The 54401-nt window shown below is 70.5% G+C and carries 63 protein-coding genes and 1 tRNA gene (1 of these 64 only partly in view); 43 read left to right on the top strand and 21 right to left on the bottom strand.

The window, feature by feature from the left end:
* On the top strand, positions 1–551 hold the 3' portion of the coding sequence (locus ISP_RS31675) for a GNAT family N-acetyltransferase (RefSeq protein ID WP_230468450.1). 79 nt of this gene lie to the left of the window's left edge; the window shows 551 of its 630 coding nt (coding positions 80–630); its start codon lies off the left edge, out of view; it ends in the stop codon at positions 549–551.
* A 91-nt stretch (positions 552–642) separates the two neighbouring features.
* Positions 643–1533 carry an aminoglycoside phosphotransferase family protein gene (locus ISP_RS31670; protein WP_071831629.1) on the top strand — a complete coding sequence of 297 codons (891 nt, stop codon included), beginning with the start codon at positions 643–645 and terminating at the stop codon, positions 1531–1533.
* On the opposite strand, the gene ISP_RS31665 is transcribed toward ISP_RS31670, so the two are convergent.
* Positions 1493–2908: an XRE family transcriptional regulator gene (locus ISP_RS31665; protein ID WP_141748495.1), complete on the bottom strand. Its 1416-nt coding sequence runs from the start codon at positions 2906–2908 to the stop codon at positions 1493–1495. The genes ISP_RS31670 and ISP_RS31665 overlap by 41 nt on opposite strands.
* A gap of 135 nt (positions 2909–3043) precedes the next feature.
* Here ISP_RS31665 and ISP_RS31660 point away from each other — a divergent pair, with 135 nt between their 5' ends.
* Positions 3044–3244, top strand: a complete 201-nt coding sequence (locus ISP_RS31660) for a hypothetical protein (protein WP_013227961.1) — start codon at positions 3044–3046, stop codon at positions 3242–3244.
* Here ISP_RS31660 and ISP_RS31655 read toward each other — a convergent pair.
* Positions 3241–3588, bottom strand: coding sequence for a GntR family transcriptional regulator (locus ISP_RS31655; RefSeq protein WP_013227960.1), 348 nt, complete (start codon positions 3586–3588; stop codon positions 3241–3243). The two genes, ISP_RS31660 and ISP_RS31655, sit on opposite strands and share 4 nt — an antisense overlap.
* Positions 3589–3704: 116 nt before the next feature.
* Between ISP_RS31655 and ISP_RS31650 the strand changes: the two genes are divergently transcribed.
* From ISP_RS31650 to ISP_RS31525, 26 genes are all read left to right on the top strand, one after another.
* A complete protein-coding gene (locus ISP_RS31650) occupies positions 3705–3977 on the top strand; it encodes a hypothetical protein (RefSeq protein ID WP_013227959.1) in 273 nt (90 codons plus the stop codon).
* Between the two features lies 1 nt (position 3978).
* Positions 3979–4215, top strand: coding sequence for a hypothetical protein (locus ISP_RS31645; RefSeq protein WP_013227958.1), 237 nt, complete (start codon positions 3979–3981; stop codon positions 4213–4215).
* A 106-nt stretch (positions 4216–4321) separates the two neighbouring features.
* Positions 4322–5005 (top strand): hypothetical protein, encoded by a 684-nt coding sequence (locus tag ISP_RS31640; RefSeq protein WP_014467414.1) that lies wholly within the window; start codon positions 4322–4324, stop codon positions 5003–5005.
* Positions 5006–5044: 39 nt separating this feature from the next.
* Positions 5045–5569, top strand: coding sequence for an NUDIX domain-containing protein (locus ISP_RS31635; protein WP_014868664.1), 525 nt, complete (start codon positions 5045–5047; stop codon positions 5567–5569).
* Entirely contained in the window at positions 5560–5940 is a 381-nt protein-coding gene (locus ISP_RS31630; RefSeq protein WP_013227955.1) for an SsgA family sporulation/cell division regulator, read from the top strand. The genes ISP_RS31635 and ISP_RS31630 overlap by 10 nt, the downstream gene beginning before the upstream one ends.
* 83 nt (positions 5941–6023) lie before the next feature.
* On the top strand, positions 6024–6242 hold the full coding sequence (locus ISP_RS31625; RefSeq protein ID WP_230468449.1) for a hypothetical protein: 219 nt from the start codon (positions 6024–6026) through the stop codon (positions 6240–6242).
* A gap of 2 nt (positions 6243–6244) precedes the next feature.
* On the top strand, positions 6245–6412 hold the full coding sequence (locus ISP_RS31620) for a hypothetical protein (RefSeq protein ID WP_155258936.1): 168 nt from the start codon (positions 6245–6247) through the stop codon (positions 6410–6412).
* Entirely contained in the window at positions 6409–6639 is a 231-nt protein-coding gene (locus ISP_RS31615) for a hypothetical protein (RefSeq protein WP_012477104.1), read from the top strand. Before ISP_RS31620 ends, ISP_RS31615 begins: the two co-directional genes overlap by 4 nt.
* Positions 6639–6953 (top strand): hypothetical protein, encoded by a 315-nt coding sequence (locus tag ISP_RS31610; RefSeq protein WP_013227953.1) that lies wholly within the window; start codon positions 6639–6641, stop codon positions 6951–6953. Before ISP_RS31615 ends, ISP_RS31610 begins: the two co-directional genes overlap by 1 nt.
* The gene (locus ISP_RS31605) at positions 6946–7278 is read left to right on the top strand and encodes a hypothetical protein (RefSeq protein ID WP_013227952.1); all 333 of its coding nucleotides are present in this window, start codon (positions 6946–6948) and stop codon (positions 7276–7278) included. Before ISP_RS31610 ends, ISP_RS31605 begins: the two co-directional genes overlap by 8 nt.
* Positions 7275–8459: a hypothetical protein gene (locus tag ISP_RS31600; protein ID WP_013227951.1), complete on the top strand. Its 1185-nt coding sequence runs from the start codon at positions 7275–7277 to the stop codon at positions 8457–8459. The genes ISP_RS31605 and ISP_RS31600 overlap by 4 nt, the downstream gene beginning before the upstream one ends.
* A 108-nt stretch (positions 8460–8567) precedes the next feature.
* A complete protein-coding gene (locus tag ISP_RS31595) occupies positions 8568–10880 on the top strand; it encodes a cell division protein FtsK (protein WP_013227950.1) in 2313 nt (770 codons plus the stop codon).
* 297 nt (positions 10881–11177) lie between these two features.
* The gene (locus tag ISP_RS31590; RefSeq protein ID WP_013227949.1) at positions 11178–11624 is read left to right on the top strand and encodes a hypothetical protein; all 447 of its coding nucleotides are present in this window, start codon (positions 11178–11180) and stop codon (positions 11622–11624) included.
* Between the two features lie 135 nt (positions 11625–11759).
* Positions 11760–12146, top strand: a complete 387-nt coding sequence (locus tag ISP_RS31585) for a hypothetical protein (RefSeq protein WP_013227948.1) — start codon at positions 11760–11762, stop codon at positions 12144–12146.
* A gap of 276 nt (positions 12147–12422) precedes the next feature.
* Positions 12423–12887, top strand: coding sequence for a single-stranded DNA-binding protein (ssb, locus tag ISP_RS31580; protein WP_013227947.1), 465 nt, complete (start codon positions 12423–12425; stop codon positions 12885–12887).
* 15 nt (positions 12888–12902) lie between these two features.
* Positions 12903–13199, top strand: a complete 297-nt coding sequence (locus ISP_RS31575; RefSeq protein WP_013227946.1) for a hypothetical protein — start codon at positions 12903–12905, stop codon at positions 13197–13199.
* Positions 13196–14152, top strand: a complete 957-nt coding sequence (locus tag ISP_RS31570) for a bifunctional DNA primase/polymerase (RefSeq protein WP_014467412.1) — start codon at positions 13196–13198, stop codon at positions 14150–14152. The genes ISP_RS31575 and ISP_RS31570 overlap by 4 nt, the downstream gene beginning before the upstream one ends.
* A 31-nt stretch (positions 14153–14183) precedes the next feature.
* A complete protein-coding gene (locus ISP_RS31565) occupies positions 14184–14357 on the top strand; it encodes a hypothetical protein (protein WP_014467411.1) in 174 nt (57 codons plus the stop codon).
* A gap of 93 nt (positions 14358–14450) precedes the next feature.
* Positions 14451–14822, top strand: coding sequence for a hypothetical protein (locus ISP_RS31560; RefSeq protein ID WP_013227944.1), 372 nt, complete (start codon positions 14451–14453; stop codon positions 14820–14822).
* Positions 14822–15712 (top strand): adenine nucleotide alpha hydrolase family protein, encoded by an 891-nt coding sequence (locus tag ISP_RS31555; RefSeq protein WP_013227943.1) that lies wholly within the window; start codon positions 14822–14824, stop codon positions 15710–15712. The genes ISP_RS31560 and ISP_RS31555 overlap by 1 nt, the downstream gene beginning before the upstream one ends.
* A 30-nt stretch (positions 15713–15742) precedes the next feature.
* Positions 15743–16267: an RRQRL motif-containing zinc-binding protein gene (locus ISP_RS31550; protein ID WP_013227942.1), complete on the top strand. Its 525-nt coding sequence runs from the start codon at positions 15743–15745 to the stop codon at positions 16265–16267.
* Positions 16240–16590, top strand: coding sequence for a hypothetical protein (locus tag ISP_RS31545; protein ID WP_013227941.1), 351 nt, complete (start codon positions 16240–16242; stop codon positions 16588–16590). Before ISP_RS31550 ends, ISP_RS31545 begins: the two co-directional genes overlap by 28 nt.
* Positions 16587–18212: a DNA cytosine methyltransferase gene (locus ISP_RS31540; protein ID WP_013227940.1), complete on the top strand. Its 1626-nt coding sequence runs from the start codon at positions 16587–16589 to the stop codon at positions 18210–18212. The genes ISP_RS31545 and ISP_RS31540 overlap by 4 nt, the downstream gene beginning before the upstream one ends.
* A 55-nt stretch (positions 18213–18267) precedes the next feature.
* Complete coding sequence (locus ISP_RS31535) at positions 18268–19617, top strand: DUF3631 domain-containing protein (protein WP_013227939.1); 1350 nt, start codon at positions 18268–18270, stop codon at positions 19615–19617.
* Between the two features lie 293 nt (positions 19618–19910).
* Complete coding sequence (locus ISP_RS31530) at positions 19911–20096, top strand: helix-turn-helix transcriptional regulator (protein WP_014467408.1); 186 nt, start codon at positions 19911–19913, stop codon at positions 20094–20096.
* On the top strand, positions 20093–21493 hold the full coding sequence (locus ISP_RS31525; protein ID WP_013227938.1) for a tyrosine-type recombinase/integrase: 1401 nt from the start codon (positions 20093–20095) through the stop codon (positions 21491–21493). The genes ISP_RS31530 and ISP_RS31525 overlap by 4 nt, the downstream gene beginning before the upstream one ends.
* Before the next feature lie 157 nt (positions 21494–21650).
* On the opposite strand, the gene ISP_RS31520 is transcribed toward ISP_RS31525, so the two are convergent.
* Positions 21651–21724, bottom strand: a tRNA-Leu gene (locus ISP_RS31520).
* Between the two features lie 253 nt (positions 21725–21977).
* On the opposite strand from ISP_RS31520, the gene ISP_RS31515 reads away from it, so the two are divergent.
* Positions 21978–22592: an ANTAR domain-containing response regulator gene (locus ISP_RS31515; protein ID WP_013227937.1), complete on the top strand. Its 615-nt coding sequence runs from the start codon at positions 21978–21980 to the stop codon at positions 22590–22592.
* A gap of 34 nt (positions 22593–22626) precedes the next feature.
* Positions 22627–23151 (top strand): DUF4352 domain-containing protein, encoded by a 525-nt coding sequence (locus tag ISP_RS31510; protein WP_013227936.1) that lies wholly within the window; start codon positions 22627–22629, stop codon positions 23149–23151.
* 45 nt (positions 23152–23196) lie between these two features.
* Here ISP_RS31510 and ISP_RS31505 read toward each other — a convergent pair whose 3' ends face one another.
* The 5 genes from ISP_RS31505 to ISP_RS31485 form a co-directional block, all read right to left on the bottom strand.
* A complete protein-coding gene (locus tag ISP_RS31505; protein WP_013227935.1) occupies positions 23197–23910 on the bottom strand; it encodes an ABC transporter ATP-binding protein in 714 nt (237 codons plus the stop codon).
* Positions 23900–24673 carry an ABC transporter ATP-binding protein gene (locus ISP_RS31500; protein ID WP_013227934.1) on the bottom strand — a complete coding sequence of 258 codons (774 nt, stop codon included), beginning with the start codon at positions 24671–24673 and terminating at the stop codon, positions 23900–23902. The genes ISP_RS31505 and ISP_RS31500 overlap by 11 nt, the downstream gene beginning before the upstream one ends.
* Positions 24670–25827: a branched-chain amino acid ABC transporter permease gene (locus ISP_RS31495; protein ID WP_013227933.1), complete on the bottom strand. Its 1158-nt coding sequence runs from the start codon at positions 25825–25827 to the stop codon at positions 24670–24672. Before ISP_RS31495 ends, ISP_RS31500 begins: the two co-directional genes overlap by 4 nt.
* Complete coding sequence (locus ISP_RS31490) at positions 25824–26792, bottom strand: branched-chain amino acid ABC transporter permease (RefSeq protein ID WP_013227932.1); 969 nt, start codon at positions 26790–26792, stop codon at positions 25824–25826. Before ISP_RS31490 ends, ISP_RS31495 begins: the two co-directional genes overlap by 4 nt.
* A 111-nt stretch (positions 26793–26903) precedes the next feature.
* The gene (locus ISP_RS31485) at positions 26904–28055 is read right to left on the bottom strand and encodes a branched-chain amino acid ABC transporter substrate-binding protein (RefSeq protein ID WP_013227931.1); all 1152 of its coding nucleotides are present in this window, start codon (positions 28053–28055) and stop codon (positions 26904–26906) included.
* A gap of 549 nt (positions 28056–28604) precedes the next feature.
* Here ISP_RS31485 and ISP_RS31480 point away from each other — a divergent pair.
* On the top strand, positions 28605–29375 hold the full coding sequence (locus ISP_RS31480; RefSeq protein WP_013227930.1) for an alpha/beta hydrolase family protein: 771 nt from the start codon (positions 28605–28607) through the stop codon (positions 29373–29375).
* On the opposite strand, the gene ISP_RS31475 is transcribed toward ISP_RS31480, so the two are convergent.
* Positions 29341–30312 carry a LysR family transcriptional regulator gene (locus ISP_RS31475; RefSeq protein WP_013227929.1) on the bottom strand — a complete coding sequence of 324 codons (972 nt, stop codon included), beginning with the start codon at positions 30310–30312 and terminating at the stop codon, positions 29341–29343. The genes ISP_RS31480 and ISP_RS31475 overlap by 35 nt on opposite strands.
* Positions 30313–30317: 5 nt before the next feature.
* Positions 30318–30758: a PaaI family thioesterase gene (locus ISP_RS31470; RefSeq protein ID WP_013227928.1), complete on the bottom strand. Its 441-nt coding sequence runs from the start codon at positions 30756–30758 to the stop codon at positions 30318–30320.
* Between the two features lie 62 nt (positions 30759–30820).
* Here ISP_RS31470 and polA point away from each other — a divergent pair, with 62 nt between their 5' ends.
* The 3 genes from polA (at position 30821) to ISP_RS31455 (ending at position 35958) form a co-directional block, all read left to right on the top strand.
* Positions 30821–33562, top strand: a complete 2742-nt coding sequence (gene polA, locus ISP_RS31465; RefSeq protein WP_014467407.1) for a DNA polymerase I — start codon at positions 30821–30823, stop codon at positions 33560–33562.
* 152 nt (positions 33563–33714) lie between these two features.
* Entirely contained in the window at positions 33715–34254 is a 540-nt protein-coding gene (locus tag ISP_RS31460; RefSeq protein ID WP_014467406.1) for an EF-hand domain-containing protein, read from the top strand.
* Between the two features lie 102 nt (positions 34255–34356).
* The gene (locus ISP_RS31455; protein WP_013227925.1) at positions 34357–35958 is read left to right on the top strand and encodes a S1 family peptidase; all 1602 of its coding nucleotides are present in this window, start codon (positions 34357–34359) and stop codon (positions 35956–35958) included.
* A 261-nt stretch (positions 35959–36219) separates the two neighbouring features.
* Here the strand turns inward: ISP_RS31455 and ISP_RS31450 are convergent, their stop codons facing one another.
* A complete protein-coding gene (locus ISP_RS31450; RefSeq protein WP_013227924.1) occupies positions 36220–37146 on the bottom strand; it encodes an NADP-dependent oxidoreductase in 927 nt (308 codons plus the stop codon).
* Positions 37147–37234: 88 nt separating this feature from the next.
* Between ISP_RS31450 and ISP_RS31445 the strand changes: the two genes are divergently transcribed.
* Positions 37235–37978, top strand: a complete 744-nt coding sequence (locus ISP_RS31445; protein WP_013227923.1) for an AraC family transcriptional regulator — start codon at positions 37235–37237, stop codon at positions 37976–37978.
* Here the strand turns inward: ISP_RS31445 and ISP_RS31440 are convergent.
* From ISP_RS31440 to ISP_RS31415, 6 genes are all read right to left on the bottom strand, one after another.
* A complete protein-coding gene (locus ISP_RS31440) occupies positions 37975–38547 on the bottom strand; it encodes a TetR/AcrR family transcriptional regulator (protein ID WP_013227922.1) in 573 nt (190 codons plus the stop codon). The genes ISP_RS31445 and ISP_RS31440 overlap by 4 nt on opposite strands.
* On the bottom strand, positions 38544–40442 hold the full coding sequence (locus ISP_RS31435) for a YhgE/Pip family protein (RefSeq protein ID WP_013227921.1): 1899 nt from the start codon (positions 40440–40442) through the stop codon (positions 38544–38546). The genes ISP_RS31440 and ISP_RS31435 overlap by 4 nt, the downstream gene beginning before the upstream one ends.
* Positions 40439–41152, bottom strand: a complete 714-nt coding sequence (locus ISP_RS31430; RefSeq protein WP_013227920.1) for an ABC transporter ATP-binding protein — start codon at positions 41150–41152, stop codon at positions 40439–40441. Before ISP_RS31430 ends, ISP_RS31435 begins: the two co-directional genes overlap by 4 nt.
* Positions 41153–41271: 119 nt before the next feature.
* Positions 41272–42192 (bottom strand): GNAT family N-acetyltransferase, encoded by a 921-nt coding sequence (locus ISP_RS31425; protein ID WP_013227919.1) that lies wholly within the window; start codon positions 42190–42192, stop codon positions 41272–41274.
* 22 nt (positions 42193–42214) lie between these two features.
* A complete protein-coding gene (locus ISP_RS31420; RefSeq protein WP_013227918.1) occupies positions 42215–43132 on the bottom strand; it encodes a GNAT family N-acetyltransferase in 918 nt (305 codons plus the stop codon).
* Positions 43129–43980: a class I SAM-dependent methyltransferase gene (locus ISP_RS31415; RefSeq protein WP_013227917.1), complete on the bottom strand. Its 852-nt coding sequence runs from the start codon at positions 43978–43980 to the stop codon at positions 43129–43131. The genes ISP_RS31420 and ISP_RS31415 overlap by 4 nt, the downstream gene beginning before the upstream one ends.
* A 316-nt stretch (positions 43981–44296) precedes the next feature.
* Between ISP_RS31415 and rpsA the strand changes: the two genes are divergently transcribed.
* Entirely contained in the window at positions 44297–45796 is a 1500-nt protein-coding gene (rpsA, locus tag ISP_RS31410; RefSeq protein WP_013227916.1) for a 30S ribosomal protein S1, read from the top strand.
* A gap of 68 nt (positions 45797–45864) precedes the next feature.
* Here the strand turns inward: rpsA and ISP_RS31405 are convergent, their stop codons facing one another.
* Complete coding sequence (locus ISP_RS31405; protein ID WP_013227915.1) at positions 45865–46479, bottom strand: TetR/AcrR family transcriptional regulator; 615 nt, start codon at positions 46477–46479, stop codon at positions 45865–45867.
* A 175-nt stretch (positions 46480–46654) separates the two neighbouring features.
* Between ISP_RS31405 and ISP_RS31400 the strand changes: the two genes are divergently transcribed.
* Positions 46655–47101, top strand: coding sequence for an OsmC family protein (locus ISP_RS31400; RefSeq protein WP_013227914.1), 447 nt, complete (start codon positions 46655–46657; stop codon positions 47099–47101).
* A 24-nt stretch (positions 47102–47125) separates the two neighbouring features.
* On the opposite strand, the gene ISP_RS31395 is transcribed toward ISP_RS31400, so the two are convergent.
* A complete protein-coding gene (locus tag ISP_RS31395; protein ID WP_013227913.1) occupies positions 47126–47374 on the bottom strand; it encodes a hypothetical protein in 249 nt (82 codons plus the stop codon).
* A 123-nt stretch (positions 47375–47497) separates the two neighbouring features.
* Positions 47498–47764, bottom strand: a complete 267-nt coding sequence (locus tag ISP_RS31390; protein WP_014467404.1) for a hypothetical protein — start codon at positions 47762–47764, stop codon at positions 47498–47500.
* A 304-nt stretch (positions 47765–48068) separates the two neighbouring features.
* On the opposite strand from ISP_RS31390, the gene coaE reads away from it, so the two are divergent.
* Positions 48069–49253, top strand: coding sequence for a dephospho-CoA kinase (gene coaE / locus ISP_RS31385; protein ID WP_034286284.1), 1185 nt, complete (start codon positions 48069–48071; stop codon positions 49251–49253).
* Between the two features lie 53 nt (positions 49254–49306).
* On the opposite strand, the gene ISP_RS31380 is transcribed toward coaE, so the two are convergent.
* Positions 49307–49825, bottom strand: a complete 519-nt coding sequence (locus tag ISP_RS31380; protein ID WP_013227910.1) for a ribonuclease FAU-1 family protein — start codon at positions 49823–49825, stop codon at positions 49307–49309.
* A 104-nt stretch (positions 49826–49929) separates the two neighbouring features.
* Between ISP_RS31380 and ISP_RS31375 the strand changes: the two genes are divergently transcribed.
* The 4 genes from ISP_RS31375 to uvrB are packed head-to-tail and all read left to right on the top strand — an operon-like array spanning position 49930 to position 54137.
* Positions 49930–51318, top strand: coding sequence for a DUF5685 family protein (locus ISP_RS31375; RefSeq protein ID WP_013227909.1), 1389 nt, complete (start codon positions 49930–49932; stop codon positions 51316–51318).
* Between the two features lie 10 nt (positions 51319–51328).
* On the top strand, positions 51329–51733 hold the full coding sequence (locus tag ISP_RS31370) for a hypothetical protein (protein ID WP_013227908.1): 405 nt from the start codon (positions 51329–51331) through the stop codon (positions 51731–51733).
* Between the two features lie 46 nt (positions 51734–51779).
* On the top strand, positions 51780–51935 hold the full coding sequence (locus ISP_RS31365) for a hypothetical protein (protein ID WP_014467403.1): 156 nt from the start codon (positions 51780–51782) through the stop codon (positions 51933–51935).
* A gap of 45 nt (positions 51936–51980) precedes the next feature.
* Entirely contained in the window at positions 51981–54137 is a 2157-nt protein-coding gene (gene uvrB / locus ISP_RS31360; protein WP_014467402.1) for an excinuclease ABC subunit UvrB, read from the top strand.
* The last annotated feature ends 264 nt before the right edge of the window (positions 54138–54401 follow it).

Here is a 54401-nt window from a genome sequence, read left to right as displayed (position 1 = left end):
ACGTCTGGTGCCTCAACCGCAAACACCGGTGGGCACTCGCCAACGGCGGCAGCGGCTACCACCACGCGCTCCGGCTCTCGACGCAGGTGTGCGCTCGCTGCTGGGCCCGGCGCCAACCGCGAGCCCGATGGCTGGTCGTCGACCACCGCACACCGATACCCGCAGACCAGGTCGACCAGTCAGACGATCGCGGGGCAAGAATCCTCGTGGTCGGCCGCCGGCCAGCTGTCCGCGCCGGGGTAGGCCGGCTTGAGGTGCGGGTGCGCGGCATCGTCGTGGCCGTCACAGACGTGCAACTGTGCGGCGTCGACCACCGCGGGGTCGTCTGTCATATCGAGGTCGACCCGGCCTTCCGACGGCGCGGGTTCGGCACGCTGCTGCTGGACGCCGCACAAGCCCGCGGCCCCGGCTACCACTGGTCGACCGTCCGGCTCGACCAGTCCGAAGACTCACAAGACTTTTGGACCTACCAGGACCCCGCCGAACCCCTTCACCTCGGAGAACCGCACTACTGCACCCACATGCGGGAAGCCAACGGCGAAATGGGGTAACCCTCTGCGACTTGGTGGCTCGCTTGAACAGTCACCGCTACCCCATCGCTAGGGTTGCGGTTGAGTCGAACCTCAAAAGGGAGGCGAAAACGTGAGTCAAGCGGAGAGTTTGACCGAAACGTCGGCACGCGAACTGGCTGACGCTGCCTGCAAGAAGGCCGGCATCGACGGCGCAGATGCCGAGCTCATCAGGATTGGCTCGAACGCGGTATTCCGACTCCCGGGACGTATCATCCTCCGCATCGGGCGAGAGCGGGACGGATTCGAGGGAGCTCGACGCCAAGTTGGCGTAGCACATTGGCTTGCATCCGAAAATTTCCCCGCGAACCGCGCCATGAATATTCCACAGCCGGTCGACGTGTCTGGGCATCCCGCGACTTTCTGGCAGTCCGTGTCGGAAGAGGAGAAGTACGCACCCATCGCAGATGTGGCCGAAATTATCCGTAACCTACATGAACTGCGCGCACCCACCGGCCTCGACCTGGAAAAGAAGAAGCCCTTCACGGAGATTGAAGGTCGCCTCAATGAGTCACGCAGCCTCACCCGGGATGATGAGGCGTATTTGCGCCAGCGCATTGGTGAGCTGAAGGCGAGCTATGAACGCCTTGAATTCCCGCTCCCGCAGGGCGTTATCCACGGTGATGCGAACGTTGGAAATGTCCTACTCTCACGAGAGGGAACTCCCTGCCTTATTGACTTGGACAGTTTTTGCATTGGTCCACGAGAATGGGACTTAGTGCAGACAGCATTGTTCTACGAACGATTCGGATGGCACACCGCCGACGAGTATCGGACGTTTGTCAATGTATATGGATTCGACATCATGACGTGGTCCGGCTACGAGACGCTTGCTGGCTACCGCGAGATAGCCATGACTCTATGGCTCGCAGAAAAAGACTCCGATGACGCGGCCCAAGAAGTGCGTAAGCGCGTCTCCGCAATCAGGACAGGTGGAGACCGGCGCGACTGGGCACCCTTTTAGCGTCTTGCGGTGTCCACAGTCGCGCCGTGGAGACCCTGTCGAAGAAGTCCGCGGACTCTGCAGTCTGGCCAATCCCGGTGAGGCGCGTGCGGAACTCATCTACGTACGCGCCGCATCGGGCAGATTTCAGTGACTCGCCAATATCGATTGCCCGGAGGGCAACGTCGCAGGCTTGGCCCACGTCTCCGTTGTCGAGATGAGAGTCGGCAAGGACCATCGTGACAAAGAAATCGCTCCGCACGTAGCCGCTAGCCGTTGGCCCAAGAGACTGAGTTGCGTACGTGACTCCGTCATTTGGGCGTCCGAGGTCTCGGTTACAGTGGCCGAGTTCGGCGGCCAACTCTGCCTCGTTAAAGTACGAGAACCAGTCGGCCGGGTCACTCTCGGGCTCGCGCCTATCGAACTCTTTAACGGCCGCCGCCATTGCCTTATCACACCCGGCCGAGTCACCCAGTCGAGCAAGGGCCCTGGCTTCCATCGCGTGGAAATGAGCGGCAGCGCTTGGCGATCCCGACAGGGTTGTCCCCATTCGCGCTGTCCTTGCAAGGTTGGCCGCCTCTTTGTAGCGACCCAGGAATGTCGCCTGATGACTCATCGCGTCGAGGACACTCGCGCCCAATAGACGGTCGTTAGCGCTTTCAGAGATCCTAAGTGCTTGAATAAAATACCGCTGCGCCAGCCCGTGTAGCCCGGCATCGTATGACATCCAGGCCCCCAGCAAGGTGGCTTGCGTGGCCGCCTTAAAGAGCTCCTTTCGGAGTGGTTCATTTGCAGTATATCCAGCGAGTATTCCGGCCAGGTCTGTTCGCAGGAATTCAATTAAGGCACTTCGCGCGTGACCACCGCCATGTTCACCATCGAGAGCGTCGAACATCTCGGTTGTCTTTCGAATTCCTCGGATGTCCGCTTCACCAACTTTTCGCTTACCTGTGTCACTGAGGACGTCGTCACGTGTCGTCACAAGCCAGGACAATGCTGCTTCGTTCCAGGCGGCTGCATTCGCGGGGGTGTCGAGCAGTGTAGACATGCTGTCGATATCTGCCTGCCATAGGCGCGCGGCAGAGTTGACGCTGTCCTGGACTCGATCTGGATAGTCGAGCCCGAGGTCGGCTCGCACATTCTGCGCCTTACCGAAGCCAATCTCTGCCAGGCTGATCTGCCGGCCGAGACGCTGGCCGAGCGCGCTTGCTATCGCTGCACGAGTCTGGGCGTCGCGCGGCACCATCCCGTCGAGCCATCGACGGACGTACGTGTGGCTGAACGTCTTGCCGGCCTGCCCGCCGACGGCTCGCGCGAAGACCTTCAGTCCCACGGTCCCGTCCTCGCGGAGGTACCCCGCCTCCAGCATCAGGGCTTCGAGTTGATCGTTGCCCATTCGCTCGCCCCCTTCCACTGTGCCCCCCACTGTACGAGTGTGCCCCCTAGTGTGCCCTGTTTGCGCAGCTCAGGGACCTGTTTCATGGAGCTATCAACATCGACTGGCCGAAGCGGCCCGACGCTAGGAGACGAGATGTCAAAGAGCCCGTTCAAAATCAAGACCGGCGGCGGAGCCACAAAGAGGCTGATCGCCCTGGTTGCGGTGTGCGCCCTGCTGGCCATGGTGATCAAACACCCACACGATGCCGCTGACATGGTCAATACAGCGGCGGACCATGGCGGCGGGATTATCGACAGTGTCGTGCAGTTCCTTCGCGATTTGACCCCAAACTAGGCCCGGTCGCCGCGGAGTTGCTCAACGGACTCCCGCAGCGACTTCACCTCGGCCCGCAGGGCGGTGAGCTGCAATGACAGTTGCTCCAGTGTGGCCGGCTCGCGGCCGGGCGTGGCGGCGACAACCCGTCCAACGCCAGGCCGAGACGTGATCCAGCCCTCCTCTTGCAGGAACCCCAACGCACGTTGGGCGGTGGCCACCGCGACCCCAAATCGTGCGGCCACCTCTCGCTGATTCGGCAGCTGAGCCCCCGGCGTCAGCGTTCCCGACTTGATCTCGTCTCGAAGCTGCTGCGCGATCCGCTCGAATGTGGCCTGACCTGCGCGTTCCGCCTGAACGTCCATGCTTCAAACCTTACCGAACGAGATCGCTCCGAACTAGTTCACCCAATTGGCCGATACCAACTCCGAACTAATCCAGACTAGTTTGGAGATCTCGCCAAGACGAAAGGATCCACCTGATGAGCACCACCCGCCCCAGTCGCCGCCTGATCGAGATGGACGCGGTTGAGCTGGACTTCGACTACTTCGCCGACGTCACCGGCCTGGCCGGTGACAGCGTCTTGGCCGGTGACAGCGTCTTGGCCGAGAACTTCGACAGCCTGTCCGACTTGGCCGACCTATACACGGAGATCGCGGAGATCGAGGAAACGCTGGCCGAGCTGGACGCCCCGATGGCTCCGGTGGTCACGCTGCCGATCGTGGCCCCGCGCCCACTGGGGGAGGTGGCCTGACATGGCGGATCGCTTGTTCATCCCGGCCGCGTTCGCTGACCTGCTGGCCACGATGCCGCCTGCGTCGGCGACACCGTGGGATCGGGAGCACTGGCTGGACGTCGCCTACAACACGGTACGGATCGAATTCTCCGGCCCGCACTCCATGGAGGCCATGCGCCTGGCTCGGGTGTTCCTGACGGCGTTGGACGCCACTCGCATTGAGATCGAAAACGCCCACCTGGCCCTGGCGGATTGACCAGCACCACCCCTTTTCCTGCGCAGTTCCGCGCTCAGATTCCAGATTTCGCATTCGTCCCAGGGCAGCGCCATGCCTGCTCCCGGCTCGCACGAGAGGACCGCTCATGTCTCGCACGCTGACCACCGTGACCGCGGCCCGGTTCCATGACCTGGCCGACACGCTGACCCGTAACGCCGAAGTCCTGCGCACCGCTGGGCTGCCGGAGGTCGTGGTGTCGGTTCGGGCCACCGTCTACTGCGACGTTGCGGCGCAGCTGCGGCTGCTGGCCGAGGCCGAGCCCGCGGTGGCCGAGGGCAACCCGCTGGTGCTGGTTCGCGAGGACGGTCCGGCTGTGGCGCGCCGGTTCGAGATGCTGGCAGGGGGGCTGGCCGCCAATGCCCGGGTCCTCACATGCGGCACGAGCGACGCGGTCATGCGCCGCCGGGCCGGGGTCTACCGCGACGTCGCGGCACAGGTCCGTTTGCTGGCCGAGGCCGAGCGGGAGGCGGAGATGGCATCCCGGCGGCGCACCAGCCGACCGCCGCTGTCCAACCTTGCCGGGCCGTGCCCGGTCGCGGCGAAGGCGGCCGTGCGGGCGCCGCGGGTGCGGCCGGAGTTCCTGGACGCGTTGGTGGCCGCGATCGCCAGGCGGCGCGCGCAGGGGTGGTCGGTGGCGCGGCTGACGCTGTGGCTGCGCACGACGCTGCGGGACCCGCAGACCGGGGCGGCGCACCCGTGTGCGGAGCGGTCGTTCGTCTCGTACGTCACCGCGTTGCTGGCTGGCCCCGCCGTCCGGGCCGCCGCCTGAATCCCCCCTGCCAGCTCTTTTCCCGAAAGGACAGTCGCTATGTCGTGGATTGGATCGCTCGCGGCCAAGGTCGCTGCCCGGTTGGATGACCGGGACCCGGTGTTCTACGCCGCCGACGTGACCCTGTTCGCCGTGCACGAGGGTGTGTGGCACGTGCTGCTGATCGAGCGCGGCTGGGCCCCGGACAAGGGCAAGCTCGCTCTTCCCGGCGGGCACGTCGATGCCGGTGAGTCCTCGGAGCAGGCCGCCCGCCGGGAGGCGGCCGAGGAAACCGGCCTGGACCTGTCCGGGGTGGTGCTCGACCGGATCGGGGTCTACGACGCCCCCGACCGGGACGCCCGCGGCCGGTACGTGTCGGTGGCCTACGGCGCGGTGCTCGAGGACACGATCGCCCCGGTGGCCGGGGACGACGCGGCGTCGGCGGCCTGGATGCCGCTTCCGACCGCGGCCCGGGTCGCTCACCGCGGCGGGTTCGCGTTCGACCACGCCGACATCCTCTTCGACGCGGCCCGCCGCTACGGCTTCGGCCCGGACTCGCCGGGGAGCTGGGACCTGTGGAGCTGATCTACCCCGCCGACGCGGTGGTGAACGGGCGCGGCCCGGTGCCGGTGGCACTGCTCTACGACCCGGCCGATCCATGGGCGATCACGCTGCTGATCGCCGGGCACGAGTGGCTGTTCGCCCGGGAGCTGCTGGCCACCGGCCTGTCCGAACCGGCCGGCGACGGTGACGTGGTGGTCCGCCCGGACACCGGCGGCACCTTCGGCCACCTACTGCTCACCTTGACCACCCCCGCCGGTTGCGCGGATGTGGCGTTGCCCCGCGGCACCGTGGAAAGCCTCTTGGCCGCCGCTGAGGCCTTGGTCCCGCGGGGCTGCGAGGGCATCGACTGGGACAGCGAGTGGGCGCGCCTCGCCAACGGCCCCGCGGCCTGACGCCGCCACTGACGCATCTGGCGCCCGCCTACGGGGCTCACTCTCGCCCGAAACCGCGATCGTCCGGAAAGGACACTTCCGCGATGAGCAGAGATCGCCGCTATCCCTTGCCCGCAAAGGACGACGATGACCGGTTCACCTTCGGCCTGGTCGTCGACGTCGCCGACGTCCTGGCCCGCCACCGCTACCCGGAGCTGGCCTCCGGCGATGACTTCGTGGCGTTGCAACAGGCCCTGTTCCGCTTCCTTTACACCACCAGCACCGAGCCGTACCGGCTCGACCCGACCACCGAGGAGTCCTGACCATGAACCGTAGAAACACCACCAACAACAGCAACGCGAGCCGCAGCGGCGGTAGGCAGCCGGTCGTGATCGTGCCCAACGGTCCGAGCAAGTGCATCTTCTGCGGGACCAGGCTGCCCAACGGCGGATCGTCGTGCACGCCGTGCGCCCGGGAGGCGGTCGGCCGATGACTGGACCCGAGCACTACAAGATCGCCGAGAAGCTGATCGCCGGAGGCATTCAGCGGGTGACTCCGTGGGGCGATACGGACTGGGTTGCGCCGACCCCGGAGGTCGTAGCACGTGCCCAGGTGCACGCGACGCTGGCGCTGGCCGCCGCGACCGCGTCCGGGGCGTGGGCGGAGATGTCCAACGACGAATCGCGGTCGTGGGACCAGGCGATCGGGGTGGAGCGGTGATGTCTACACCGGACGGTTTCCCGCCGAACCCGGGTGCGGCGCTGCTGGGCCGGCTGCTGGAGCGCAACGGGACGTGGGCGCTGCTGCGGGTGTTCGCTGCGTTGGCGCTGTTTCTGGTGCTGCACCTGATCCGGATCCCGCTGGTGGTGGCAGCCCGGGTTTTGGCCGGGGTGATGGCCCGGCTGGACGCCTACGCCACCCGGCATGTGTCGACGCCGCCGCGCGGCCCGGTCAATCAGTTCTTCGACCCGCACAACACCCACCCCAGCCCCGGCCCGCCGGGGCGGATGCACTGGGAGGTCGTCCATGCGTGAGCTCAACGACACGCCTCCGGCCGCCGCGCCACGCTGCCGCACCCGCACGGAGGTGGCGGTGGCGTGGACCAGCGCCCACGCGATCGAGCTGACCGGCGTGGGTGCGCCGCTGGTCGCCGGGCAGATCTGGTCGCCGTGGCTGGACCTGATTTCCGCCGTGCTGGCGGGGGTGTGGGCGGCCAATGAGATCCGGCTGCACCGGCGCACCCGCCCGGCCCGGCAGGTCGCGGTGACCACGACCCCGCCCGCGCGGCAGCTGTCCAGCACCGCCAGCAGTGCCCCGGCCCCGGCTGCGGGCACCGACCGGAGGGAGGCCAAGGCATGAGTACCACGAAGATCGCAGGCGACGACCACGACGACGACGGTGGGGAGGTCGGGCGCGGCCTGGCCGCCCTGGAACGCCACCTCGCCGCCGTCGCCCCGCCCGCCCCGGCTGGCCACGCCGCCGCCGACGCGCCGGAACCGCCACGCGACCCGGAGCCCGCCTCGCAGCGTGCGGGGCGGGGGGTGACGCGGCGGGTGCGGCGGCGGGTGGCCGAGCACGCCGAAGCCCACCAGCTGCTCGCGCTGGAGACCGACACCGCCCCGTTCCAGGTCACCACGGACAAGGTCCGCACCCGGCGCAAGGCGGTCGAGCAGGCCGCCGCGCTGTGGCGGCTGGACCGCGACCCCCGCGTGCTGGCCTACCGCGACGCCCGGATGCGTCGCCTGATCCTCGCGGTGGCGCTGGTGTCGCTGACCCTCGCCCTCGCGTGGTCGACCGCCGGGGTGCAGGCGTTCGCGGCCGAAGGCGCTCCGGCGGGGAGTCCGCGGTGGTGGTTCGCGTGGCTGGCCGAGCCGTTCTGTTCGCTGGCGCTGCTGATGGTGGTGGCCGGCCGCGCCTACCTCACCACCCGCGGGCACCCGCTCAACGACCGCGCGGTGGACCGCACCGAGTGGGTGTTCCTCGGCCTCACGTTGGGCATGAACGCCTGGCCGCACCTGCCCGGTGTGGCCGCCGACTTCACCGTGTCGGGGTTGGTGCTGCATCTGCTCGGCCCGGTCGTCGCGGTCGCGGTGGTGCGGTGCCTGCCCAGGCTGCTGGCCGCGTTCGCCGGGCTCGCCTTGCCCACCGGCGCGGACGCGGGGGCGGCCCCGGCCGCTGCGAGGGGGGAGGGCAGGACCGAGGCCGCCACCGGCGAGGCTACCCAGGCGGTCACCACCGCGCTCCCCAGCTCACCCACCCCGGTCACGGCCCCGCCGCCCGCGTCGACCTCGGTGCCCGCCACTCGGCCGGCCGCCCGGCGCAGCACCACGACGCGGCGCACGGCGCGGGCGACGATCCCGGAGCCGAAGCGGCGCAGCTTCGCGCAGCTGGCCGAGGAGTTCGCCGCCGCGGTCGCGGACCCGCCCGCCGGGTTCGACCCGGCCAACGGCGAATCGATCCGCAAGACGCTGCGGTGCGGCAAGAAGCCCGCGACCGAGCTGCGTAACCGCTACCTGGCCGAGTCCGGCGGTAGCGACTGACCCACCCCGCACCGCGGGCAGGGTCGAACCCCTCCCGCGCTGCTGCTGCAGGGGTTCGGTCCTGCCCGCGCGTGCGGTCCCCGTCCACGCACGAGAGGGCACCACACGATGAACCCCACCGACCACACCCACGACGACCAGACCACGCCGGAGACCACCCGCCAGTCCGGCACCGAGTCCACCGCCGGGTCGGCGGGGGAACTGGCCACGATCCACCCCCTGCGCGCCCGCCCTGACCAGCAGCGGTCCACCGCCTCCGGCGCGATCGAGTCCGGACCTGAGGTGATCGAGGGGGAGATCGTCACGGATGAGCAGTGGCGTCTCTACACCTCCCAGAAGGCGCAGATGGAGTGGCGCATGGCCGAGTACAAACGGCAGGCCCTGTGGCTGACCACCCACGCCAAAACCGCCGCCACCCACGAGCGGACCGTGTCCACGCTCAAGTTCGTCGGCCGCAACGTCCTGGTGTACCCGACGCTCGGGGCCGTGACGGCGGTGAAGCGGTGGCGCGACACGCACGGGTCCTCCCGCTACGAACGGATGATGCGGGCGGCGGAGCTGGCCGGGGACCACGAGAAGCTGGCCGAGTGGGAGGCCCGCGACGTCACCGAGAAGCAGCGTCGCCACGACCGGGCGATGGACTGGATTCAGTCCCCGGTCCAGCTGGCCAAGGCGGTGGCCCTGTCAACGCTGTCGGTCGCTGTACTGCTGCTGGTCCTCGGGATCATCCTCGCGGTGGCCGGGCACGGCGGGGTCCTGGACCCGATCATCGGGGTCATCGACGCGATCGGGTTCTGCATCTGGTTCGTCATCACCTACGGGATGTTCCTCACCGTCGCCGGGACCGCCGGGGCGCTGACCTACCTGTGGAACCTCGGCCGCCGCTCGCAGTCGGTCCCGCAGATGTTCCGTCCCGCCTCGGCCCGGCTGGTCGACGACGTCATCATCACCCCGTCGATCGTCGTCACCGCCCTGCGTGACCTGCGGATTTCCGAACTGCGCCGCAAGATCGAGCAGATGGAGGACGGCGGCGCGGCGATGCTGTCCCCGATCCGGCTGGCCGGCTGCGGCGTCGAGTTCGACGTGCATCTCCCCTCCGGTGTGGACACCGAGGAGGTCAAGCGCAAGCGCCGGAAGCTGGCGGAGAACATGGGCCGCCACGAGCACGAGGTGTTCATCACCACCCCGCCCTCACCGCGGACCATCCGGGTCTGGGCCGCCGACTCCGGTGCACTGGACCAGCCGATCGGGCCGTCGCCGCTGGTCACCGACCCGACCATCACCGCCGACCTCTACACCGGCCGCGCCCCCTGGGGTGTGGACCTGCGCGGGGACGCGGTGCTGATGGCGCTGTTGCAGTGCCACCTGCTGATGACCGGTCTGTCCAAGCAGGGCAAAACCGCCTCCCTGCGCGCTTTGGCGTTGTGGCTGGTCCTGGACCCGTCAGTGGGCCTGCACATCGCCGACCTCAAGGGCATCGGTGACTGGCGGATGTTCAAGCCGGTCGCCGAAACCCTGATCGAAGGCCCGTCGGACTCCCACTGCATTGCGGCCACTGAGCTGCTGGAATGGGGGGTCGAGGAGATGGAACGGCGGCTGCTGGCCTTCGACGGCGACAAGTACCGCAACGGGGTCCCCCGCGAGCTGACCAAGCCCGGCGGGCCGTTCGCGCCGATCGTGATCCTGGTCGACGAAGCCCAGAACGCGTTCATGAATCCGCAGGTCGACGACCAGAAGAACCCCTACGGCGGGCAGACGAACAAGTCCCGGTACTTCATGGCCGCCCGCAAGATCCAGAACCAGGGCCGGGCGGTGAATGTCGTGCTGTGGCAGGGAACCCAGGACCCGACGGACCAGAACCTACCCAAGCTGGTCCGCGAAGGCGCCCACATCCGGGCCGCGCTGGCGCTGGGCACCGAGTCGCAGTCGCGGATGGCGGTGGGGGACAAGGCCGTCGATGGTGGCGCGGCGCCGCACGAACTGCGCTCCGGCCTGGACAAAGGCACGTTGGTGGTGGCCGGGGAAGGGGTGCCGCTCCCGGCCGGCCAGTCGTCGATGACCGTGCGCACGCACTTCATCGACGGCGACGACGCCGCCACCGTGATCGAGCGCGCCGTCGCCATCCGCGGTGGCGCGAAGGCCGAGCCCGCGCAGGTCGAAGCCGCACCGCAGGTGCGGGATCTGCTCGACGACGTGGCCGAGGTGATCGCCGGAGCCGACGTCAAGGCCACCGACGTCGGGGCGCGGCTGCGCAAGCTCGCCCCGGGCTACGAGCCCTACGCCAACCTCACCGCGGAGAAGGTCAAGGAAGCCCTCGAAGCGGTCGGTGTCCCGGTCCGGCTCAAGCAAGGAATTATCACTGTCCGTGCTCGGCACGTGGCGAACGCGATCGCGGACCGCGAGGAGCAGGTGAGCGACTGACCCACCCCCGGGCAGACGCGAAAACCCCGGTGAACCGGCCCCTTTACGGGGCCGGTTCACCTGCTCACCTTTTCCACCTGATCGCCCATCTGCGCTGATCAGCCTAGGTGAGGAGCTGAGGTGAGCCCGGAGGTGGAAATCCACCTCCCTCGCCACGCCTCACCCGCTCGCTCACCCGTCGATTCACCCGCGTGACACGACGCCGCGCACCTCACTGCGACTACGCAAAGTAGTCGAACTTGTCTCTCGTGCGCTTTCCGCCCACGACCCGACGACGTCACCTTGGAAGGACTCCTCATGGGCTTGTTCACCTCCGCCGGCGACCCCGACAACCCGGCGCACCTGGCCATCGCTGCGCACGAACTGGGCCACGCGTGGGCCTGGAGTGACGGCGGGCTCCAGATCCTTTCGATCACCTTCACGCCCCGCGGCGGCCACGTACGGACCCACAACCCCAGCGGCCACCCGCCGCAGCTGATCGCCGAAGCGGTCGGACTGTGGGCCGGGTTCGAGGCCGAAGACCGCTGGCTCCGGGAACACCGGCTCGGCAAAGCCAGCCGCGGCAACAGCAGCCACGACATCCGCGCTTTCCGCTCCATTCAACGGCTCATGCACCGGGAATACCGCCAGAGCCTCACCGAGCGGTCCGTCCGCGCGAGTGCCCGCGCGGCCGTGAACCGCCACTGGGCACAGATCCAGCACGCCGCACCGGCCCTCGTGAAACGCGGCCGGATCACCCTCTGATCCCCGGCTCTGCCACGTTGCTGGGCCCCGCCGCTGCTGTTCTTCGCCGGGCCGCGCGGCCGGCCACCTGATGCCCTGCGCGGCCCGGCGACGCCACCCCCGCTGCCTCTGTTCCGAAAGGACGGTTCCGCTGTCATGCCCGAATTTCTGCCTGCCCCCGACCCCGCCGCCACCGACATGTACGCCTGCCTGCGCGTGCACACCCCGACCGTGCTCACCGACCCCTCCGGCGCGATCGTCGCCGTCGGTGTCACCCGCCCCGCGGTCGCGGCGGCGATGATCCGCGCCGCCGCGCCGGGACTGCAGCTGCCCGCCCCGGACCGGGCCGACGCGCAAACCTTCCGGCTGCGCTGGTTCGCCTACACCCACCCCGGCAAGCCCGGCGATCCCGTGCTCCGCCCGGCCGGGCCGGGCGAGGACGGCGCCTTCCCGGTGGTGATCTGGCGGGCCGCCGACCAGACCCGCGCCCGCGCCACCCGCGACGCCGCCCACGCCCTGACCGTGATGGGGGTGGCCGCGTGAGCACCAACGACTCCGGGGCCTGGCACCGCGAGCTGCAGCGCCAGCAGGAGGAAATCCAGCGCAAGCAGCGCGAAGCCGCGCAGAAGGATCGAAACAAGTGACGATCACCCGCACCGTCACCACCGTGCTCAACCACTGCTGACCCGGACCCCCTGCCAGCAGAACCCACCACCGACGCGCCACCAGGTGCGGACGCGCACGCCCCCGACCCATCCCGGGCTGGGGGCGCGTTCGTGCCTGCCCACCAACAGGAATCGGAGAAAGATCATGGCTGGATTGCCGGAGATCACGATGGCCGGAACGCTGACGGCGGATCCGGAGATGCGCTTCACCCCCTCCGGAGCGGGGGTGTGCTCGTTCACCCTCGTGGCCAACGATCGGCGCCTGGACAAGGAATCCGGGGAGTGGCGGGACATGGGCGCGACGTTCCTGCGCTGCACCGTGTGGCGCCGCCAGGCCGAGAACGTCGCCGACGCCCGCAAGGGCGACCGGCTGCTGATCGTGGGCGAACTCAAGCAGTCGGAGTGGCAGGACAAGAACACCGGCGAGAAGCGCTACGGCTTCGACGTGCAGGTCCGCGAAGCCGCGCTGTCGCTGCTGTGGCACCCGGCCAAGTCGGCACGTCCCGACCGCACGGGCGGCGAGCACACCAGCGGCGGCGGGGGTGGGGCGCGGGACCCGTGGACGGCGCCGCCGGCCACGGGGTCGGCGGGCGGGTTCTCCGACGAGCCGCCGTTCTAACCGAGGTGCCCGGCTATGGCCGAGAAGGCGAAGTACCGGGCCACCGACATCGCCGCCTGGCTCACCGCGGCGGGCATCGACGACGACGCCGCGCGGCGGGCCGGGCGGGTGATCGCCGGGGCGTGGAACGCCCGCGAGTTCTACGCCTCGGCCACCTACCTCCCGCTCGCCGCCGCCCTCACCGCCTCCCGCCTGCCCCTCACCGGCCTGGATCGAGTTGCCGATGGGCTGGCGCGGCGATTCGGGGTGCACCTGCACGACGTCGCGGCGTGGGACCGCGAACCCCACTGGCGAAAGGAGATCAGCACATGACCAGTTCGGCGCAGAGCGCGGCACTGCGCGCGGCGGCGATGGAGATGGCTGGCAGGGGGTGGAAGGTGTTCCCGTGCCGCCCGGGCACGAAAGCCGCGCTGTGGCACCGGCAGGAGCACTGCCGCGGTGGCGGGGTCTGCGCCGACGGGCACGTCACCCCCGAATCGCTGGCCACCTCCGATGTGGAGCGGGTGGCGGCGCGGTGGTCGGACGGCGTGCCCTACAACATCGCCGTCTACCCCGGCCCGTCCGGGCTGTTCATCCTCGATTGCGACATCCCCAAGGCTGCCCGGCCCGGGCAGCCCCCCGCCCGGGGGGAGCACGATCCCGATGGCTGGACCCAGCTGCAGGCGCTGGCCGGGCAGCGGGGCGGGCCGCTGCCGGACACTTTCACTCTCGCCACCCCTTCCGGCGGGCGGCAGCTGTGGTTCACCGCTCCGCCCGGCACGCTGTTGCGCGGCACGGTCAAGCACATCGCCACCAATATCGACAGCCGCGGCTGGGGCACCTACGGCCTCGCCCCCGGCTGCGTGCTGCTGAACGGCGCGTACGAGCTGATCGACGACACCGACCCGGTGGAACTGCCGGGGTGGTTGGTCCAAGCCAACGTCGAACGCGCTTCTGCGGCCATCTCAGGGCGTCCTGAGAAGCCCGTAGCCGCACCGGATGCCTATACCGCTCGCGCGGTGCGGGCCGAGTGCGACCGCGTCGCCAGCGAGCCACCAGGGCGACGGAACAAGGTCCTCTCCACCGCCGCCTATGCCCTCGGCCAACTGGTCGGGGCCGAAGTGCTCGACCGCGAGCACGCCCGGGCCGAACTGGAGACCGCGGTGGCCGCCTGGAACACCCCGGCCTCGTGGGCCAAGGACACCGGCGTCATTGCCACCTCACTCGCAGCCGGGGAAGACAACCCCCGCCGCATCAACCGGCGTGGCCCCGGCCGCGCCGCCTGACACCACCCACCAGGAAGGAACACCGCCACCGATGAAGATCCGCATCATGGGCACCCGCGCCGAAACCGACGACGCGGTCAAGGTGCTGCGCCTGGCCTTCGACGTGCTGGAGGTCTCCGACTTCCGCCCCAACCGCGGTGACTCGCAGCTCGGCCGCGTGTACGTCGACGCCAACCCGCCGGCCGACCCGCTGCCCGGCACCTGACCCACCACCGACCACACCGGACACCAGACGAGGGCCGGGCACCACGCGTGCCCGGCCCTTCCCATACCTGCCTCCCGAAAGCGAGCTTGCGCCATGACCACCACCGCCCACCCCGTCGCCTCGCAGACGTTCACCGTGCTGGCTGAGGTCTCCGCCGAACGAGCCCACCAGGACGCCAAGTGGGGCCAGCAGAACCACCCCGACGGCACCGGCCCGGACGTCCCGCTGAGCATCCGCCGGATGCTGGACGCCGCCGACGCCGCCTTCGACGCCCGCCACCAGGTCGAGTCATCCGCCAAGGCCGGAACGCTGACCTGGCTGGAAATCCTCTCCGAAGAGTTCTTCGGGGCCCTGGCCGAGGACGACCCCGCAGCGCTGCGTGCCGAGCTGGTCCAGGTCGCCGCCACCGCCGTGTGCTGGATCGAGGCCATCGACCGCCGCGCCCGACAGACGGGACGTGCGTGATGCGGTGCCTGTCCTACGGCGGCGGCCAGCAGTCGACCGCGCTGCTGGTGCTGGCCGCCACCGGCCAACTGGACTTGGATGCGGTGCTGTTCGCCAACGTCGGCGACGACTCCGAGCACCCGGGAACCCTGGCCTACGTCCGCGACATCGCCACCCCGTGGGCGGCCGAGCACGGCCTCACCGTGACCACGCTGAACCGGCACCGCCGCGACGGCAGCACGGAGACCCTGTTCGGGCGGCTGATCAAGCCGGGGTCACGGTCGCTGCCGATCCCGGTACGGATGTCGAACGGCGCACCCGGCACTCGCAACTGCACCGCGGACTTCAAGATCCGCGTGATCGGCAAGTGGCTCAAAGCCCACGGCGCCACTGCCGACACGCCTGCCACCGTCGCGATCGGGATCAGCCTGGAGGAGATCCACCGCGCCAACACCCGCCGGGTCGAGCCGCACGAACGGATCGTGTATCCGCTGCTGGATCTCGGGATGCGCCGCACCGAGTGCGCCACCCTTATCGCCGCGCAGCCGCTGTCGACGGCCATGACCGAGCGCGCCCGCGCCACCGTCGCCGACCAGCACCCGGACGTGCGGCGCCAACTGCTGCGCACCGGCTTCACCCGGCTGCCCGTGCCGCCGAAGTCCTCGTGCTGGTTCTGCCCGTTCCACCGCCTCTCGACCTGGGCCGCAATGCGGGCCGAGGAACCCGACTTGTTCGCCCGGTCCTGCGCGCTGGAGGACGTACTCAACGAGCGTCGCGCGGTGCTTGGCAAGGACCCCGTCTACCTCACCCGCTACGGCCGGCCGCTGCGCGAGGCCGTCGACCCCGGCACGCAACTGCTGCCCTTCGACGAGAGCGACGGCAGCTGCGACTCCGGCTGGTGCACGACCTGACCCCGCGACCGGTGACGGAGGTGATGACCCATGGCACCACGCAATCCGTGGGTGTTGGCCGCGGTGCCCTGGTCACAGGATCTGGAGTTCACCCGCGGCCGGTGGCACGGCAAACCGCTGCTGTCGTACAACATCGCACCGCGACACCTGCTGGCTACCCGCCGCCAGCTGCGGGCGGAGAACATGCGGCCGGGCGGGCAGGACCCGGTGGCGTTCTTGTACTTCCGCTGCCACAAGGCCGCCAAGCTCGTGTACGCGAACCTGTACCTCATCGCCGAAGCCAAACCCGTCCGGCCGATGACCTCCGCCCGCGCCGCCGCGCTGGCCAAGGCGATGGCCGCCCGCCGCACCTGCCGCGAGTGCGGCGAGACCGGGTGGGCCGAGCTGCCCAGGGCACACCGCACTTGCGAAGCCTGCCTCTACACCGCCGGGCTCCCGGCGGATTCCTACCTGCACGACTACCTGATCGGCGAACCCACCCTCACCGCGGCCCAACACGCCGCACTCCTGGAAGCGAGCCAAACACCATGCCCCACAACGACCCCGCCCCGCTGACCTGGACCGCCAAACAGGGCGCGTACGTCACCGAGTACTGCGGCGCCCGGTGGGCGCTGATCACTCACTCGGCCCATCGCGGCAAGTCCGGCTGGTCCGGCACCGACGAATGGCACCTGCACCGCATCTACCCGCCGGCCGACGAGGTCGTGTCCGGATACGGCGGCTGGCCGATCGACCACGGCCGCTGGCTGGCCCGGCCCGGGCTGCGCGGCCTCATCCGCGCCCAGCAGATCGCCGCCTGGGTCATCGCCAACCCGGACGCCGCCGACGCCATGACCCACCACCAGATCACCGACGCCATGGAGGAGAACGGCCGATGACCTACACCACCTACCACGAGTTCGCCGGGTTCGGCGGCGACACCACCGGCGTGCTCGCCGTCCCGGGCACCCGCGGCGTCCTCGGGGCCAACCACAACCCCGACGCCATCGCCACCCACGCCCTGAACTTCCCCGGCATGGACCACTACGAGGGCGACATCGCCAAGGCCGACATCGGCACCTTCCCGCGGGTGGACTTCTTCTGGGCCTCCCCGTCGTGTCCGCCGTGGACCGACGCCCGCGGCGTGAAGCGCGACTTCGACCAGAGCACCCAGGGCGTCCTGTTCGACCCGGCGACCGGGCCGCGCGCCACCGACCCCAGCGTCGCCCGCGCCCGGGCGCTGATGGAGGAAGTCCCGCGGTACCTGCAGGCGATGAACCGGCGCGGCCGGCCGGTGCTCGGGGGCGTGACGGAGAACGTGGTCCAGGTCGTCAAGTGGGACCAGTTCAAGCGCTGGCGCCGCGAGATCGAGGAGGAGGGCTACCGCACCCGCCTGATCGCCCTCAACGCCATGCACGTCACCGGCCCGACACTCGGGAAGGTCGCCCAATCCCGCAACCGGTTCTTCCTCGCCTACTGGCTGGAAGCGCTAGGCCGCGATCCGGACTGGGACAAGTGGTTGCGGCCCCGTGCCTACTGCCCCGACTGCGACGTCATGGTGTCGGCGGTGCAGGCGTTCAAGAAGCCCGCCGCGGTGCCCGGCACCGAGATGGGCGTCTACGGCATCCGGCACGGCCAGTACGTCTACCGCTGCCCCCACCGGTCCTGTCGTCGGCGGATCATCGAACCCGGCGTGCTCCCGGCGTCGGAGATCATCGACTGGAGTCTCGACCCAGGGCAGCGCATCGGCGAACGCGTCGACAAGAAGGGCCGACCGGACCCGCTGGAGGAATCCACGATCGACCGGATCGAGGCCGGGCTGGCCCGGCACGTCGGCGCGCTGCTGGCGCCCGCGGGCGGCACTTGGCGCGAGCACGCCACGAGCCTTGCCGTGCCGCTGCCGACGCGCACCACCCGGGAGACCGACGGGCTGGTGTGCCCGCCGCTGCTCGTGTCCTGTGCGGCGCGGGCCGGGGTCGACACCGCCACCACGGTCGAGATGCCGTTGCGGACGCAGACCTGCCGCCGTGAAACCGCGGTCGTGGTCCCGCCGTTCGTGTCGCTGCAGCGTGGTGGCGGCTCCGCCACCGCGGCCTACCCCATCGCCGGGCCGATCCCCACCGTCTCGGCCCAGGGCAACCACCACGGCCTGGTAGGCCCGCCGGCCGGAGATGAGCTGGCCCTGTTGGTGGCCTACTACGGCAACGGCGGCACCCAGACCACCGACCGCCCGGTGGGAACGCTGACCACCCGGGACCGCTACGGCCTCCTCGGCAGCACTGGCACCCACCACGCCGCGCCGCCGCCGGTGGAGGCGTGCACGTTCCGGATGCTCGAACCGCACGAGATCGCCGCCGGGATGGGCTTCCCGTCCGGCTACAAGGTGCCGCCGAAGGTCGCGAAGTCCAAGCGCAAGCAGGTCCGCGGCTGGGGCAACGCCGTCCCGCCCGCGATGGCCGAGGTGCTTGCCTCGGCTCTGATCGAGACGTTCTCCGGCGAGCCGCTGGAGCCCGCGGCGTGAGCGCCGGGGACGCCCGGCCAGCACCACCAGCACGCACGACCCGAGGGAGCCCGTCATGCCTGATCTGGACACTGCGTTGTCGGCGATCGACGCCGCCATCGCCGACCCCGACAGCGGCACCCGCACGGTCTGCGGACACTGCGGGACGGCGCTGGCCGGGTCACCCTCCGACGACTTCTGCACCGAGGAATGCCAAACCCGATGGCTGGCCGAGCACGCGGCCGGCCCCGATCCCGTCGACAACGGCGCGGGCCCGGACCGTGACCTTGCCGAGCAGGACCCGGCCCGGCCGATGCCCTACATGCCCGCCCCGCCACCACCCCCGAGCGGGGCGCAGATCCTGGACAAGGTGGCCGCGTTCGTGTCCCGGTTCAACGTGTTCCCGTCCGAGCACTGCGCCGCCACGCTGGCGCTCTGGTACGCCCACACCCACGCCGCCGAGCACTTCTACGTCACTCCGCGCCTGATCCTGGACTCCGCCGAACCCGGCAGCGGCAAAACCCGCGTGCTGGAGGTCGCGCAGTTCCTGGTCCGGTCGGCGGAAATGACGCTCTCGGCCACCACCGCCGCACTGTTCCGGCTGGTGTCCGACGGGCCGATCACCATCCTGTTCGACGAAGTGGACGCCATCTTCAACCCCGCCAAAGGAGGCAACACCGAAGACCTGCGCGCGATGCTCAACGCCGGATACAAGCGCTCGGCCACCATCCCGCGCTGCGTCGGCGACGCCCGCGCGATGAAGGTCGAGCGGTTCAAGGTCTACGCCCCGGTGGCGCTGGCAGGCATCGCCGGGCACATGCCCGACACCATCACCACCCGCGCCATCACCTTCCACATGCGCCGCCGCGCCCCCGGCGAAACCGTCGAACCGTTCAAGGAACGCGTCGTGGAACGCCAGGCCACGCCGCTGCGGGACAAGCTCGCAACCTGGGTGGCCAGCGTCGGCAACCAAGTCGGCGACGCTGAACCGGAAATGCCCGAGGGCGTCACCGACCGGGCGGCCGAAATCTGGGAACCGCTGCTGGCGATCGCCGACGCCGCGGGCGAGCACTGGCCGGCCACCGCCCGCGCCGCCTGCGCCTACTTCGTGGCCAGCAACAGCAACCGAGGCGGCAGTTTCGGGATCCAGCTGCTCGCCGACATGCGGCGGATCTTCACCCAGCGCAACACCGACCGGTTGCCGTCCACGTTCATCATCGCCGAACTGCTGGAAATGGAGGAATCCGACTGGACCGACGTCAAAGGAAAACCGCTCAACCCCCGCATGATGGCCAAAGAACTCGCGCGCTACGACGTCAAACCGACCACGTTCAAGTACGACGGCGACAGCGTCAAGGGCTACACCACCACCGGAGCGACCGGCCTGGCCGACGCCTGGAGCCGCTACCTGCCCGGCACCGGCTGACAGTGACGGTAACTGCGGTAACCGCGGTAACCGCGCAGGTCAGACGGTTACCGATCCGATCGCGGTTACCGATGGATCGGTAACCGGCTACCGGTCCGCCAGCCCCGGTTACCGATCCATCGGTAACCGGGGCGCCCATCGGTAACCGCCTGACCAGGCAAGTTACCGCAGTTACCGCAGTTACCCCACCTGCCAGCCCTCTCCGGCACCCCACGTCGGTAACCCTCGCCCGCTCGTGCCCCGCACCCACCGCCCCGGTGCGGGGCACGCCTCTGCTCGGAGGTTTCGCACCCATGTCCACGAAAGACGAAAAGCTCACCATTCCGCAGGTGTGCGATGAACTGCAAATCGCGCGCTCGACATTCTACGACTGGCGCGCGAAGAACCGCGGCCCGAAGTGCATCCGGTTGCCGAATCGCAAAGTGCGCGTCCGCCGGTCCGATCTCAATCGCTGGCTCGAATCCCAGGAGGCTGCATGAGTGACATCACCTACGATGTCAAGATCTGGAACATCGAAACGCGAAGCGGGAAAAGGAAGACCTCGTATCGCGTGACCTGGTTCGTGGCAGGGGAGCGCTTCGACGAGAAGGCCGGCACCTACGCACTCGCTGAGAGCTTCCGTTCTGACCTGGTCGTGGCGGCACGTCGGGGTGAAGCGTTCGACCGCGTCCGAGGACTTCCGATATCCAAGCTGCGCAGCGAGGCGGACATGCCCTTCTTCGCCTTCGCCTGCAAGTACGTCGACATGAAATGGCCGCGCGCCGCCGGAAAGTCGCGTGCTGGCAACGCTGACGCCCTGGCATCAGCGTTGCCAGCGATGTTGGCGAACACCCGCGGCAAACCCGACGACAGGGTTCTCCGTCGCGCGCTGACCGGATGGGCCTTCAATACGAAGAGGCGAGACAACGCCAAGCCGGCCGAGATCGAGCGGGCCTTGAATTGGCTGCAGGCGAACACGCTTCCCGTGTCGCGGATGGACGACACGGCCAAACTTCGGGAGGTTCTGGACCAGATCTCTCTCAAGCTCGACGGGAAGCAGGCCGCCGCGAAAACCGTCAACCGCAAGCGAGCGGTGGTCTACAACGCGCTGGAGTATGCCCAGGAGTTGAAGTTGATCAGGGCTAATCGTCTGTCCGAAGTGAAGTGGACCGCACCGAAGTCCGTACGGGCGATCGACAAGCGCGTGGTCATCAACCCCGCGCAGGGCAGGAAGCTGCTGGCGGCCGTCGCGGCACAGAAGGTGGACACGGCACCGCGACGATCGTCCGGGCCGATGCTCAGGGCGTTCTTCGCGGTGATGTACTACGCGGCGTTGCGGCCCGAAGAGGCCGCCATGCTGTGCAAGCGGGACTTGCAGCTGCCGGAGAGCGGATGGGGTGAGCTCCTGCTCTCGGAGACAGCACCGATCACGGGCGCGGCGTGGACGGACTCGGGGGAGCGGCGCGATCGTCGCCAGCTCAAGCAGCGCGGCAAGGGGGAGGTGCGGCCGGTTCCGTCCCCGCCGCCGCTGACGACGATCCTCCACGAGCACCTGAACAACATCGGGACGGCGGCGGACGGTCGGCTGTTCCGGAACCTCACCGGCGGGGATCTCGCGGAGTCGACCATCGCGCGCGTGTGGGACAACGCGCGCCGGGCGGCGCTCACTGAGGAGGAGTACGCCTCACCGCTCGCACGGCGGCCCTACGACCTCCGACACGCGTGTGTGTCGACCTGGCTGGCGGCTGGGGTGCCCTCAACACAGTGCGCAGAGTGGGCCGGGCACTCCGTCGCGGTCCTGCACCAGATCTACGCCAAGGTCATCGCCGGGCTGGAGTCCGCGGCACACCAGCGAATCGAGCGGGCGCTTGACTGGCACGACGAGTCCGACGAGTAGCCCGCAGACGTCCCCCGGCTGGAGCAAAACGCGGGGGCATATTGGGGGTGAACACCCGTTCATAACCGGATCTGGCCGGACATCGCCGGACAACATGGGACCGGCCCCGCACCTGTTTTGCCTGGCCGCGGGGCCGGTTTCGGCTGGTCATATGGGGTGCCCCCGGTGAGATTCGAACTCACACTGGACGGGTTTTGAATCCGTTGCCTCTGCCAGTTGGGCTACGGGGGCGTGATGTCGTGACTCTACGGGATCACCGGACCCCGCCCGCCTCCGGGTCCGGCCTCCCCGACACGACGCAAAGCCACGCAAAGCCACGCAAAGCGAGGCCAAAGCCACAAGCAGCGACGCAAAGCATAGCCAGTGTCACGCCCGCCACTACGTGGTGAACGCCATCTCTGCTTCTGGATCGTTCCCGGTAGGCTTCAGGTTCGCGGAACGCCGCGAGATGCCACCGCCCAGCCGAGTCTTCAGGAGGACCCCGGTGACCGACCAGGCTACCGAGGCCAACGGTGCCGCCACCGTGCCGCAGCGTCGGGTGCTCGTCGCGGAGGACGAGGCTCTCATCCGGCTCGATCTCGTCGAAATGCTGCGTGAAGAGGGCTATGAGGTCGTCGGGGAGGCGGGGGATGGCGAGCAGGCCATCTCGCTGGCCACCGACCTGAAGCCCGATCTCGTGATCCTCGACGTCAAGATGCCCAAGCTGGACGGGATCGAAGCCGCCGCGAAGATCACCGGGGACCGGATTGCCCCCGTGGTCATCCTCACCGCCTTCAGCCAGCGGGACCTCGTCGAACGCGCGCGGGATGCCGGGACCATGGCCTACCTCGTCAAGCCCTTCGCCAAGCGGGACCTCGTGCCCGCCATCGAGCTCGCCGTCAGCCGGTTCTCCGAGCTGCAGGCCCTCGAGGCCGAGGTCGCCGGGCTCACCGACCGGCTCGAGACGCGGAAGGTCATCGACCGCGCCAAGGGCCTGCTCATGAGCCGCCAGGGGCTCACCGAGCCCGATGCCTTCCGGTGGATCCAGCGCACCGCCATGGACCGGCGGACCACCATGAAGGCCGTGGCCGAGGCCGTCGTCGAGAGCATCGGAAGCTAGCCCGGACCGACGGCCGGCAGGCAGAATCACCCAGGTGAAACTCCGCCTGCTGGCCGTCGTCGTCCTAGCACTGGCAGCCGGCTGCGAAGCGGCCCCGAGCACGCCCGCACCGACGACCTACGAGCTGCCGCCGCGGCAGGTCCGGCCCGACGAGACCGCCCTCAAGCTGCCGCCCGCCAAGAACGGTGACACCGAGTTCACCCTCATCGGCCTGGCCGCCGGGCTGCCCAGCATCACCGGGAGCCACACCGAGTTCCCCGCCAAGGGCCAGTTCGTGCGGTTGCGGCTCGTCGTCACCAACAGCGGCACCTCCAGCGTCCTGTTCGACACCGGGCGCCAGCTGCTCGTCGACGACCAGGGCGGCACGCACCCGCCGGAAGAGCAGGCCATGGTGATCAAGCGCCAGCCCCGCCAGTTCGACCTCGGGCACGGCGTGCGCATCGAGTTCGACCTCTACTGGGACATCCCCAAGGACCGGAAGCCGGCCTCGCTCCGGGCCTTCGGCGGCCCGAGCATCACCGACATGAAGAACGTCACCGGCACCGACGTCAAGCTGTGAAAAAGGGGCCCGGCACCAGCGTGCCGGGCCCCTCGAAAAGCGCACTCAGACGCCCAGGTCCCCCCCGAGGTAGGCGGCCCGGACCTGCGGGTCGTCCAGCAGGTCGGCCCCGCGGGCGCTCTTGACCACGCGGCCCGTCTCGAGCACGTACGCGCGGTCCGACAGCTTCAGCGCCTGCTGGGCGTTCTGCTCCACCAGCAGCACCGTCGTGCCGCGCTTGTTGATCTCCCGGATGATGTCGAAGATCTGCGCGATCAGCATCGGCGCCAGGCCCATCGACGGCTCGTCGAGCAGCAGCACCTTCGGCTTCGTCATCAGCGCCCGGCCGATGGCGATCATCTGCTGCTCACCGCCCGACATCGTGCCGCCGAACTGCGTCCGGCGCTCGTTGAGCCGGGGGAACAGCTCGTAGACCTCGTCGAGGTCGGCCTGGAGGTCGTCCTTGCGGGTGTAGGCACCCATCAGGAGGTTCTCCTGCACCGTCATGCCGGGGAACACGCCCCGGCCCTCCGGCGACTGGCCGATCCCGAGCAGCACGCGCTTGTGCCCCGGGGTCTTCGAGATGTCCTGGCCGTTGAACAGGATCTTGCCGCTGGTCAGCGGGCGCAGCCCCGAGATCGTCTTGAGCGTCGTGGTCTTGCCGGCGCCGTTGGCCCCGATCAGTGACACGATCTCGCCCTCGCCGACCTCGATGCTCATGCCCTTGAGGGCCGCGATCTTGCCGTAGTGGACGTTGATGTCCTGGACTTCAAGAAGCATCTTCGGACACCCCCAGGTACGCCTCGATCACCTTTTGGTTGGTCTGCACTTCCTGGGGGAGCCCTTCCGCGATCTTCTGCCCGAAGTCGAGCACGGCCAGCCGGTCGCTGATGTGCATGACCAGGCCCATGTCGTGTTCGATGAGCAGCACGGTCCGGCCGTCGTCCCGGATCTTGCGGATCAGCGCCTGCAGGGCGTTCTTCTCCGCCGGGTTCATGCCCGCCGCGGGCTCGTCGAGCAGCAGGAGCTTCGGGTCGGTCGCCAGCGCCCGCGCGATCTCCAGCCGGCGCTGGTCGCCGTAGGAGAGGTTCTTCGCGGTCTCGTGCTCCACCTTGCCGATGCCGACGAAGTCGAGCAGCTCCCGGGCCCGCTCGCGGCCGCGCTTCTCCTCCTTGCGGTGCCACGGCAGGCCGAGCACCGCGCCGATCGCGCCGGTCTTGTGGTGCGCGTCCGCGCCGACCATGACGTTCTCGATCGCCGACATGTTGTGGAACAGCCGGATGTTCTGGAACGTCCGGGCGATGCCGCGCTTGGTGACCTGGAAGCGCTTCATCCCGTCGATGCGGTCGCCGTCGAAGCGCACCTGGCCCTCGGTCGGCTGGTAGACGCCGGTGACCACGTTGAACACCGTGGTCTTGCCGGCGCCGTTCGGGCCGATCAGGGCGAAGATCTCGCCTTCGTTGATGGAGACGTTCACTTCGCGCAGGGCGGTGACACCACCGAAGCGCATCGTGATGTTGTCGAACTCGAGCAAGGGAGTCACTTGGCCACCTCCGCCGCGACTTCGGTGTCCGGTCCGGCCACTTCGCCACCGAGCGAGCCCATGCCGCCGGTGCCTTCCCGTAGCTCGGCTTTTCGTTGTCGTGAAGGCAGGATGCCTTCGGGCCGCAGCGCCATCATCAGCACCAGGACCGCGCCGAACAGCAGGATGCGGTACTCCGCGGGGTCCTTGTCGCCGAGCAGGTGCCGCAGCCACTCGACGGACCGGAGGCGCTCGGGGATCCAGGCCACCAGGAAGGCGCCGAGGATGACGCCCGGCAGGTTGCCCGCCCCGCCCAGCACGACCGCGGCGAGGATCGTCGCGGACAGGATGAACGGGAAGTTGTCCGGAGCGATGAACACGGCCTTGCTGGCGTAGATGCCGCCCGCGAAGCCACCGATCATCGCGCCGATCGCGAACGCGAGCAGCTTGAACTTGAACGTCGGCACGCCCATCAGCTCGGCGGCGTCCTCGTCCTCGCGGATCGCGGCCCACGCGCGCCCGACGCGGCTCTTCTGCAGCCGCACCGAGAACACGATCACCAGCACGATCGCGACCAGGATCAGGTAGTAGTACGGCGCCGGGTCGAGCAGGAACTCCATGCCGAAGATCGGCGACGGGTGCGGGATGTTGGTGATACCGCGGGCCCCGCCGATGGAGTTGGTGTTGTTCGCGGTGATCCGGACGATCTCCCCGAACCCGAGGGTGACGATCGCCAGGTAGTCACCGCGCAGCCGCAGGGTCGGGGCGCCGAGGATGACGCCCGAAACCGCGGCGAGCACGATGCCGACCAGGATCGTCGGCCAGACGTTCCAGCCGAACTTCGTGCCGAAGATCGCCACGGTGTAGGCGCCGATCGCGAAGAACGCCACGAACCCGAGGTCCAGCATGCCGGCCAGGCCGACCACGATGTTCAGGCCGATCGCCAGCAGGATGTAGGTCCCGATCGGGAAGATCAGGACGCTCGTCCAGTCCGAGGCGGGCGACATGAACGAGCCGATCCAGGGGGCCGGGAGGATCAGCGCGAAGACGATCAGCGCGATGTAGAGGAGGTAGCGCTGCCACATCGGCGCGTGCTGCCACCAGTCCCGCGCGCCGTTCACCGGCTGGAACGAGCGGCGAGTGTTTTCCTGGGTAGTCACACCGTCGCCTTTCATGCGCGAGCTCGCTGGAGGGATTCACCGAGAATGCCGGTGGGGCGGAACATCAGCACGAGCACGAGGACCACGAACGCGGTGACGTCCTTCCACTCGGAACCGAGGAAGATCGCGCTCCAGTTCTCGACCAGGCCGAGCACGATGCCGCCGAGGAGCGCGCCGCGCAGGTTGCCGATACCGCCGAGCACCGCGGCGGTGAACGCCTTGATGCCGAGCACGAAACCGACGCGGTAGCCGGTGTTCTCGAGTTCCATCAGGTAGAGCGCCGAGGCCACCCCGGCCATCGCGCCGCCCAGCAGGAAGGTGATCCGCACGATGCGGTCGATCGAGACGCCCATCAGCACGGCGGCTTCGGGGTCCTGGGCGGTCGCCCGGATGCCGCGCCCGATGCGGGTGCGCCGCACCAGCTGGTCCAGCACCACCATGACGATCACCGCGCCGATGATGACCAGGACCTGGTCGGTGCGGACGACGGCGTTGCCGACCGGGAACAGCGTGTCGCGGTCGACGAACCGCGGCGCGTTCTGCGGGACGCGTCCCGACTTGCCGAAGACGTTGGGGATGATGACCAGCGCGAAGAGCTCCTGCAGGAAGATCGACGCGCCGATCGCGGAGATCAGGGCCGCGAGCTTCGACGAGCCGCGCTTGCGCAGCGGCCGGTAGGCGACCTGCTCCAGCACGACCGCGGAACCGCCGGAGAGGAGCGCGGAGGCGAGCATGAGCGCGAGCAGGAGCAGGATCATCGCGCCCAGGCCCAGCACGATGTGGCCGGAGGTGGCGATGCTGGCCAGGATGAACAGGGACGTCATCGTCCCGATCATGAAGATTTCGGAGTGGGCGAAGTTGATCAGCCGCAGGACGCCGTAGACCATTGTGTAGCCGAGGGCGACGAGGGCGTAGATGGAGCCGAGAACCAGTCCGCCGATGGTGCTGCCGAGGAACTGGTCTTGCAGTGTCTGCAACATGACGTGAGCGCCTTACGAGACAGGGCGAGGACAGGGATACGGACCGGGAGCGGGGGTGCTGTGGTCACCACAGCGCCCCCGCTCCCGTCGTCAAGTGCTATTCCTGTTTCGTCAGCCGGTGATCTTGGCTTCGGTCGACGCGCCGAGGTTCTTGATGACGCCGCCGACGACCTGGTACACGTTGATCGCGGCGGTCTCGGGCTCACCGTTCGCCTTGAACTTGATCTGCTTCGAGGCGCCCTTGAAGTCCACGGTCTTCAGGAAGGTGTTGATCGTCTCGCCGGTGGTGTTGCCCGCCTTGACCGCGTTGATGATGGCGGTCGCGGCGTCGTAGCCCTCGGTGGCGTAGATCGCCGGGGCGACGTTGAACTTCGCCTTGTACTTGGTGGCGAAGTCGTTCGCGGCACCCGCGTCCGGGATGTTGCACGGGCAGCCGATGACCGCGCCTTCGGCGGCCGCGGCACCCGCGCCCGAGATCAGCTGCGGGTCGAGCGAACCGTCACCGGTGGCGAAGATGGCCTTCACGCCGCCGTCACGCAGCTGCTTGAGCAGCGGGCCGCCCTGCGCGTAGTAGCCACCGAAGGTGATGATGTCCGGGTTGGCCGCCTTGACCTTCTGCACGGTCGAGGAGTAGTCCGGCGCGTCCTTCGGGAACTTGTCGCGCTGAACCGCGACACCCTTGTCCTTGAAGGTCTTCTCGAACGCGTCCGCGAGGCCGACGCTGTACTCCTGGTCGTCCGAGATGACGAACGCCGACTTCGGCGACTTCGCCGTGATCAGGAAGTTCGCGATCGCGGGGCCCTGGTCGTCGTCGTTGGCCACGACGCGGTGCCAGTACGACCAGTTGTTCTTCGCCAGGCCCGGGTTGGTCGCCGAGGGCGAGACACTCGGGATCTTGTTCTGCTCGAGCTGGCCGCCGATGGCCTTCGACTCGCCGGAGAAGGCCGGGCCGATCAGCGCGGTGATCTTGTCCGAGCCGATCGCCGTGGTGATCAGCGAGGTCGCCTGGTCGGGCTTGCCCTGGCTGTCGTAGGGCTTCAGCTCGAGCTTGGTCTTCGGATTCGTGGCGTTGTACTCGTCGATCGCGAGCTGGGCACCGTTGCGGGGCGGGATCACGATCCCGGAGTTCTCCCCGGTCAGGTCGCCCATGAACCCGATCTTCAGCGTGCTGCCGTCACCACTGCTCGACGAGCCGCCACCGGCGCAGCCCGCCAGCGCGAGCGACGTCGCCGCTGCGAGGGCGAGAACCCGTCCAAAACGCACTCCTGACACCGACTACCTCCCATGACCAACCAGCCGCCGGTAGGCGTTGCCCCCGACACAGGGGCTAGGTTAGGGCAGGAAGATATCCCTCTCGCCCGTCTTGTGCACAGGCGGCCTCACTACTCTGTGTCCACATCGTGACGATCGCAACCGACACGAATTGCACGAAAAGCCGAACGATGTTTCCTCGTGGCCCGTCGCTGGTCACGCAGCGATGCTAAGTATCGGCGCTCGTTCTGCGAATGGGTGACAGCAGTGTTTCCACGGTATGTCATCGCCCATTTCGGCGACCGGACCGTGGCCGGTTTCCCGGTGGCCCGCTGTTCACCCTGACGGGGTCGCGGGAGCTGCGGGCGCCGCCGTGGGGATGCACCTTACGTCCGGTTCGGCCCGCCGGACGAACCACCCCCTTGCTCAGGTCTGCCCGAACGTCCGCCCGGCGAGGCCCGGCTGTCACAACCAACGGTTGTCGTGGCCGTCGGAACGGCTGTTGGACCCGCACTCTCCCCGGCGGTTCGCTGGAAGCAGCCGGAAGACAGGGAGAGACAGATGGACGAGATGGTCGAGGGCGTGGCCGCGGGGGTGCCGTTCGTGGCGGTGCCGCCGGCGGACCCGGACGGCCCGGTGGCACTGGTGGCGGGCTGGCACCTGATGGACGCGCCGGCCAGCGAACGGGCGATGGCGGCGGCCGTCCCGATGGCGGACGTCCGGGCGTGGCGCGTGTACTTCGGGCTCCCGCTCTCCGGGGCGCGGCTGCCCGAGGGCGGCCACCACGAGGTCTTCCGGCGGGCGAGCGAGGACGCCGTCCTGAACGCCTTCGAGCCGGTGACCGAGCAGGCGGCGGGCGAGTTCCCGGCCGCGCTGGCCGAACTGCGCGAGCGGCTGCCGGGCGCGACCGGGCCGCTCGGGGTGTTCGGCGGCTCGGCGGGGGCGATCGTGGCGCTCGAGGTGCTGGCCCGCGGCGATGTCGAGATCACCGCCGCGGCGGTGGCCAGCCCGGTCGTCCAGCTCGCGCCGATGATCACCGCCAACGAGCGGCGCTTCGGGGTGACCTACCCGTGGACCGAGCGGTCCCGGGCGGTCGCGGCCCGCTACGACTACGTCGACCGGGCCGCCGAGCTGACCGCGCCGCTGCTGCTGGTCACCGGCGCGGACGACGACGTCGCCGTGCGCGAGCCCGCGGCGGCGCTGCACGCGAAGCTGGGAACCGAGCTGGTGACGGTCGACGGGATGGCCCACGAGTTCCCGCCGGGGACGCCGGCCGCGGCGCGCGTCGACGCGGCGTTCAGCGAGTGGTTCGCGCGGCGGTTGCGAGGCTGACGTCGTCGGCGGGCAGCCAGGCGTGCCCGGGGTCGTAGGCGCACCAGTCCTCTTCGCGGCTGGTGCGCCCGGCGGCGGCCAGCAGCCGCCGCAGCGCCGGGTGCGCCTTGCCGCGCCGCCAGACCAGCGACCACGGGAACAACGGGGACGGCTCGAACGGCAGCACCCGCAGGTTGAGGTCCGGCGCGAGTTCCATGTCGGCCCCGGCCAGGGTGACGCGCCGCTTGCCGTACCGCGTCTGCTCGAGCGTGTGCCGCAGGTCGTAGCTGACGCCGGAGTCGTCGATCGGCACGGCGAACTCGTCGCACAGCTCCTTCAGGTAGGACAGCCACTCGGCGGGTCCGCCGAGCCCGGGCAGCCAGATCCCGTCGGCGCGCAGCTCGTCGAGGCGCAGCACGTCCTGCACGGCCAGCGGGTGCTCCGGCGCGAGCAGCGCGACCAGCGGCTCGAGCCGGACCGGCCGGTGTTCCAGCTCGGCCGGCAGCGGCCGACCGCAGCCGGACACGCGCCCGAAGGCGGCGTCGAGCTCCCCGGACAGCAGCGGGTCGATCGCGTTCGCGAACCCGCGGCCGGCGACCCGGTCGATGCGCAGCCCCGGTTCGTGCACGGCCAGCCGGCGGAGCAGGAACATGGGGGAGAGCCGGTGGTCGACGAGGTCGAGGCGCAACGGCCGGTCCTCGGCGCCCATCGCGGCCACGGCGGCGTCGGCCACCCGCACCAGCTCGCGCGCGTGCGGGAGGAACCGTTCGCCTTCGGCGGTCAGCTCGACCGAGCGGGGCGTGCGCAGGAACAACGCCGTGGCGAGCGCGTCTTCGAGCTTCCGGATCCGCTTCGACAACGCCTGCTGGGTGAGGAACAGCGACTGGGCGGCCCGCCCGAAGTGCCGCTGCTCGGCGGTCGCCACGAACGCCCGGACCTGGGCGACGTCGAGGTCCACGGGGTTCAGGCGCCGGGCGGGCGGTCCCGGACCACGCAGGTGAGCCGGGCGGTGCAGGTGCGGCGGCCCTCGTCGTCGGTCAGCACGATCTCCGCGGTGATCGTGCCGCGGCCGACGTGCAGCGGGGTCGCCACCCCGGTGACGGTGCCCGACCGGACGGCCCGGTGGTGCGTGCAGGACAGCTCCAGCCCCATCGCCGCGCGGTCCGGTCCCGCGTTCAGCGCGGCGACCGTCGAACCCAGCGCCTCGGCGAGCACGGCGTTGGCGCCGCCGTGCAGCAGCCCGTACGGCTGGAGGTTGCCTTCGACCGGGATGGTGCCGACCACGCGTTCGGCGGTGGCCTCCAGGAGCTTCATGCCGACCTTGTCGTTCAGCTGCTGGTCCGCGGCGGCCGGATCGATCCCGGCGTAGTTCTCGACCGCGACGTCTGCGGCGCGTTCGGTCACGCAGTGCTCCTCTTCCTATGCGACACGTAAGAGTGTCGGACCCTCAGCCTAGACTCGGCCGCGTGAGCCCGAGTGAGAAGACGACCGTTGCCAACGCCACAGGAACCACCGCCACCGCCGAGCGGCCGAAGCTGCTGCTGATCGACGGTCATTCCATGGCCTACCGCGCGTTCTTCGCCCTGCCCGCGGAGAACTTCAAGACCAAGACCGGTCAGGTCACGAACGCGGTCTTCGGCTTCACCTCGATGCTCATCAACCTCCTGCGCGACGAAGCGCCGACCCACCTGGCGGTGGCGTTCGACCTCTCGCGCAAGACGTTCCGCTCGGAGACCTTCGCCGACTACAAGGCGAACCGCAGCACCACGCCGGACGAGTTCCGCGGCCAGGTGGACCTGGTCAAAGAGGTCCTCGACGTGCTCGGCATCCCGTCGCTGGTGAAGGAGAACTTCGAGGCCGACGACATCATCGCCACGCTCACCACGCAGGCGACGGCCGACGGCTTCGACGTCCTCATCTGTACCGGCGACCGCGACGCGCTGCAGCTGGTCACCGAGCACGTCACCGTGCTGTACCCGAAGCGCGGCGTCTCGGAGATGACCCGGTTCACCCCGGACGCCGTCGAAGAGAAGTACGGGCTCACCCCGCGGCAGTACCCGGACTTCGCCGCGCTGCGCGGCGACCCCTCGGACAACCTGCCGAGCATCCCCGGTGTCGGCGAGAAGACCGCGGCCAAGTGGATCAAGCAGTTCGGCTCGCTCGACGACCTGATCGACCGCGTGGACGAGGTCAAGGGCAAGGTGGGCGATGCGCTGCGGGCGCACCTGTCCTCGGTCCAGCTCAACCGCCAGCTGACCGAGCTGATCCGGGACGTCGAGCTGGAGATCGCGCCGTCCGGGCTGGAGCTGCGCCCGTGGGACCGCGAGGCGGTGCACGCGCTGTTCGACGAGCTGGAGTTCCGCGTGCTGCGCGACCGGCTGTTCGCGACGCTGCAGAGCGCCGAGCCGGAGGCCGACGAAGGCTTCGAGGTCTCGGGTTCCGCGCTCGCACCCGGTGCGCTGGGCGCGTGGCTGACCGCGCACGCGAGCGCGGGCGAGCCGGTGGCCCTGTCCTTCCGCGCGGTGGGCACGTCGGTCCGGTCCGACCTGCGCGCGATCGCCTTCGCGACGGCCGACGGTGAAGGCGCGTATGTCGACGTCACGGCGATGGACCAGGCCGACGACGCGGCGCTCGCCGCCTGGCTGGCCGACCCGGCCATCCGCAAGACCGGCCACGACCTCAAGACCCCGCTGCACGCGATCCGCGCCCGCGGCTGGGTCCTCTCGGGGCTCGCCATGGACACCGCGCTGGCCGCCTACCTGGTGCGGCCCGGGCAGCGCACGTTCGAGCTGGACGACCTCGCGCTGCGCTACCTGCACCGCGAGCTGCGCTCGGAGACCGACGGCGGCGACGGGCAGCTGTCGCTGCTCGACGGCGGCGCGGAAGGCCTGGAGCAGAAGGAGATCCAGGACGAGCTGGTCAAGGCCCGCGCGATCTTCGAGCTGGCCGGCGCGCTCGAGAAGGAGCTCGAGCAGATCGGCGGCGCGAAGCTGCTCGCCGAGCTGGAGCTGCCGCTGCTGGAAGTGATCACCGAGCTGGAGATCGCCGGCGTCGCCGTCGACCTCGAGCAGCTGACCACGCTGGAGGCGCACTACCTTTCGCGCGTCACGCAGGCCGCCGAAGAGGCGTACGCGGTGATCGGCAAGCAGATCAACCTCGGCTCGCCGAAGCAGCTGCAGGTCGTGCTGTTCGACGAGCTCGGCATGCCGAAGACCAAGCGCACCAAGACCGGCTACACCACCGATGCCGAGGCGCTGCAGGGCCTGTTCGAGAAGACCGAGCACCCGTTCCTGCAGCACATGCTGGAGCACCGGGACGCGACGAAGCTGCGCACGACGGTCGAGGGCCTGATCAAGTCCGTCGCCGACGACGGGCGCATCCACACCACGCTGCTGCAGACGATCGCGGCCACCGGGCGGCTGTCCTCGACCGAGCCGAACCTGCAGAACATCCCGGTCCGCACCGAAGAAGGCCGCCGCATCCGTGACGCCTTCGTCGTCGGCGAGGGCTTCACCGAGCTGATGACCGCGGACTACAGCCAGATCGAAATGCGGATCATGGCGCACCTTTCGCAGGACGAGGGCCTCATCGAGGCGTTCAACTCCGGCGAGGACCTGCACACGTTCGTCGCGTCGCGAGCGTTCTCGATGCCGCCGGAGGAGATCACGCCGGAGCTGCGCTACCGCGTCAAGGCGATGTCGTACGGGCTCGCGTACGGGTTGTCGGCGTACGGGCTTTCGCAGCAGCTGCGGATTTCCACCGAGGACGCCAAGTCCCAGATGGAGGCGTACTTCGACCGCTTCGGCGGGGTGCGCGACTACCTCCACTCGGTCGTCGGCGTCGCGGCGAAGAACGGGTACACCGAAACGGTCTTCGGCCGCCGCCGCTACCTGCCGGACCTCAACAGCGACAACCGCCAGCGCCGCGAGATGGCCGAGCGGATGGCGCTCAACGCCCCGATCCAGGGCAGCGCGGCCGACATCATCAAGGTCGCGATGCTCAACGTCCACCGCGCGCTGGTCGAGGCGAAGCTGAAGAGCCGGATCCTGCTGCAGGTCCACGACGAACTGGTCCTGGAAGTCGCCGAAGGCGAGAAGGAGCAGCTGGAGCAGCTGGTGCGCGAGGGCATGGGCTCGGCGTACGCCCTGGCGGTGCCGCTCGAGGTGTCGGTCGGCTACGGGCGGTCGTGGAACGAAGCCGCACACTGAGGCTGTGACATCCGGGGCTCCGCCCCGGGCCGGGGGCTTCGCCACCCGGACCCCCTCAAAGCAGGGGGCTCACTGGGCGTCACGGCCCGGATCACCGGGTCGTGACGCGGGAGCACTCGGCCGGACGTCGTCGGGCGGCCCGCGCCGCGGCGATGCTGGGCGCCATGGCCAGTGACTTCCAGCGGCGCAAGATCTCCGGCGTCTTCGGCGCCATGGACACCGACGGCGACGGGTTCCTGACGGAGACCGACTTCCGGGCGCTCACCGCGAGGTGGCTCGACCTCCGCGGCACCGACGCGAGCACACCGGCCGGGCAGAAGCTCGCCGCCGTCATGATGGGCTGGTGGGGCGCTCTCGACGAGGCGGCGGGCGGCACCGGCCAGGTCAGCCTCGACCAGGTGCTCCAGGTCGTCGACGCCCTCCCGGCGATGCCGGGCGCCGTCACCGGGACGGCCGAGGCGATGTTCGAGGCCGTCGACGAAAACGGCGACGGTGTCATCTCCGCCGCCGAGTACGAACGCCTGATCGCGGCCTGGAACGGCGTCGGCACGCCGTCCGGCGACGTCTTCGCGCTCCTCGACTCCGACGGCGACGGCGGCCTCTCCCGCGAGGAGTTCACCCGGCACTGGTTCGAGTTCTGGGCCGGCGACGATCCGGCCGCGCCCGGCAGCCGCGTGTTCGGGCGAGTGTGATCGGGCGTTGTGCCGAACGGAGGACTCCGTTCGGGTGAGCCATTACCGCTGGGTAGGGAGGTCGGCGCCAACGCGTGGCGATCACGGCGTAGGGTCCGCCGAATGGGGTTCGAGCGTGAGCGACGACGCTGGCGGGTCCGGTTGCACGACGAACTCGGCCGGGTGTGCGGTGCGGGCACGGTACTGGACGAGTACCACGTGCTCACGAGCGCGCACGTCGTCGAGACCGCGGGCGGCCCGCGAGCCGCGTTGAGCGTCGACTTCGTCGGCTTGGCCGAAGCCATGCCCGCCACGGCGACCGTCGTCGAAGGCTGCTGGGTGCCCTCCGACGGCGGCGGCCACGGCGATCTCGCCCTGCTGCGCCTGGAACGCCCCGAATCCCGCGTGTTCCGCGCTCCGCTGCACCGCATGCCCCTCGGCGAGCACCAGCTCGTCCGCGCGTTCGGGTTCCCGCCGGGCTCGGTCGGCCGCTGGACCCTCGCCCGGCTCGGCGGCCCGGAGCAGACCGGCGGCGAGTGGATCCGCCTCTTCCGCACCGCCGAAGCCGAACCGCTCGGCCCCGGCTTCGGCGGCACGGCGGTGATCGACGAAGCGACCGGCCACGTCGTCGGCATGGTGGTCGGCAAGGACTCCGGCACCTGGATGGTGCCGGTCGAAACCATGCTCGGGCACCTGCCCCAGCTGAGCATCTGGACTTCCGGCAGCCCGGCCGTCGACGCGAGTTTCTCGCGCCCGGTCGGCGAGGCCGTCGACGTCGCCTTCGTGCAGCGCGTCGCCGACTGGTTCGCCAAGGCCGAGCCGGGCACGGTCTGGGTCGTCGACACCGGCGAGGCCGGCTCGCCCGTCGCCGCGGCGCTGCGGTTCGGGATCGTGCTCGCCGACCGGGAACGTTCCCTCGGTGTGCCCGGCCTGCCGCCGGCGCTCGGCGAGACGCCGCCGCCGGGCAGCGTGGACCTCGCGGTCGACGCGACCGGCCGCACCGCGGACGCCGTCCGCCACCGCATTGCCGACCGGCTCACCACCGGCGTCGCGGGCCGGACTCTGGTCGTCGACGGGATCGACGACTCGGCGGAGCCGGAGCGGCTCGTCGGCGAGGTGCTCGCCCCGCTCGCCGGCCGCGCGGCCGAGCTGGGTCTCCGCCTGCTGCTGGGCTTCCGGGACGAGTCCTCGCCGGGGGTGGCGGCGGTGCGGGCGAGCACGGGCCAGGTCCGCCCGGCCCCGGACGACCTCGCCGGCCGCCTGGAGGTGCTCACCCAGGCGGTGGCGGAGCTGGCGGAGATCGAGGCGTACCAGCTGCGCGTGGCGACGCGCTTCACGGGCGTCGCGATGTTGCCGGCCCGCGCGCAGCGGCTGCGCGGCGCGCTCAAGCAGCTGCGGTCGGCGGAGGTGGACGGCGACGCGGAGTGGGTCGAGCGCCACATCGACGGTCACGAGCACGCGGTGGCCCCGGCGGTGGAGGACGGCCGCCGCCAGCGCGCGGTCCTCGACGGGCTGGTCGCCCGCCGCGAGGAGCTGCGGACCCGCTTGGCGGGCGACCTGGAGCTGGCCCGCGAGCACGGGCTGGTCGGCGACCCGGAGATCGAGCAGGCGTACACCCCGGCGAAGAGGCTGCTGATCGACGGCCCCTGCGAGCTGACGGCGGCGGCCACCGCGGTCGACACCTACGCGGCGGCGGTCCGGGCCCGCATCGAGGACCGCGGCTGACCAGCCTTTCCGGGGCTCGCGTACCCGGCGGGCCGGTTCGTGTACCTGGATGGTCGGCTGGCGTACCCGGATGGTCGGTTCGCGCACCCGGCGGGCCGGTTGGCGTACTTGGGCCGTCGGCTCGCGGCGCCGGAATTGTCGGTGCCCGGCGGTAATCTGGAACCGGGGGGCGCCCCCGCGGCCGAGCCGCTTTCCGGCGCCCGGAATTGTCGGTGCCTGCCGGTAGAGTGGATAACGGGGGGCGCCCCGCGGGCCGGGCGATCAAACGGTCAGGACCACCTTCCCCCGAAGGTGCCCCCGCTCGATCAGCCGGTGGGCGTCGGCGATGCGCTCGAACGGGAACGTCTCCTGCACGTGGACCCGCAGCTTCCCCTCATCGACCAGATCCACGAGCCCTTGCAGGGCAACCGGATCGGGGTCGACCCCCACACCGCTGAAGCGCAGCCCGGCCGCCTCGAACTTCGCGATGAGCTCCGTGTCCTCCTCGGCGACCGCCGTCACGAGGTGGCCGCCGGGGCGGAGCACGTCGAGCGAGCGCAAGGCGGTGTCGCCGCCGATCGTGTCGAGCACCAGGTCGACGTCACCGACGACCTCCGTGAAGTCCGCCTGCGTGTAGTCGACGACCTCGTCCGCGCCGAGCTCCGCGACGAATTCCCGCTTGCTCCCGCCGGCGGTGGTGATCACGTGCGCGCCGAACGCTTTCGCGAGCTGGATCGCGATGTGGCCGACCCCGCCGCCACCGCCGTGGATCAGCACCCGGTCGCCCGCGGTCACGCCGCCGAGGTCGACGAGACCCTGCCACGCCGTCAGCCCGGCGACCGGCAGTGCCGCCGCCTCGACGTGGGAGAGCGACGCGGGTTTGCGGGCCAGGTGCAGTGCCGGCGCGGCCGCGAATTCGGCGTACCCGCCGGCCGCCCGGGGGAACATCGGCATCCCGAACACCTCGTCGCCGGGCCGGAACCGCCACGTCTGCGCGGCCTCGACCACGCCGCTGATGTCCCAGCCGAGGACGAACGGCGGCGGGCCGAGCAGCGGGAATTCGCCGGCGCGCAGGCGCGGTTCCAGGGGGTTCAGCCCGATGGCCTTGACGCGGACGAGGACTTCGGTCGGCAACGGCCGGGGCTTCGGCGCGTCCACGATGGAGAGGACCTCCGGGCCGCCGAACGTGTGCTGGGTGATGGTTCGCATGCCTCTACGATGATCGCCGCGGCCCAGGCGTGCCACCGGTGTCCCGCCGGGAAATTCCGGAAACCCGCCGTCATCGTATCGTGGGGGCATGATCGAGTCGCCGGCCGGCTGCCCGCCCTTGGCCCACGGTGAGGACGTTCCGCCGCACTTCCACGACTTCGGGCAGCTCAGGTACGCCGCCTCCGGGGCACTGGTCACCACCACCCGGGCCGGCACCTGGGTGGCGCCGGCGAACCGCATCACCTGGGTGCCCCCGTTCCACGTGCACAGCAGCCGTGCGCACGGCGCGACCGTCATCCGGCTGCTCGAGGTGCCGGCGGCCCCGGCCGGGCGGCTGCCGGCGCAGCCCGCGGTGTTCACGGCCAGTGCGCTGCTGCGCGAGGCCTACCTGGCGGTCACCGGCGACGACGACCCGGCCGGCAGCCCCCGTGCCCGACTGCTGCTCGAGGTCGTCCTCACCGAGCTCGACCGCGCCCAGCGGGAACCACTGCGTCTCCCCGAGCCGGCCGACCCGCGCCTCAAGGCCGTCACCGACCTGCTGCACGCCGATCCGGCGAGCCCGGCGACCCTGGCCGAGCTGGGCCACCGGACCGGCTCGAGCGAGCGGACGCTCAGCAGGCTGTTCGGCAGCGAACTGTCGATGAGCTTCCACCAGTGGCGCACGCTGTTGCGCATCCAGCGCGCGGTGCTCGAACTCGGCGAAGGCACCTCGGTCACCGACACGGCAACGCGCCTCGGCTGGGCGAACCCGGGCAGTTTCATCGACGCCTTCACCGATCTCGTCGGCCAGACGCCCGGCCGGTACCGCGCGAAAGTTCGCGCCGCCGGCTAACGGCGACCCAGGCCGCGGATCAGCACCATCACCGCGTCGCGCACCTCGGCCCGCGTCCGCTGCGGCCCGAACACCTGCCAGTCGAGTGCCACCACCAGCATCGTGCCGAACAACCCGGCCGCCGCCGTCGGGATTTCGACGCCCTCCGGCAACCGGCCCGCCTCCTCCAGCCGCGACAACTGGTGCTTCACGATCGAGATGATCTCCTCGCGCAGCAACGACAGCGTCCCGTGCCACTGGCCCGGCGTCCGCCACAGCTCGCTCACCAGGATCTGCGAAAACCCCGGGTACCGGGCGATGAACTCCAGCGTCGTGTCGACCTGCGCCTCGATCACGTCCAGCGGATCGCCGTCGGACACCGCCGAGCGCAACCGGCCGGCCAGGATGTCCACGCCGTAGCGCAGCAACGCGTCGACCAGGCCGTCCTTCGACCCGAAGTTGTAGTACACCGTGCCCTTCGCGACGCCCGCCGCCGCCGCGATGTCGTCGACCGTCAGGCCCACCAGGCCCCGGCTCTTCGAGAGCTCCAACGTCGCCTCGAAGAGCTTCTGCTTCGTCGCGCCGCTCACAGGCTCAGCTCGGGCTTGAGCGCCGACACCGTCCAAACGCGACGTTTGCGGGCGGCCAATGTGGACACCAGGACCCCGCCCACCAGGTACGCCAGCAGCACGCCGATGTCGCCGAGCAGCTGCGTCGTCGTGGCGCCGCTGTAGAACAGGTGGCGGAAGCCGTCGATCGCGTACCCCATCGGCAGCACCACGTGCAGCGGGTACAGCGCGTCCGGGATCGTCTGCCACGGGAACGTGCCGCCCGCGCTCACCAGCTGCAGCACCAGCAGCACCAGGCCGAGGAACTTGCCGACCGCGCCGAAGAAGGCGTTGAGCGCGTGCACCACCGAGGTGAACGTCAGCGACACCAGCACGGCGAACCCGATCGCCGCCAACGGGTGTGCGATGTGGATGCCGACCAGCCACGTCACCGCGCCGAACAGGACGACCACCTGCGCGATGCCCAGCAGCGCCGAGGACAGCCAGCCGCCGACCGCGACCCGGAACGGGGCCGCGCCCGCGGTCAGCGCGCGCGTCGAGAGCGGGCGCAGGATCAGGAACAGCACGAACGCACCGATCCAGGTGGCCAGCGAGATGAAGAACGGCGCGAGGCCGGCGCCGTACGTCCCCGCCGACGCCTCGCCGTTGGCGTTCACCGCCACCGGGTCCGCGATCGTGTTGGCCGTCGCGTTGCGGGTCGGGTCGTCCGGGTTCGGGATCTGCTGGAGCCCGGCCGCGAGCCCGTCACGCAGCTTCACCGCGCCGTCGGCGAGCTGGTTCGTGCCGTTGACGGCCGTCTTCTCGCCGTCGCTGAGCTGGGACGCCCCGTCGCGCAGCTGGTTCGCGCCGTCGGACGCCTGGGCGATGCCGCTCGCCAGCTGGGGGGACGCCGCGGCGAGCTTGGCCGCACCGTCGGACACCTGGCGGGCGCCGTCGGCCAGCTTCGCCAGGTCGCCGTTGGCCTGCTGGATCTTGCCGTTCGCCTGGTCGACCGGGGAGCGCAGCTGGTCGGCCTTGGCCAGGATCGCCTGCACCTGGGCCTCCGGCACGCCCGCGTCGCGCAGGTCCGTCTGCAGCTGGGTGCGGTAGGAGTCGAGCTTGCCTTGGATGTCGGACGACGCCGTCGCGGCGACCGAAGCCGCGTCGGCGACCTTCTGATCACCGGCGGCCACCTGCGAAGCGCCGCTGGCCAGCTTCTGCGTCTGGGACGGCAGGTCCGCGGTGGCGCTCTTCAGCGTGCCCAGGCCGGTTGCCAGCGTCGACGAGCCGTCCGCGAGCTTGGCCGCGCCGTCGGCCAGCTTCTGCTGCCCCGACTTGAGCTGCGTGGCGCCGTCGGCGAGCTGCGCGGCGCCGGTCGCGGCCTCCTGGGTCTTGGCGTAGATCGTGGAGAAGCCGACCAGGAACCGGTCCGCGGCCTCGCTGCCGACCTTCTCGGCGATCGTCTTGCGGACCTGCTCGGCGACCTGCTTCGCGATCGTGCCGGACAGGTAGTTGTTGGCGTCGTTGGTGGTCAGCGTGATCGTCGCCTGCTGCGGCTGGAAGTTGCCGACCGACAGCAGCGCGGCGGAGAAGCCGCTCGGGATACCGATGGCGAATGAATACTTGTCGTCGCGGACGCCGTCGCGGGCCTCCTGTTCGGACACCTCGTGCCACTGGAAGGTGCCGGACTTGACCAGTTCGTCGGTCACCTCGCGGCCCACGTTGCGCTCGTGGCCGCTGGAGTCCTTCGCGCCGGTGTCGCTGGTGAAGACCGCGGCGGGCAGCTTGTCGAGCCGGCCGTACGGGTCGTAGTTCGCGTAGAGGTAGAAGGACGCGTAGAGCAGCGGTACCAGCACCAGCGCGACCAGGGCGAGCTTCGGCAGGGTGCCGGTGGAGAGGCGGCGCAGCTCGTTGCGCGCGATCCGGAAGGCGTTCATTCGGGGACTCCGTCAGTGCTCTCGGTGAGCTCTTCGGTGGGTTCGGGGGCGGCGGGCGCTTCGGGGGCTTCGGGGGGAGCGCAGTGCTCCGGCGGCGGCTGCTCGGCCGAGCCGAGGAGCGCGGGCGTGCCGGGCAGGGCGGACCGCGGTGTCGTCGCGGTCAGCACGACCACGGCCAGCCCGCGCTCGGCCTGTTCGCGCGCCAGCCCGGCCCAGCTGCCGACGTCGCTGGTGTGCCGGTCGGGGGTGTCGAGCACGAGCACGCGCACGCCCTTGCGCTCGGCGGCCAGCTCGGTGAGCAGCCGCGTGCGCAGCGCCGGGGTGAGGTTCTCGAAGCGCGTGCCGGCGTACGGCGCGGCGTCGTGGTCGGCGAGCCACCGGGCGACGTCCTCCTTGCCCGCCGGGCGGTGGGCCAGCGCCAGTTCCTCGCCGGCGACCACGCGCAGGGGCAGCGCGTCGTCGGGTTCGCTGACGCCCGGGGCGTCGACGACCGCGACGAGCTCGGTCAGCGGGGCGTCGACGCCCTCGGCGTGCACCGTGCCGGTGGTCGGCTTGAGCCGGCCGGCCAGCGCGAGGCCGAACGCCGTGACGCCGACGCCGGGTTCGCCGTGCACGATCGCCAGGTCGCCCTCGCCGAAGGTCAGGGAGGTGGGCGGCAACAAGGTGCCGTGGTGCCCTTCGAGGGACACCCGATCGGCTCGGACCTGCACGGTTTCTCCCGCTTCACGAACTTTTGAACTGACCGGTCAGTTCAAAACCTAGTCCCCGCGGAAGCCGGCGGCAAGATCACCAGACGCACGTCACACTTGTGAGTGGCTCACGCGCCGCGTCACCGGAGCGCCGACGCCGGGCGCACCTCCCACGTCGTCCACAGTGGACGATAACCCTGCCGGTGCCAGAACACCGAGGACAGCGGGTTGGTCGGGTTGTAGTAGAGGTACGTGCGGGTCGCGCCACCGCGGTGCAGCTCCCGGTGCACGTGGGCCATCAGCGCCCGGCCGAACCCGCCGCCGCGCTCACCGGGGGCGGTCACGACGTTGTTCACGTACCCCCAGCGTCCCGGCGGGAGGAGCTCGCCCGCTTCGGTGCCCGGGACCGCGTCGAGCCACGCGCAGTGCGCGAACGCGCGCAGCTCGCCGTCCGCCTCGGCCAGCCAGGCGGCCGGCTCCTCCTCGGCGAGGGCGTCCCGCAGGGACGGCGCCAGCAGCTCGGCCGTGTTGTCCCGGCGCGGCGAGGCGACGAGCCCGGTGTAGTCGAACGTCGCCGTCGCCAGCTTCAGCGCCGCGTCGAAGTCGCCGGGCCCGGCGCGCCGGACCGAAACCCCCGGCGAGGCCTCCGGCGGGGGAGCGGTGCGCACGCCGACCGCGGAGAGCGGCACGAGACCGTGGTCGAGGAAGGCCCGGATCGCCTCGGCGTCCCGGCTGGGCCAGACGACCACACACGCCGAGTCGTCGCCGGTGTCTTCCGCCTCGAGCCGTCCCTTCAGCGCGCGCAGGAGGAGGTCCGCGCCTTCGGTGCCGGTGTCGCCGAAGTACGGGAAGAGCTGCCAGGTGTCGGCGGCCGACCACAGCATCGGGACGTCACCGGGAGCGAACCGCTGACGCTGCAGCACCCCGGTGACCTGCGTGCCGCCCGCCGTCGCCGCGTCCAGGCGCTCGCCGTCGGCCGGCGGGGCGGCGGGCGGCAGCAGCGCGTCGACGGCGGCGAAGCGCGCCCGGTGCGCCGCGAGGAGCGGCTCGGCGATGTCCATGCGTCCCCCTCGGATCGTGCGGTCAGGACCAGGCGGGGCGGCGGAGCCACATGGTCCACAGTGGACGATAGCCCTGCCGGTGCCAGAACACCGGCGAAAGCGGGTTCGGCGGGTGGTAGAACAGGAAGGTCCCGCGCACGTCGTGCGCCAGCAGTTCCCGGTGCGCCACCGCCATCAGGGCCCGGCCGACCCCGCCGCCGCGGGCCGCGGGGGCGACCGACAGCGTGTCGACGTACCCCCAGAGGCCCGGGAGCAGCCTGCCGTGGACGGAGTTGCCCGGGGTGGCCGAGGCCAGCGCGCAGGAGGCCAGGCCGGCCGGCACGCCGCCGTCCTCCTCCGCGAGCCAGATCAGCCCGCTGAAGCGCAGGGCGCGGACGACTTCCGCGCGCAGCAGCTCCGGTGCGCCCGGCCGCGGCACCGCGGTGCCGACCAGCGAGGTGTAGCGCCACTCGGCCAGCCGCAGCCCGGTCAGCGCGTCGAGGTCGCCCTCTCCGGCCCGGCGGACGGTCACCGGCGCCGTCCCGGGATCGGCGGGCGCGTCCGGGGTCCGCACGGCCAGGCACGTCATCGGCGCGAACCCGTGCGCCAGGAGCACCGCGGACGCCTCGGCGTCGCGGCTCGGCCAGGTCAGCGTGCAGGCCGAGTCCGGGCCGGCCGGCGTCCCGCGCAGCCGGTCGCGCCAGGCGCCGAGCAGCGCGGCGAGGCCCGCGGCGCCGCTGTCGCCCGGCACCGCGGTCAGGTCCCGGATGTCCGACGGCCCCCACAGCGCGGGCCACGACCCCGGCGCGTGCACGACGTTCGTCAGCAGCCCGCCGGCCTTGAGCCCGCCGACCGTCACCACCAGCGGCTCGTTCGACGGCGACGGCGGGGCCGCGATCGGCGGGAGCAGCGGGTCGAGCGCGGCGAACCGCGCGTTCTGCTGCTCTTCGAGGCTGCTCACGAGCGGTGCGTGCGGAAGATCGCGGTGCCCGGGAAGAGCTTGCCGCGCAGCGGGCTCCACTGGCCCCACACCCGTGTGTGCCCGGCCGGCCACTCGGGCTCGACCAGGTCGGTGAGGGTGAACCCGGCCCCGGCCAGCGCGCGCACGTAGTCGCCGAGGGTGTGGTGGTACTCGACGTAGGTGGCGGTGCCCTCGTCGTCGACCTCGACGTACGGCGTGCGGTCGAAGTACGGCTGGGTGACGGTGAGCCCCTGCGGGCCGGGGTCGTCGGGGAAGATCCACCGCATCGGGTGCGTCACCGAGAACACCCACGGGGCGCCCGGCCGCAGCACCCGGTGCACCTCGGCGAAGACCGTGTCCACCGAGGCCACGAACGGGATCGCGCCGAAGGCCGAGCAGGCCGCGTCGAAGCTGCCGGACGCGAGCGGCAGGTGCTCGGCGTTGGCCTGCACGAGCGGGACGGCCAGGCCGGTGCGTTCGTTGCCGTCGCGGGCGTGGCGCAGCATGCCGGCCGACAGGTCGGTCGCCACGGCGTCGGCGCCCTGCGCGGCCAGCCAGCGCGCGCAGGCGGCCTGCCCGCAGCCGACTTCCAGCACGCGCTTGCCCCGGACGTCGCCGAGCAGCCTCGCCTCGGCCTCCCGGACGCCCTCCGGGCACCAGACGAAGTCGGCGTCGCCGAGGAACCCGCCGTGCTCGGCCTGGTAGTCGTCGGCGTCGGCGTCCCACCAGGCGAGGTTGGCCGCTGCGGCTTCGGCCCCGCCGACCTCGCGGTAGGCGACCTCCGTGGTGCCCAGCCGGTGCTCGGCCGCGTCGTGGCGCCCCGGCGCGGGCGCCTGCTCCGGTGGCATGATGGTGTCTCCGGTCCCCGGTGGCCTGCTCGCTCCACCGGCATCCTCGTGCGTGCGGTTTGCTTCCGCGAGGACCTTAGCGAGCCAGGGGGACCCTGATTGTGCCGCCTAGCGGCTGCCGCGTAGGATAAGTGTTAGCGCAGTGGGTTCGCGCTGCCTTCCGCTCAGCTTCTGGTTGGGACTCGGGTCGCGCACCGTATGCGGGGTCATGCCGCGGTCGTTCACTGGTGGACGTTTGCTTGCAGGGTCGCCGCATGCCGCCCATCGCGTCGACAACTGCCAACCCTCGATCCCATCCACCGGAGCAACCCGCCTAATGACCACCGACACCGCCACCGCCCCGACCGCCCCCGTTGGGGCCCCGCAGGTCGCCATCAACGACATCGGGTCGGAGGAAGATTTCCTCGCGGCTATCGACAAGACGATCAAGTACTTCAACGATGGTGACATCGTCGAAGGCACGATCGTCAAGGTCGACCGCGACGAGGTCCTGCTCGACATCGGCTACAAGACCGAGGGTGTCATCCCCTCGCGTGAGCTCTCCATCAAGCACGATGTCGACCCGGCTGAGGTTGTCACCGTCGGCGATGAGGTCGAAGCCCTGGTTCTCCAGAAGGAGGACAAGGAAGGCCGTCTGATCCTGTCCAAGAAGCGCGCGCAGTACGAGCGCGCCTGGGGCACGATCGAGGAGCTCAAGGAGAAGGACGAGCCCGTCAAGGGCACCGTCATCGAGGTCGTCAAGGGCGGCCTCATCCTGGACATCGGCCTGCGCGGCTTCCTCCCCGCTTCCCTGGTCGAGATGCGCCGCGTGCGCGACCTGCAGCCGTACGTCGGCCGCGAGCTCGAGGCGAAGATCATCGAGCTGGACAAGAACCGCAACAACGTGGTCCTGTCCCGCCGCGCCTACCTCGAGCAGACCCAGTCCGAGGTGCGCAGCGAGTTCCTCAACGCGCTCGCCAAGGGCCAGGTCCGCAAGGGCGTCGTGTCGTCCATCGTCAACTTCGGTGCCTTCGTGGACCTGGGTGGCGTCGACGGCCTGGTGCACGTCTCCGAGCTGTCCTGGAAGCACATCGACCACCCGTCCGAGGTCGTCGAGGTCGGCCAGGAGGTCACGGTCGAGGTCCTGGACGTCGACATGGACCGCGAGCGCGTCTCGCTGTCGCTGAAGGCGACCCAGGAAGACCCGTGGCGCCAGTTCGCCCGCACCCACGCGATCGGTCAGATCGTGCCGGGCAAGGTCACCAAGCTGGTTCCGTTCGGTGCGTTCGTGCGCGTCGAAGAGGGCATCGAGGGTCTGGTCCACATCTCGGAGCTGGCCGAGCGCCACGTCGAGATCCCGGAGCAGGTCGTCCAGGTCAACGGCGACGTCATGGTCAAGGTCATCGACATCGACCTCGAGCGTCGTCGCATCTCGCTGTCGCTGAAGCAGGCGAACGAGGGTGTCACGCCGGACACCGAGTTCGACCCGACCCAGTACGGCATGGCCGCCGAGTACGACGCCGAGGGCAACTACATCTACCCCGAAGGCTTCGACCCGGACACCCAGGAGTGGCAGGAAGGCTTCGACAAGCAGCGTGAGGAGTGGGAGCGCCAGTACGCCGAGGCGCACACTCGTTACGAGGCCCACATGAAGCAGGTCCAGAAGGCCGTCGAGGCCGACGCGGAAGCGGCGGCCGACGCGGCGACGGGCATCGAGGGTGGCGCGGAAAGCTACACCTCGGGCTCGACCGCGACCGACACGAAGAGCAGCGGTGGCACCCTCGCCTCCGACGAGCAGCTCGCGGCGCTCCGCGAGAAGCTCTCCGGCGGTGCGTGAGCACTAGCTCGCTGAGCTGAACGAGAACCCCCGGTCCCCAGCGGACCGGGGGTTCTTCGTTTCCCGGGTCAGCGGTTGCGCAGGCCGAGGCCGGTGATCATGGCGGTGACGCCGTCGCGGTACATCTGTTCGTGGGCTTCTTCGGTCGGCGGGATGAACCAGTCCGGCAGCGGCCGCCGCGAGGCCATCAGCAGTTCCGCGCTGACGAGGCCGTGGATGGCCGTCCACAGCTGGTACGCCACCGACCGGGCGTCCGCGCCGGGCAGGCAGACCCGCTGGACCCGGGCGATGAACAAGGTGAACGTCGTGCGCAGCACCGCCGACCGCAGCGCCGGATCCGGGTCGAACCCGGGCACCGGGCGCTCGAACATCAGCGCGTAGCGGGTCGGGCTCTCGCGGGCGAAGTGCCGGTACTCCAGCGCCAGGTGCAGCAGATCCGCGACGCCGTCCTGGCTCGACGGCGGCAGCCCTTCCAGCAGCTCCCGCAGCGAGTCGAAGGTGCGCTCGTACAGGGCGTCGAGCAGGCCGGCGCGGCCGCCGAAGCGGGCGTAGACCGAGAGTGTCGACGCGCCGGCCGCCTCGGCCACACCGCGGACGGTCAGGCCGGGGACCCCGCGGTTCACGAGCACCGACAACGCCGCGTCGAGGTAGCGCTCGCGGCCGCCATGGTCGGCCGGACGCATCGGCAAGTGCCTGGTAGCCACGGCGCACCCCCTTTGCGGCTGCCGGGCGCAGGCGGCGTCCGGGTGACCCATCCGCAGCAGAAGATACGATATCCGCCGCATCTTGGGAATGCGCCGGATGTCCGGATCGGCGGCGTCCCGCCCGGTGGGCGCCACTCGAGAGGACTTCAGGCGGATGGATCACCCCGAGCCCGGCACCGTCGTCGTCACCGCGAGTGGCGACGGCACCTACACACAGCAGGTCGCCACGGCGACCCACACGCTGCTCGTCGACGAACCGGTCGCTGTCGGGGGCGCCGACGCGGGGCCGAACCCGTACGAGCTCCTGCTCGCGTCGCTGGGTTCGTGCACCGCGATCACGCTGCGGATGTACGCCGACCGCAAGGGCATCCCGCTGACCCGGGCGACCGTCCGGCTGCGCCACGACCGCATCCACGCCGAAGACTGCGCGCGGTGCGAGACCGAGCGCGGCCTGCTCAGCCGGATCACCCGCGAGATCGAACTCGAAGGCGACCTCGACGACGAGCAGCGCGCCAGGCTCATGCTGATCGCCGACAAGTGCCCGGTGCACCGCACGCTGTCGTCGGAGATCTCGATCGAAACGCGGGAAACCGGCCGCTGACCACGCTTCCGGGTGGCGAGGGCGTCAGGCGGCGCGCACGGTCACCGCGACCGGGCCACGCGTGCTGACCGACGGCACCCAGATGCGCTCGAGCGCCGCGGCGCGAGCCTTGCGGCGGAGGCCGGCGAAGCTGTGCTTGGCCGGGACCAGCAGCGTGCTCAGCCAGGTCCGCCGGTAGTCCGCCAGTGCCTCGGCCACCGGGCGGTGGACCACGCAGTGCACCAGCCCCGGCGTGCCGAGCCGGTGCCTCCCGGCGTGCTTGCTGTCCGCCATCGTTCCTCCGCGTGGGCGACGCTGTCGCGCGCACCGTACGCACTGGCGCGGTTCGAGGTGGGTAAGCAACGCGGCGTGTCCGGATATCGGTTGAGTCACGCGTCACGATCGACTTGCGGATCCTCAGCTTTTCAGGCATAGAACGCCGCCCGACGTGATGAACGGGATCCACACGCTTCGCACGACATACAGCCGCCGCGCCGGGATGTGCCGCCTCGCCGGGGTGTGCCGGTACGTCACCTGCACCCGGCGGACGCCCGACAGGCACTGCGCCGGCGGCGAGCCCACGCGCGCCACCGGGGCGTGCGGGGCCGCCGCGGCTTCGGGCACCGCCACGGCGAGCCCGCCCGCGCACAGCAGGACGGCGGCCGCACTGCTGATCTTCGTCATCCTCACCGGCCCCCCTCGGCCGCGGTCAGACGAACCAGACCTTGTCGACCCACCTCGTCGCGCACCTCGGCGGTGTCGCCGCGGCGGCCGGTCTGCGGAAACGAAGCTCCTTCATGGTTCCTCCCTCGGTCGCGCGCCCCGCGGCGCACTTGCCGGAGAAGTCGAACAGACCAGCTGAGTGTTACGACATTTTCCCACTTGTCACGCAAATGGCGCAGATCTGACCGGATCTGACCGGATCTGACCGGATCTGACCGGACATGTCCACGGAGGGTGCGACCGCCGCGTGACTAGGGTGATCGGCATGTTGCGTGTGGGGTTGACGGGTGGGATCGGGGCCGGGAAGTCGACCGTGGCGAACCGGCTCGCCGAACACGGCGCGGTGCTGGTGGACTCCGACCGGATCGCCCGTGAGGTGGTCGAACCCGGGACCGAAGGGCTCGCCCGGCTGGTCGCGGAGTTCGGCCCGGAGATCCTGGCCGCGGACGGCTCGCTCGACCGGCCCGTGCTCGCCGCGAAGGCGTTCGCCGACGACGAGTCGCGGCACCGGCTGAACGCGATCGTGCACCCCCTGGTCGGCGCCCGGACCGGGGAGCTGATGGCGGCCGCGAAGCCGGACGCGATCATCGTCCACGACATCCCGCTGCTGGTCGAGAACGGCCTCGCGACGGCCTACCACCTGGTCGTGGTCGTCGACGCCCCGGTCGAGGTGCGGGTGCGGCGGCTGGTGTCGGCCCGCGGGATGGCCGAGGAGGACGCCCGGGCGCGGATCCGGGCGCAGGCAAGCACCGAACAGCGCCGTGCCGTCGCGGACGTCTGGCTGGACAACGGCGGCGCCGAAGACGCCGTGCTCGCCGAGGTCGACGCGCTGTGGGCGGACCGGCTGGTGCCGTTCGAGGCCAACGTGCGGCTGCGCCGGCCGCGGCCCCCCATGTCGCCGAAGATCGCCGAGTACGACCTCGGCTGGCCGGCCCAGGCCGAGCGGGTCCTGGCCCGCGTCCGCACCGCGGCGGGCGGGCTGGCCCACCGCGCGGATCACATCGGGTCGACGGCCGTGCCCGGGCTGCCCGCCAAGGACATCCTCGACCTGCAGCTCACGGTGTCCACTTTGGACGACGCGGACACGCTGGGCGGGCTGCTGGCCGACGCCGGGTTCCCGCGGCTGGAGGGCGACTGGGGCGACGACGCCCAGGACGGCACCGGGACGTGGCCCAAGCGGCTGCACGTCGGCGCCGACCCGCGGCGCCCGGTGAACCTGCACGTCCGGTCGAGGGAGACGCCCGCTTGGCGGCTAGCGCTGCTCTTCCGCGACTTCCTGCGCGCGAACCCGGACGAGCGCGACGACTACCGCGACGTGAAGCTGCGGCTGGCCGAGGCGCACGCCGCCGACGGCACGTTCGAGGCGTACGCCGACGAGAAGCAGGAGTGGGTCGACGCCGCGTTCGCCCGCGCGGAGAAGTGGGCGGCCGCCACCGGCTGGACGCCGTAGGCGCGCAGGTCCCCGAGCTGTGTTCGGCTCCCGGCGCTGGGCAGCCGCCGAGGCTACGGGCGGCGCCGCCAGGTCAGCGCGATGTCGAGGGTGGACAGCCAGGCCGTGAGGTCGTAGCCGTGCGCGGCCAGCCCCTCGACGGCGGTGTAGGTGGTCTTCAGCGCGACCTCTGCCTCTTCGGCGGTGACGAGACCCGCTTCGAGGGCCTCGAGGAGCTCGTCGGTGTCGATCACCCGGAGGGAGAGCTTGTCCTTGAGCACGATGTCGACGTAGAGATCGGCGGCGACCCAGCGCGGGCCGTCGCGGTGGACGCGGACGACGTCGAGGTAGAAGTCCTGGTCGCGTTCGTGGCCGGGGGAGAACCAGAAGTCGGTGAAGCGGAGGCCGAGCCCGGGCACCAGCCACGACTCGAGGTAGTGGAACTGGGCGCGGCCCGGGGTCGGCCGGGCGAGGTACAGGCCGAACGGCTCCTCGCGGAACTCCTCGACCTCCCGCAGGATGCCCTTCGGGTCGATGTTCGCGCGCGCGGCGGGGTCGAAGATCTCGACCTTCGGGGGGTGCAGTGCGGCCATGCGGGTCATCCTGCCGGGCCGGTCACGAAACGCGAACTCCCGCCCCGGTCGTCACGCGTTCGGGCTAAGGTGCGCCGAGCTTCGGGAACGAGGGGGAACTGGGGATGTTCGGGATCATCAGGCCGTGCCGGCACCGGCTGGCGGACGGCCTGCACGCGGATTGGCTGGCCCACCTGTGCGGGCTGTGCCTCACGCTGCGCGACGAACACGGCCAGTTCGCCCGCGTGGTCACCAACTACGACGGGCTGATCATCTCGGTGCTGGTCGAGGCGCAGACACCGCGCGGGGACGGCCGGCGCGAAGCGGGCCCGTGCCCGCTGCGCGGCATGCGGACGGCCTCGGTGGCCCGCGGCGAGGGCGCCCAGCTGGCGGCGGCGGTGTCCCTGGTACTGGCGGCGGCCAAGGTCGGCGACCACGTCGAGGACGGCGACGGGGCGTTCGGCAGGCGCCCGGTGGCGGCGGCCGCACGCCGGGTCGCGGCCCGCTGGACGGTGCAGGGGCGCCGTACGGGCGGTCAGGTGGGGTTCGACACGACGGTCCTGACGGAGGCGGTCGAGGGGCAGGGCGCCCTGGAGTCGTCGGTCCGGCTGGGTGATTCGCCGCTGCTGGCGACGGAACCCGCCGAGCGGGCGACGGCGGCGGCGTTCGCCCGGACGGCGGAGCTGGCGGGCAAGCCGGGCAACGCGGCGGCGCTGGCCGAGGCGGGCCGGTTGTTCGGCCGGGTGGCCCACCTGCTGGACGCGGTGGAGGACTACGCGGCCGACGCGGCGGCCGGGGCGTGGAACCCGTTGCCGGCCACGGGAACGGGGCCGCAGGAAGCCCGGCGGCTGTGCGATGACGCGGTACTGGGGGTGGAGCTGGCGTTGCGCGAGGCGCAGTTCACCGAGCCGGCGCTGGTGCACGCGTTGTTGGTGCACGAGCTGCGCCAAGCGGTGCGGCGCGCCTTCGGCCACGGTTTGTCCCACGACCACGACCACAGCTCCCGGCCGGGCGGCCCGGCCGGGCAACAGCCGCCGCCGGGGTGGATCGGGCGTGGACCGGCGCCGCAGCAGCACCCGCACCAGGTTCCGCCCGGCTCGAGCGGTTCGTCGCAGCCGCAAGGGTTTGCGCCCCCGGGGCCGGTCCGGCCGCCGGGTGCCCCCGGCGGCCGCGGCCCGGGTGGCCCGGGCGGCGGCGGCCCGGGTGGCCCTGGCGGTCCCGGTGGTCCAGGCGGACCCGGCGGCCCCAAGGACTCCGGCAAATCCGGCCCCCACGACGGCAAGGGCGGCGGCCTCTGGTACCCGAAGTTCGCCGTCCCGCCCAAGAAGCGCAACTTCTTCCTCGGCTGCGCCCTCACGCCTTACATGTGCTGCACCTGCCAGTTCTGCTGCCGCGATCCCTATCCTGGCCCCTGGAGCGGAAAACCGGTGAGCACGTGCGACGGGTGCGACTGCGACTGCGGCTGTGACGGCGCTTGTTGCGAATGTTGCGGCTGTTGCGACTGCAGCTGCTGAGGGGAGCACCATGACCGACCCGATGGCCGACCTCCACGACCGGCGCCGCGAGAACTTCGCCGGGCTCGTCGAAGGCGGGAAGGCTCGTCTCGACGCGCTCTTCGCCACCGTCCCGGCGCTGGGCGAGCTGGCCGTCGGCACGGTCTACGGCCACCTGCACGAACGCCCGGCCCTCGACGCCCGCACGCGCGAAGCCGCCACGCTCGCCGCGATCGTCGCCGCCGGGATGGTGGGCCCGCCGCTGAGCGTGCACCTCCGCACCGGCCTCGCCTCCGTCGCCGAAGGAGGTCTGCGAAGCGGTCGTCCAGACGGCGGCGTTCGCGGGCTTCCCGCGCGCCGTTTCCGCCGCCGACCAGCTGAACCGGCTCTTCGAAGGCCACGGCCTGCCGATCCCGCCCCCGCCGTCGCCGCGTGAGGTCGTCCTCGCGCACCTGGCCGCGCCGGGCGAGGAGGTCGCCGGCGTGCTGGCGGACTTCCCGCGCACCGAGGTGCAAGCCACCGGTCCCGATCGGGTGCTGGTCTCGTGCTTCGGCGACGACCCCGTCCCCGGGGCGGTCCTGCACTGCGCCGTCGAGGGCGGCGATGTCACGTCGGTCACGGTGTTCCGACCCCGCTGACCAGGGCCGACGAAATTGTCGGTGGTGCGTCGTACTCTGGTCGACGTGGCTTTCGCAACCGAACACCCCGTGCTCGCCCAGTCCGACTTCCGGCCCGTCTCGGAGATCCCGCGGACCGGCGGCCGGTTCGAGGTGGTCAGTGACTACCAGCCCGCCGGCGACCAGCCGGCGGCCATCGACGAGCTCGAACGCCGGATCAAGGCGGGCGAGAAGGACGTCGTGCTCCTCGGCGCCACCGGCACCGGTAAGTCGGCGACGACGGCGTGGCTGATCGAGCGCGTCCAGCGCCCGACGCTGGTGATGGCGCCCAACAAGACCCTGGCCGCGCAGCTGGCGAACGAGCTGCGCGAGCTGTTCCCGAACAACGCGGTCGAGTACTTCGTCAGCTACTACGACTACTACCAGCCCGAGGCGTACATCGCGCAGACGGACACCTACATCGAGAAGGACTCGTCGATCAACGACGACGTCGAGCGGCTGCGCCACTCGGCGACGATGAACCTGCTGTCGCGCCGGGACGTCATCGTGGTCGCCAGTGTCTCCTGCATCTACGGCCTGGGCACGCCGCAGTCCTACCTCGACCGGTCCTCGAAGCTGAAGGCCGGCATGCAGCTCGACCGGGACGTCTTCCTGCGGGCGCTGGTCGACGTCCAGTACACGCGCAACGACATCGCCTTCGCGCGCGGCACGTTCCGCGCGCGCGGTGACACGGTCGAGATCATCCCGGCGTACGAGGAGCTCGCGATCCGCGTCGAGTTCTTCGGCGACGAGATCGAGAAGCTGTACTACCTGCACCCGCTGACCGGCGACATCGTCAAGGAGGTCGACGAGGTCCGGATCTTCCCGGCGACGCACTACGTCGCCGGCCCGGAGCGGATGGAAAAGGCGATCCAGGGGATCGAGAAGGAGCTCGAGGAGCGGCTCGCCGAGCTGGAGCGTCAGGGCAAGCTCCTGGAGGCGCAGCGGCTGCGGATGCGCACGGCCTACGACATCGAGATGATGCGCCAGGTCGGGTTCTGCTCCGGCATCGAGAACTACTCGCGCCACATCGACGGCCGCGGCCCGGGCACGGCGCCGGCGACGCTGATCGACTACTTCCCGGACGACTTCCTGCTCGTCATCGACGAGTCGCACCAGACCGTCCCGCAGATCGGCGGCATGTACGAAGGCGACATGTCCCGCAAGCGCAACCTGGTCGAGTACGGCTTCCGGCTGCCGAGCGCGGTGGACAACCGGCCGCTGACCTGGGAGGAGTTCTCCGACCGGATCGGCCAGACGGTGTACCTGTCGGCGACGCCGGGCCCGTACGAGATGGGCCAGGCGGGCGGCGAGTTCGTCGAGCAGGTCATCCGGCCGACCGGCCTGGTCGACCCGAAGGTCGTCGTGAAGCCGACCGAGGGCCAGATCGACGACCTGGTGCACGAGATCCGCGAGCGCGCGGAGAAGGACGAGCGCGTCCTGGTCACCACGCTGACCAAGAAGATGTCCGAGGACCTGACGGACTACCTGCTGGAGCTGGGCATCCGGGTGCGCTACCTGCACTCGGAGGTCGACACGCTGCGCCGGGTCGAGCTGCTGCGGCAGCTGCGGGCGGGCGACTTCGACGTGCTGGTCGGCATCAACCTGCTGCGCGAGGGTCTCGACCTGCCGGAGGTGTCGCTGGTGGCGATCCTCGACGCGGACAAGGAGGGCTTCCTCCGCAGCGGGACGTCCCTGATCCAGACGATCGGCCGCGCGGCGCGCAACGTGTCGGGCGAGGTCCACATGTACGCGGACAAGATCACCGACTCGATGCGGCACGCGATCGACGAGACGGACCGCCGCCGCGAGAAGCAGGTCGCCTACAACGAGGAGCGCGGCGTCGACCCGCAGCCGCTGCGGAAGAAGATCGCGGACATCCTCGACCGGGTGTACAGCGAAGCCGAGGACACCGAGCAGGTCTCGGTGGGTGGCTCGGGCCGCAACTCCTCGCGCGGCAAGAAGCCCGAGCAGGGCGACCGGGTCCGGAGCTCGGGCATGCTGGTCGACAAGAACGTTTCGGCAATGCCGCGAGCCCAGCTGGCGGACCTGATCCAGCAGATGACCGACCAGATGATGCAGGCGGCGCGCGACCTCCAGTTCGAGCTCGCGGCGCGGCTGCGGGACGAGATCTCGGACCTGAAGAAGGAGCTGAGGGGCATGGACGCGGCCGGGATCAAGTAAGCGGGGCTGAGGCTGCCGGGCGGCCGCCCGGGGCCGAGGCAGGGAGGCCCCAGGCTGCGGTAAGGGCCGCCGGGGCATGCTCCTTGCGGCAGGTCAGCGCTGAGCCGGGTGAGGACCCCGCACGGGCCGCGCGCGTCAACCACACCCCACCCTGCATCCCGATCCGAAGCCCCAACACGGCCGGGGGGGCCGGGGGCCCCGCCCCATTGGCCCCCGGACGCGGGGGCCCCCGCCCGGGGGCCCCAGGGGGCGGCGGGTGGTGAG

It is taken from the genome of Amycolatopsis mediterranei (genome assembly GCF_026017845.1).
In the GTDB taxonomy this organism is placed as follows: Bacteria; Actinomycetota; Actinomycetes; order Mycobacteriales; family Pseudonocardiaceae; genus Amycolatopsis; species Amycolatopsis mediterranei.
This window is presented reverse-complemented; position numbering and strand designations above follow the sequence as displayed.

Coding starts and splice junctions, on each gene's coding strand:
- ISP_RS31665 (WP_141748495.1), bottom strand. CDS start 2,908: ATGGGCAACGATCAACTCGAAGCCCTGATGCTGGAGGCGGGGTACCTC.
- ISP_RS31660 (WP_013227961.1), top strand. CDS start 3,044: ATGTCAAAGAGCCCGTTCAAAATCAAGACCGGCGGCGGAGCCACAAAG.
- ISP_RS31655 (WP_013227960.1), bottom strand. CDS start 3,588: ATGGACGTTCAGGCGGAACGCGCAGGTCAGGCCACATTCGAGCGGATC.
- ISP_RS31650 (WP_013227959.1), top strand. CDS start 3,705: ATGAGCACCACCCGCCCCAGTCGCCGCCTGATCGAGATGGACGCGGTT.
- ISP_RS31645 (WP_013227958.1), top strand. CDS start 3,979: ATGGCGGATCGCTTGTTCATCCCGGCCGCGTTCGCTGACCTGCTGGCC.
- ISP_RS31640 (WP_014467414.1), top strand. CDS start 4,322: ATGTCTCGCACGCTGACCACCGTGACCGCGGCCCGGTTCCATGACCTG.
- ISP_RS31635 (WP_014868664.1), top strand. CDS start 5,045: ATGTCGTGGATTGGATCGCTCGCGGCCAAGGTCGCTGCCCGGTTGGAT.
- ISP_RS31625 (WP_230468449.1), top strand. CDS start 6,024: ATGAGCAGAGATCGCCGCTATCCCTTGCCCGCAAAGGACGACGATGAC.
- ISP_RS31620 (WP_155258936.1), top strand. CDS start 6,245: ATGAACCGTAGAAACACCACCAACAACAGCAACGCGAGCCGCAGCGGC.
- ISP_RS31615 (WP_012477104.1), top strand. CDS start 6,409: ATGACTGGACCCGAGCACTACAAGATCGCCGAGAAGCTGATCGCCGGA.
- ISP_RS31610 (WP_013227953.1), top strand. CDS start 6,639: ATGTCTACACCGGACGGTTTCCCGCCGAACCCGGGTGCGGCGCTGCTG.
- ISP_RS31605 (WP_013227952.1), top strand. CDS start 6,946: ATGCGTGAGCTCAACGACACGCCTCCGGCCGCCGCGCCACGCTGCCGC.
- ISP_RS31600 (WP_013227951.1), top strand. CDS start 7,275: ATGAGTACCACGAAGATCGCAGGCGACGACCACGACGACGACGGTGGG.
- ISP_RS31595 (WP_013227950.1), top strand. CDS start 8,568: ATGAACCCCACCGACCACACCCACGACGACCAGACCACGCCGGAGACC.
- ISP_RS31590 (WP_013227949.1), top strand. CDS start 11,178: ATGGGCTTGTTCACCTCCGCCGGCGACCCCGACAACCCGGCGCACCTG.
- ISP_RS31585 (WP_013227948.1), top strand. CDS start 11,760: ATGCCCGAATTTCTGCCTGCCCCCGACCCCGCCGCCACCGACATGTAC.
- ISP_RS31575 (WP_013227946.1), top strand. CDS start 12,903: ATGGCCGAGAAGGCGAAGTACCGGGCCACCGACATCGCCGCCTGGCTC.
- ISP_RS31570 (WP_014467412.1), top strand. CDS start 13,196: ATGACCAGTTCGGCGCAGAGCGCGGCACTGCGCGCGGCGGCGATGGAG.
- ISP_RS31565 (WP_014467411.1), top strand. CDS start 14,184: ATGAAGATCCGCATCATGGGCACCCGCGCCGAAACCGACGACGCGGTC.
- ISP_RS31560 (WP_013227944.1), top strand. CDS start 14,451: ATGACCACCACCGCCCACCCCGTCGCCTCGCAGACGTTCACCGTGCTG.
- ISP_RS31555 (WP_013227943.1), top strand. CDS start 14,822: ATGCGGTGCCTGTCCTACGGCGGCGGCCAGCAGTCGACCGCGCTGCTG.
- ISP_RS31550 (WP_013227942.1), top strand. CDS start 15,743: ATGGCACCACGCAATCCGTGGGTGTTGGCCGCGGTGCCCTGGTCACAG.
- ISP_RS31545 (WP_013227941.1), top strand. CDS start 16,240: ATGCCCCACAACGACCCCGCCCCGCTGACCTGGACCGCCAAACAGGGC.
- ISP_RS31540 (WP_013227940.1), top strand. CDS start 16,587: ATGACCTACACCACCTACCACGAGTTCGCCGGGTTCGGCGGCGACACC.
- ISP_RS31535 (WP_013227939.1), top strand. CDS start 18,268: ATGCCTGATCTGGACACTGCGTTGTCGGCGATCGACGCCGCCATCGCC.
- ISP_RS31530 (WP_014467408.1), top strand. CDS start 19,911: ATGTCCACGAAAGACGAAAAGCTCACCATTCCGCAGGTGTGCGATGAA.
- ISP_RS31525 (WP_013227938.1), top strand. CDS start 20,093: ATGAGTGACATCACCTACGATGTCAAGATCTGGAACATCGAAACGCGA.
- ISP_RS31505 (WP_013227935.1), bottom strand. CDS start 23,910: ATGCTTCTTGAAGTCCAGGACATCAACGTCCACTACGGCAAGATCGCG.
- ISP_RS31495 (WP_013227933.1), bottom strand. CDS start 25,827: ATGAAAGGCGACGGTGTGACTACCCAGGAAAACACTCGCCGCTCGTTC.
- ISP_RS31490 (WP_013227932.1), bottom strand. CDS start 26,792: ATGTTGCAGACACTGCAAGACCAGTTCCTCGGCAGCACCATCGGCGGA.
- ISP_RS31480 (WP_013227930.1), top strand. CDS start 28,605: ATGGACGAGATGGTCGAGGGCGTGGCCGCGGGGGTGCCGTTCGTGGCG.
- ISP_RS31460 (WP_014467406.1), top strand. CDS start 33,715: ATGCTGGGCGCCATGGCCAGTGACTTCCAGCGGCGCAAGATCTCCGGC.
- ISP_RS31455 (WP_013227925.1), top strand. CDS start 34,357: ATGGGGTTCGAGCGTGAGCGACGACGCTGGCGGGTCCGGTTGCACGAC.
- ISP_RS31450 (WP_013227924.1), bottom strand. CDS start 37,146: ATGCGAACCATCACCCAGCACACGTTCGGCGGCCCGGAGGTCCTCTCC.
- ISP_RS31445 (WP_013227923.1), top strand. CDS start 37,235: ATGATCGAGTCGCCGGCCGGCTGCCCGCCCTTGGCCCACGGTGAGGAC.
- ISP_RS31435 (WP_013227921.1), bottom strand. CDS start 40,442: ATGAACGCCTTCCGGATCGCGCGCAACGAGCTGCGCCGCCTCTCCACC.
- ISP_RS31425 (WP_013227919.1), bottom strand. CDS start 42,192: ATGGACATCGCCGAGCCGCTCCTCGCGGCGCACCGGGCGCGCTTCGCC.
- ISP_RS31415 (WP_013227917.1), bottom strand. CDS start 43,980: ATGCCACCGGAGCAGGCGCCCGCGCCGGGGCGCCACGACGCGGCCGAG.
- rpsA (WP_013227916.1), top strand. CDS start 44,297: ATGACCACCGACACCGCCACCGCCCCGACCGCCCCCGTTGGGGCCCCG.
- ISP_RS31405 (WP_013227915.1), bottom strand. CDS start 46,479: ATGCGTCCGGCCGACCATGGCGGCCGCGAGCGCTACCTCGACGCGGCG.
- ISP_RS31400 (WP_013227914.1), top strand. CDS start 46,655: ATGGATCACCCCGAGCCCGGCACCGTCGTCGTCACCGCGAGTGGCGAC.
- ISP_RS31395 (WP_013227913.1), bottom strand. CDS start 47,374: ATGGCGGACAGCAAGCACGCCGGGAGGCACCGGCTCGGCACGCCGGGG.
- ISP_RS31390 (WP_014467404.1), bottom strand. CDS start 47,764: ATGACGAAGATCAGCAGTGCGGCCGCCGTCCTGCTGTGCGCGGGCGGG.
- coaE (WP_034286284.1), top strand. CDS start 48,069: ATGTTGCGTGTGGGGTTGACGGGTGGGATCGGGGCCGGGAAGTCGACC.
- ISP_RS31380 (WP_013227910.1), bottom strand. CDS start 49,825: ATGGCCGCACTGCACCCCCCGAAGGTCGAGATCTTCGACCCCGCCGCG.
- ISP_RS31375 (WP_013227909.1), top strand. CDS start 49,930: ATGTTCGGGATCATCAGGCCGTGCCGGCACCGGCTGGCGGACGGCCTG.
- ISP_RS31370 (WP_013227908.1), top strand. CDS start 51,329: ATGACCGACCCGATGGCCGACCTCCACGACCGGCGCCGCGAGAACTTC.